The 56,642-nt window shown below is 74.7% G+C and carries 48 protein-coding genes and 1 pseudogene; 23 read left to right on the forward strand and 26 right to left on the reverse strand.

Annotated elements, in window-relative coordinates; genetic code table 11:
- Positions 1-84: 84 nt before the first annotated feature.
- The 4 genes from AB0469_RS00005 to AB0469_RS00020 all read right to left on the reverse strand — a co-directional run bounded on the left by AB0469_RS00005 (position 85) and on the right by AB0469_RS00020 (position 3,982).
- A complete protein-coding gene (locus tag AB0469_RS00005; protein ID WP_366448973.1) occupies positions 85-1,014 on the reverse strand; it encodes an AAA family ATPase in 930 nt (309 codons plus the stop codon).
- Positions 1,015-1,018: 4 nt separating this feature from the next.
- Positions 1,019-2,236: an RNA ligase gene (locus AB0469_RS00010; RefSeq protein ID WP_366448975.1), complete on the reverse strand. Its 1,218-nt coding sequence runs from the start codon at positions 2,234-2,236 to the stop codon at positions 1,019-1,021.
- A gap of 158 nt (positions 2,237-2,394) precedes the next feature.
- Positions 2,395-3,351: a tellurite resistance/C4-dicarboxylate transporter family protein gene (locus AB0469_RS00015; protein ID WP_366448976.1), complete on the reverse strand. Its 957-nt coding sequence runs from the start codon at positions 3,349-3,351 to the stop codon at positions 2,395-2,397.
- 4 nt (positions 3,352-3,355) lie between these two features.
- Positions 3,356-3,982 (reverse strand): alpha-ketoglutarate-dependent dioxygenase AlkB, encoded by a 627-nt coding sequence (locus tag AB0469_RS00020; RefSeq protein ID WP_366448977.1) that lies wholly within the window; start codon positions 3,980-3,982, stop codon positions 3,356-3,358.
- A gap of 97 nt (positions 3,983-4,079) precedes the next feature.
- On the opposite strand from AB0469_RS00020, the gene AB0469_RS00025 reads away from it, so the two are divergent.
- A complete protein-coding gene (locus AB0469_RS00025; RefSeq protein WP_366448978.1) occupies positions 4,080-5,777 on the forward strand; it encodes an AMP-binding protein in 1,698 nt (565 codons plus the stop codon).
- A 7-nt stretch (positions 5,778-5,784) separates the two neighbouring features.
- Here AB0469_RS00025 and AB0469_RS00030 read toward each other — a convergent pair whose 3' ends face one another.
- From AB0469_RS00030 to AB0469_RS00040, 3 genes and pseudogenes are all read right to left on the reverse strand, one after another.
- Complete coding sequence (locus AB0469_RS00030; protein WP_366449274.1) at positions 5,785-8,043, reverse strand: SpoIIE family protein phosphatase; 2,259 nt, start codon at positions 8,041-8,043, stop codon at positions 5,785-5,787.
- A gap of 36 nt (positions 8,044-8,079) precedes the next feature.
- Positions 8,080-8,705 (reverse strand): annotated as a pseudogene (locus AB0469_RS00035) (leucine zipper domain-containing protein); the annotation flags it as partial.
- Between the two features lie 124 nt (positions 8,706-8,829).
- The gene (locus tag AB0469_RS00040) at positions 8,830-9,444 is read right to left on the reverse strand and encodes a hypothetical protein (RefSeq protein ID WP_366448979.1); all 615 of its coding nucleotides are present in this window, start codon (positions 9,442-9,444) and stop codon (positions 8,830-8,832) included.
- A gap of 136 nt (positions 9,445-9,580) precedes the next feature.
- On the opposite strand from AB0469_RS00040, the gene AB0469_RS00045 reads away from it, so the two are divergent.
- From AB0469_RS00045 to AB0469_RS00100, 12 genes are all read left to right on the forward strand, one after another.
- On the forward strand, positions 9,581-10,258 hold the full coding sequence (locus tag AB0469_RS00045; RefSeq protein ID WP_366448980.1) for a response regulator transcription factor: 678 nt from the start codon (positions 9,581-9,583) through the stop codon (positions 10,256-10,258).
- 61 nt (positions 10,259-10,319) lie between these two features.
- Complete coding sequence (locus AB0469_RS00050) at positions 10,320-11,699, forward strand: ATP-binding protein (protein ID WP_366449275.1); 1,380 nt, start codon at positions 10,320-10,322, stop codon at positions 11,697-11,699.
- Positions 11,700-11,813: 114 nt separating this feature from the next.
- Positions 11,814-12,599 carry a methyltransferase domain-containing protein gene (locus AB0469_RS00055; RefSeq protein ID WP_366448981.1) on the forward strand — a complete coding sequence of 262 codons (786 nt, stop codon included), beginning with the start codon at positions 11,814-11,816 and terminating at the stop codon, positions 12,597-12,599.
- Between the two features lie 181 nt (positions 12,600-12,780).
- Entirely contained in the window at positions 12,781-13,296 is a 516-nt protein-coding gene (locus AB0469_RS00060) for a universal stress protein (RefSeq protein ID WP_366448982.1), read from the forward strand.
- A gap of 90 nt (positions 13,297-13,386) precedes the next feature.
- Entirely contained in the window at positions 13,387-14,019 is a 633-nt protein-coding gene (locus AB0469_RS00065) for a hypothetical protein (protein WP_366448983.1), read from the forward strand.
- 119 nt (positions 14,020-14,138) lie between these two features.
- Positions 14,139-14,540 carry a hypothetical protein gene (locus AB0469_RS00070; protein WP_366448984.1) on the forward strand — a complete coding sequence of 134 codons (402 nt, stop codon included), beginning with the start codon at positions 14,139-14,141 and terminating at the stop codon, positions 14,538-14,540.
- Between the two features lie 119 nt (positions 14,541-14,659).
- A complete protein-coding gene (locus AB0469_RS00075) occupies positions 14,660-15,754 on the forward strand; it encodes a PLP-dependent cysteine synthase family protein (RefSeq protein ID WP_366448985.1) in 1,095 nt (364 codons plus the stop codon).
- Positions 15,754-17,064 (forward strand): MFS transporter, encoded by a 1,311-nt coding sequence (locus tag AB0469_RS00080; RefSeq protein ID WP_366448986.1) that lies wholly within the window; start codon positions 15,754-15,756, stop codon positions 17,062-17,064. Before AB0469_RS00075 ends, AB0469_RS00080 begins: the two co-directional genes overlap by 1 nt.
- Positions 17,065-17,191: 127 nt before the next feature.
- A complete protein-coding gene (locus AB0469_RS00085) occupies positions 17,192-18,313 on the forward strand; it encodes an LLM class flavin-dependent oxidoreductase (protein WP_366448987.1) in 1,122 nt (373 codons plus the stop codon).
- A 22-nt stretch (positions 18,314-18,335) separates the two neighbouring features.
- Positions 18,336-19,697, forward strand: a complete 1,362-nt coding sequence (locus tag AB0469_RS00090; protein ID WP_366448988.1) for an NtaA/DmoA family FMN-dependent monooxygenase — start codon at positions 18,336-18,338, stop codon at positions 19,695-19,697.
- 195 nt (positions 19,698-19,892) lie between these two features.
- Complete coding sequence (locus AB0469_RS00095) at positions 19,893-21,011, forward strand: LLM class flavin-dependent oxidoreductase (protein ID WP_366448989.1); 1,119 nt, start codon at positions 19,893-19,895, stop codon at positions 21,009-21,011.
- A 74-nt stretch (positions 21,012-21,085) separates the two neighbouring features.
- A complete protein-coding gene (locus AB0469_RS00100; RefSeq protein ID WP_366449276.1) occupies positions 21,086-22,180 on the forward strand; it encodes a M20/M25/M40 family metallo-hydrolase in 1,095 nt (364 codons plus the stop codon).
- Positions 22,181-22,242: 62 nt separating this feature from the next.
- Here the strand turns inward: AB0469_RS00100 and AB0469_RS00105 are convergent, their stop codons facing one another.
- From AB0469_RS00105 to AB0469_RS00120, 4 genes are all read right to left on the reverse strand, one after another.
- On the reverse strand, positions 22,243-23,112 hold the full coding sequence (locus AB0469_RS00105; RefSeq protein ID WP_366448990.1) for a geranyl diphosphate 2-C-methyltransferase: 870 nt from the start codon (positions 23,110-23,112) through the stop codon (positions 22,243-22,245).
- A gap of 17 nt (positions 23,113-23,129) precedes the next feature.
- The gene (locus AB0469_RS00110) at positions 23,130-24,467 is read right to left on the reverse strand and encodes a family 2 encapsulin nanocompartment cargo protein terpene cyclase (protein ID WP_366448991.1); all 1,338 of its coding nucleotides are present in this window, start codon (positions 24,465-24,467) and stop codon (positions 23,130-23,132) included.
- A 110-nt stretch (positions 24,468-24,577) separates the two neighbouring features.
- Positions 24,578-25,993, reverse strand: a complete 1,416-nt coding sequence (locus tag AB0469_RS00115) for a family 2B encapsulin nanocompartment shell protein (RefSeq protein WP_366448992.1) — start codon at positions 25,991-25,993, stop codon at positions 24,578-24,580.
- Between the two features lie 260 nt (positions 25,994-26,253).
- Positions 26,254-27,396 carry an amidase domain-containing protein gene (locus tag AB0469_RS00120; RefSeq protein WP_366448993.1) on the reverse strand — a complete coding sequence of 381 codons (1,143 nt, stop codon included), beginning with the start codon at positions 27,394-27,396 and terminating at the stop codon, positions 26,254-26,256.
- Between the two features lie 485 nt (positions 27,397-27,881).
- Here AB0469_RS00120 and AB0469_RS00125 point away from each other — a divergent pair, with 485 nt between their 5' ends.
- Positions 27,882-29,849, forward strand: a complete 1,968-nt coding sequence (locus tag AB0469_RS00125) for a transglycosylase domain-containing protein (protein ID WP_366449277.1) — start codon at positions 27,882-27,884, stop codon at positions 29,847-29,849.
- 46 nt (positions 29,850-29,895) lie between these two features.
- Here AB0469_RS00125 and AB0469_RS00130 read toward each other — a convergent pair whose 3' ends face one another.
- A complete protein-coding gene (locus AB0469_RS00130; protein ID WP_366448994.1) occupies positions 29,896-31,218 on the reverse strand; it encodes a hypothetical protein in 1,323 nt (440 codons plus the stop codon).
- Between the two features lie 186 nt (positions 31,219-31,404).
- Between AB0469_RS00130 and AB0469_RS00135 the strand changes: the two genes are divergently transcribed.
- The 3 genes from AB0469_RS00135 to AB0469_RS00145 all read left to right on the forward strand — a co-directional run bounded on the left by AB0469_RS00135 (position 31,405) and on the right by AB0469_RS00145 (position 33,660).
- Positions 31,405-32,403: a glutathione S-transferase C-terminal domain-containing protein gene (locus AB0469_RS00135; protein WP_366449278.1), complete on the forward strand. Its 999-nt coding sequence runs from the start codon at positions 31,405-31,407 to the stop codon at positions 32,401-32,403.
- 98 nt (positions 32,404-32,501) lie between these two features.
- Positions 32,502-33,044, forward strand: a complete 543-nt coding sequence (locus AB0469_RS00140; RefSeq protein WP_366448995.1) for a hypothetical protein — start codon at positions 32,502-32,504, stop codon at positions 33,042-33,044.
- A gap of 1 nt (position 33,045) precedes the next feature.
- Complete coding sequence (locus AB0469_RS00145) at positions 33,046-33,660, forward strand: hypothetical protein (protein WP_366448996.1); 615 nt, start codon at positions 33,046-33,048, stop codon at positions 33,658-33,660.
- Between the two features lie 57 nt (positions 33,661-33,717).
- Here AB0469_RS00145 and AB0469_RS00150 read toward each other — a convergent pair whose 3' ends face one another.
- Positions 33,718-34,770, reverse strand: coding sequence for a M4 family metallopeptidase (locus AB0469_RS00150; protein WP_366448997.1), 1,053 nt, complete (start codon positions 34,768-34,770; stop codon positions 33,718-33,720).
- Positions 34,771-35,260: 490 nt separating this feature from the next.
- On the opposite strand from AB0469_RS00150, the gene AB0469_RS00155 reads away from it, so the two are divergent.
- On the forward strand, positions 35,261-36,448 hold the full coding sequence (locus AB0469_RS00155; RefSeq protein WP_366448998.1) for a methyltransferase domain-containing protein: 1,188 nt from the start codon (positions 35,261-35,263) through the stop codon (positions 36,446-36,448).
- Between the two features lie 253 nt (positions 36,449-36,701).
- Here the strand turns inward: AB0469_RS00155 and AB0469_RS00160 are convergent, their stop codons facing one another.
- Complete coding sequence (locus AB0469_RS00160; protein WP_366448999.1) at positions 36,702-37,025, reverse strand: plasmid stabilization protein; 324 nt, start codon at positions 37,023-37,025, stop codon at positions 36,702-36,704.
- 174 nt (positions 37,026-37,199) lie between these two features.
- Here AB0469_RS00160 and AB0469_RS00165 point away from each other — a divergent pair, with 174 nt between their 5' ends.
- A complete protein-coding gene (locus AB0469_RS00165) occupies positions 37,200-37,382 on the forward strand; it encodes a hypothetical protein (RefSeq protein WP_366449000.1) in 183 nt (60 codons plus the stop codon).
- Complete coding sequence (locus AB0469_RS00170; RefSeq protein ID WP_366449001.1) at positions 37,379-37,900, forward strand: DUF5709 domain-containing protein; 522 nt, start codon at positions 37,379-37,381, stop codon at positions 37,898-37,900. Before AB0469_RS00165 ends, AB0469_RS00170 begins: the two co-directional genes overlap by 4 nt.
- A 55-nt stretch (positions 37,901-37,955) precedes the next feature.
- On the opposite strand, the gene AB0469_RS00175 is transcribed toward AB0469_RS00170, so the two are convergent.
- Complete coding sequence (locus tag AB0469_RS00175) at positions 37,956-38,450, reverse strand: flavin reductase family protein (protein ID WP_366449002.1); 495 nt, start codon at positions 38,448-38,450, stop codon at positions 37,956-37,958.
- A gap of 151 nt (positions 38,451-38,601) precedes the next feature.
- Between AB0469_RS00175 and AB0469_RS00180 the strand changes: the two genes are divergently transcribed.
- Together AB0469_RS00180 and AB0469_RS00185 are read left to right on the forward strand one after the other, a co-directional pair.
- Positions 38,602-39,522 (forward strand): Rieske (2Fe-2S) protein, encoded by a 921-nt coding sequence (locus tag AB0469_RS00180; RefSeq protein WP_366449003.1) that lies wholly within the window; start codon positions 38,602-38,604, stop codon positions 39,520-39,522.
- Between the two features lie 14 nt (positions 39,523-39,536).
- Entirely contained in the window at positions 39,537-40,793 is a 1,257-nt protein-coding gene (locus AB0469_RS00185; protein ID WP_366449004.1) for a PP2C family protein-serine/threonine phosphatase, read from the forward strand.
- A 36-nt stretch (positions 40,794-40,829) separates the two neighbouring features.
- Here AB0469_RS00185 and AB0469_RS00190 read toward each other — a convergent pair whose 3' ends face one another.
- Entirely contained in the window at positions 40,830-42,455 is a 1,626-nt protein-coding gene (locus tag AB0469_RS00190) for an NAD(P)/FAD-dependent oxidoreductase (RefSeq protein WP_366449005.1), read from the reverse strand.
- 223 nt (positions 42,456-42,678) lie between these two features.
- Here AB0469_RS00190 and AB0469_RS00195 point away from each other — a divergent pair, with 223 nt between their 5' ends.
- Positions 42,679-43,461, forward strand: a complete 783-nt coding sequence (locus tag AB0469_RS00195; protein WP_366449006.1) for a lysophospholipid acyltransferase family protein — start codon at positions 42,679-42,681, stop codon at positions 43,459-43,461.
- Positions 43,462-43,532: 71 nt separating this feature from the next.
- Here AB0469_RS00195 and AB0469_RS00200 read toward each other — a convergent pair whose 3' ends face one another.
- The 10 genes from AB0469_RS00200 to AB0469_RS00245 form a co-directional block, all read right to left on the reverse strand.
- Complete coding sequence (locus AB0469_RS00200) at positions 43,533-44,987, reverse strand: hypothetical protein (RefSeq protein WP_366449007.1); 1,455 nt, start codon at positions 44,985-44,987, stop codon at positions 43,533-43,535.
- A 61-nt stretch (positions 44,988-45,048) separates the two neighbouring features.
- Positions 45,049-46,560, reverse strand: a complete 1,512-nt coding sequence (locus tag AB0469_RS00205) for a hypothetical protein (protein ID WP_366449008.1) — start codon at positions 46,558-46,560, stop codon at positions 45,049-45,051.
- Positions 46,561-46,787: 227 nt separating this feature from the next.
- The gene (locus AB0469_RS00210; protein WP_366449009.1) at positions 46,788-47,726 is read right to left on the reverse strand and encodes an endo alpha-1,4 polygalactosaminidase; all 939 of its coding nucleotides are present in this window, start codon (positions 47,724-47,726) and stop codon (positions 46,788-46,790) included.
- Positions 47,723-48,385 (reverse strand): spherulation-specific family 4 protein, encoded by a 663-nt coding sequence (locus AB0469_RS00215; RefSeq protein ID WP_366449010.1) that lies wholly within the window; start codon positions 48,383-48,385, stop codon positions 47,723-47,725. Before AB0469_RS00215 ends, AB0469_RS00210 begins: the two co-directional genes overlap by 4 nt.
- Positions 48,382-49,290, reverse strand: coding sequence for an NAD-dependent epimerase/dehydratase (locus AB0469_RS00220; protein WP_366449011.1), 909 nt, complete (start codon positions 49,288-49,290; stop codon positions 48,382-48,384). Before AB0469_RS00220 ends, AB0469_RS00215 begins: the two co-directional genes overlap by 4 nt.
- Positions 49,291-49,297: 7 nt before the next feature.
- A complete protein-coding gene (locus AB0469_RS00225; RefSeq protein WP_366449012.1) occupies positions 49,298-50,011 on the reverse strand; it encodes a sugar phosphate nucleotidyltransferase in 714 nt (237 codons plus the stop codon).
- Between the two features lie 77 nt (positions 50,012-50,088).
- Entirely contained in the window at positions 50,089-51,090 is a 1,002-nt protein-coding gene (locus AB0469_RS00230) for a GDP-mannose 4,6-dehydratase (protein WP_366449013.1), read from the reverse strand.
- Between the two features lie 76 nt (positions 51,091-51,166).
- Positions 51,167-52,573 carry a hypothetical protein gene (locus tag AB0469_RS00235; protein WP_366449014.1) on the reverse strand — a complete coding sequence of 469 codons (1,407 nt, stop codon included), beginning with the start codon at positions 52,571-52,573 and terminating at the stop codon, positions 51,167-51,169.
- Complete coding sequence (pelF, locus tag AB0469_RS00240) at positions 52,570-54,258, reverse strand: GT4 family glycosyltransferase PelF (protein WP_366449015.1); 1,689 nt, start codon at positions 54,256-54,258, stop codon at positions 52,570-52,572. Before pelF ends, AB0469_RS00235 begins: the two co-directional genes overlap by 4 nt.
- 82 nt (positions 54,259-54,340) lie before the next feature.
- On the reverse strand, positions 54,341-56,476 hold the full coding sequence (locus AB0469_RS00245; RefSeq protein ID WP_366449016.1) for a hypothetical protein: 2,136 nt from the start codon (positions 56,474-56,476) through the stop codon (positions 54,341-54,343).
- Positions 56,477-56,642 lie beyond the last annotated feature (166 nt).

The raw sequence follows: 56,642 nt of genomic DNA on the forward strand, positions 1-56,642 counted from the left end.
ACGGGGGAGGGGCGCGGTGGCCCAGCGGGGCGCGGGAGCGGGCCGGTCCTGGGGCGCGCGGCCGGCCGCCGTGCGCGCCCCGGATCAGAAGTCGCCGTAAGCGACCTGCCAGGTGGGCAGGCCCATCCGGCGCCAGACCGCGACCACCCGGTCCCGGTCGTCGAGCGAGACGCGCACCGCGTAGCGCTCGCGCACGTGCGCGTCGAACAGCTCGGCCTTGACCACGTCGTCGCGGCGCGTGTCCCCCGCCGCGCGCATCCACAGCTCGTCGTAGGGCACCTCGTGCGCCCGCAGCCAGGACTCGGTCTGCGGCCGGTGCTCCTCGCCGCGCCCCGACAGCAGCACGATCCGGTCCCCGCCGCGCCGGAAGGCGTACAGCGCGTGCCGCACCGGCTCGTTGAGCAGGTCCAGCTCGCAGCGCGAGAAGTCGTACGGGCCGCGGTCCCCGGTCAGGGCGAGCGTCCCGTCTATGTCGCACATCACGGCGGCGGGCAGCGCCGGGTCCGCGACGTACGGCCGTACCGCCGGCTGGTCGTTGAGCCACTCGGCGGTCAGCCGCCAGCCGCCCTTGCGGGCCTTCGCGTGCTTCTCGGCCAGGATCCGGATGATCTCCTCGCCGACCGGCCGCTCCCGCGCCGCGTCGCGGCGCAGGCACTCCTCGACGGGCACGTCGGTGAAGTCGTGCACGACGAAGGTGGCCCGGCCGGCCACGGCCGCCTTGAGCCGCTTGGGGATGTGCGAGGTCAGGTGGGTGTTGTCGACGACCACGTCGAATCCGTCCGCCACGGCCGCGGCGACCGCCGCGTCCTGGACGGCGAGCACGGTCTGCTCGTGCCGGTACGAACGGCCCCGCTCGGGGTCCGGCACGTCGAGCATGGCCCGCAGGTCGTCGAGGTTGACCCGGCGCATCCGGCCGGCCGCCTCGGCCTGGAGGGCGCGCGCGGCGGTGGTCTTGCCCGAGGCCGGCAGCCCCGTCATGACGTGGACCACGGGGAGTTCGGGCTCTTCGGACACGGTGTCAGTTCTCCTCGTCGGTGGTGAAGGGATCGGCCGTCTCGGGCCGTACGGCACGCCAGGTGACGAGCTCGGTGGTGCGGCCGTCCAGCCGCATGAACATGGCGCCGCGCAGCTCGCCGTCCCCGAGCTCGCGCACGGCCCGGGCGAAGGCGCCCCGGTCGTCCGCGAGGTGCTCGAAGCGCTCGTAGGCCTCGTCGATGGCCCGCTCCCGGCGCGCGAACTCCTCCTCCAGGCCCGTGATCACCTCGCGCACCCAGGTGTCGAACTCGTCGGGGACCTGTTCCAGCAGCGCGTCGAGGGGCCGGCCGCCCCGGGAGCGGATGCCCCCGAGCTCGGCGACCGAGAGTCCCAGGCCCTGGGCCAGGCGCTTGGCGGAGGTTCCGGCGAAGCGCTGGATGCCGTGGCTGCGCCAGACGTCCCGTTCGGTGACGCCGGTGAGCAGCTTGTGCAGGCGTACGTACTCGGAGAGCTTGGCCTTGGCGCGGACGCCGGAGGCGAACCGCAGGACGAAGCCCTCGGCGTCCATGCCGGTGGCGGAGCCGCCGCCGGGCAGGGTGTTCGACTCGGCGAGCGCCAGGAGTTCGGGCAGCGGCATGGCGGGCCACACCTTCACGACGGAGCCGATGCCCTCCCAGTGGACGGCGGCCTCGGCGAGCGGCACCTCGGCGCCGGCCGGGCCGAAGGCGGCGAGCAGGACGAGGTCCCGGCGGTCGCCGTAGTCGACGACGATCCGGTTCTGCGGGTACAGGATCTCGGCGAGGTAGGTGGTGCCGGGCACGAGGGCCGCGGTGTCGCGGGCGTCGAGGCGGCGCTGGGCCCAGGAGGCCTGGGAGCTGATGAAGGAGCCCTTGGAGGCGACGTGCCACCGGCCCGCGTAGTGGAAGACGACGGCGAGGCTGCCGTCGACCTTGTCGTACACCTCGAACGGCTCGTCGGGCAGGGCGGGCGCGTAGGGCTGGCCGGACTCGTGCTCGCCGACGTTGAAGAACTTCGGCAGCGGGAGCGCGACGACGGCTCCGGTGGCGTCGTCGGCGACGAGGCCGCGGCAGCGCGTGGTGACCTGGTTCCAGACCCGCTCGTACTGCGCGGTGCGCGTGTACGTGTAGATGGACAGCGGCAGTTCGGGGTGCCGCTTGCGGGTCACGTACCCGGCGTCGACGGCCTCCGCCAGTGCCTGTGCGGGCATCAGGTCATGGAGAGTCAGGTGGTCCTGGCTCATGGGTTCCTCCCGGTTCGAGATGGCTCATTCTCACGTGCGGGAGGGGCTGCCCGGTACTTAATTACGACTGGTCACGGGCCTGTAGCGGGGCTGTGACACGGCTCGTACGGGTGCGGGGGGCGCAGCTCGCCGGACCCGCGGACCGGCGCGGCGGCCGGTCACCCGGAACGCGGCCGGCACGGCCGGCGGGACAGCAGGAAGGCGGCGAAGGTGAGGGCCCAGGCGGCGACCGCGATCCACAGCAGCACCTCGCCCAGCGGGCGCAGCCAGGCGGGGCCGGTCACGGAGGCGGCGGTGAGGCAGGCGGTGGCGGTCATGCCGAGGGGGAAGACGGTGGACCAGCGGCGGATGTCGTAGCGCGGGCGGGGGCTGCGGACCTCGGCGGCGAGCAGGACGGCGTACCAGGCGAGGGAGAGCGCGAGCGCGGCCGGGGTGGCGGCGCGCAGGACCGCGTGGGCCGGGCCGGCGGCTCCGGCGGGCGAGGCGGTGAGCTTGGCGCCGGCCAGGGCGGTGATGGCCAGGGCGCCGCCCGCGACCCAGTGGTCGCCCGCGCCGCCGCACACCTCGCGGAAGTCGAAGCGCCGCAGGGCCAGCGCGTACAGGAGGACGCCCAGGCAGAAGCAGACGAGCGCGGCCCGGGCGAGCCATGCGAGGTGGTGGACGGTGGACAGGGCCGCTCCCAGGACGGCGAGTCCCTGGGTGGCGACGCAGACGAGGAAGACCACGCCGGGCATGCGGCGCCGCCAGTGCCGCAGGACGGCGAGGAGCAGCCAGGGCCAGATCAGGGCGGCCAGGACCAGCAGGGCGGCGGCCGCGTCCTGCCGGCCGAGCTGGGAGATCCGGGTGCCGAGCACGGTGGTGGCGGCGACGGCGCCGAGGGCGGCCGGGGTGTCGGCCTCGGCCCGGAAGCGGCCCCGGTCACCGGCGAGCCGGACGGTGAAGTCGGCGGCCAGCAGGAGCCAGAGCGCGGCGGAGGCGGCCAGTGCCGCGAGGGAGAGGAGGCCGTGGCCCGTCAGTTCCAGGCCGACGGACAGGATTCCGGCGGCCATGACGGCGCCGCCCGCCGCGGGTGGGAGTGCGGCCCACCAGCCCCGCAGTGGGCTCCGGCTGCGCATGGCCTCACAGTACGCCGCGGGTGCGGAACTGGACGCTGATGCGGGGGCCGACGGCGCGCGCCGTCTTGGGGACGGCGTGTTCCATGGTGCGCTGGCAGGAGCCCCCCATCACCACGAGGTCGCCGTGGCCGAGCGGGAGGCGCAGCAGGGTGGGGCCGCCGTCGCGGGGGCGCAGGACGAGGTCGCGGGGGTCTCCGACGGAGAGGATCGCCACGAGGGTGTCCTCGGTGGCGGAGCGGCCGTTGCGGTCGCCGTGCCAGGCGACGCTGTCGCGGCCGTCGCGGTAGAGGCAGAGCCCGGCGGTGACGAAGGGTTCGCCGAGTTCGGGTGCGTAGTACCGGCCGAGCGCGTCACGGGCCTCGGTGAGCACGGGGTGCGGGAGGGGGTCGCCGGCCCGGTAGAAGGCCAGCAGGCGGGGCACCTCCACCTCGCGCTCGTACATCTGCCGCCGCTCGGCGCGCCAGGGCACCTCGGCGGCGAGGTGTTCGAACAGCGCGTCGGCGCCGGCCAGCCACCCGGGGAGCCGGTCGACCCAGGCCCCGGCCCCCAGTGCCGTGCGCTCCACCGCCGTGAGGGGGCCGAGGCGGATCTCGTCGGTCTGGTCGAAGAGGGAGCCCTGGAGTGCGTGCATGGTTCGACCCTACTCCCCCATCCGAACAGGTGCTCGATTACCGGGAGTGTGAATCCCACCCCTCGGGATCTGGCGGGACGGGCCCCTGGAGGCGATCATGGGCGGGCGCCGGGCCACGGGCCGGGCGTGCCCGCCGCCGTCCCGGCTCCCCGCCCAGGAGGTACGTGTGTCCGTCGCGTCGAGTTGTGCGTCCGGGAGCGCCGAGGTCCCGCTCCTGGAGGAGACGATCGGGGACAACCTCGACCGCACCGTGCGGAGCTTCCCCGACCGGGACGCCCTCGTGGACGTGGCCGCCGGCCGCCGGTGGACGTACCGGGAGCTGGCCGCCGACGTGGACGCCCTCGCCCTCGGGCTGCTGGACCTCGGGATCGAGCGGGGGGACCGCGTGGGCATCTGGGCGCCCAACCGCGCGGAGTGGACGCTGGTGCAGTACGCCACCGCGAAGATCGGGGCCATCCTGGTCACGGTCAACCCGGCGTACCGCGCGCACGAGCTGGAGTACGTCCTCAACCAGTCCGGGACCAGGCTGCTGGTCGCGGCGGAGCGCTTCAGGAGCTCCGACTACGCGGGGATGATCGAGGAGGTCCGGCCGCGCTGCCCCGACCTGGAGTTCACGGTCCTGTTCGACGGGCCTCCGTGGGAGTCGCTGCTGGAGCGCGGCCGGCGGGCCGACCCGGCGGCGCTGGCGCGGGCGGGGGCCGGCCTGCACCCGGACGACCCGATCAACATCCAGTACACCTCCGGCACCACTGGCTTCCCCAAGGGCGCCACCCTCTCGCACCGCAACATCCTCAACAACGGCTTCTTCGTCGGAGAGCTGTGCGGCTACACCGAGGCGGACCGGGTGTGCGTACCGGTGCCCTTCTACCACTGCTTCGGCATGGTCATGGGGGCCCTGGCCTGTACGAGCCACGGCGCGGCCCTGGTGATCCCCGCGCCGGCCTTCGACCCGGCGGCCACCCTGGCGGCGGTGCAGGCCGAGGCCTGCACCTCCCTGTACGGGGTGCCCACCATGTTCATCGCCGAGCTGGCCGCCCCCGGCTTCGACGGGTACGACCTGTCGAGCCTGCGGACGGGGATCATGGCGGGCTCGCCCTGCCCGGTGGAGGTGATGAACGAGGTCATCGAGCGGATGGGGATGACCGAGGTGTCCATCTGCTACGGCATGACGGAGACCTCGCCCGTGTCCACGCAGACCCGCGCGGACGACTCGGTCGAGCGCCGGGTCTCCACCGTCGGCCGGGTGGGCCCGCACCTGGAGGTCAGGGTGGTCGACCCGCGGAGCGGCCGGACCGTCCCGCGCGGCACCCCCGGCGAGCTGTGCACCCGGGGCTACTCGGTGATGATCGGCTACTGGGGCGAGCCGGACAGGACCGCCGAGGCCGTGGACCGGGACGGCTGGATGCACACCGGCGACCTGGCCGTGATGGACGCGGACGGCTACCTGAGCATCACCGGCCGGATCAAGGACATGGTGATCCGGGGCGGCGAGAACCTCTACCCGCGCGAGATCGAGGAGTTCCTCCACGCCCACCCGGACGTCCTGGACGTCCAGGTCATCGGCGTCCCCGACCCGAAGTACGGGGAGGAGCTGATGGCCTGGGTGCGGATGCGGGAGGGGGCCGAGCCGCTCACCGCCGAGTCCGTGCGCGCGTACTGCGAGGGCCGGCTCGCCCACTTCAAGATCCCGCGCTACGTGCACGTGGTGGACGAGTTCCCCATGACCGTCACCGGCAAGATCCGCAAGGTCGAGATGCGCGCGATGGCCACCCGCCTGCTGGAGGAGTCCTCGTAGTGCTCCGTCAGGCGCGGTCGTCGGTACGGCCGATCCGCGCGAGGACGAGGACGGTGTCGTCGGTCGCCCCGTCGGGCAGCAGGGCCGCGAGGATCCGGTCGGCCTCCTCCTCCAGCGGCCCGGCGGCCCGGGCCAGTTCGGCGCGCAGGGCGTCGAGCCCCTCGTCGATGTCCTGGCCGCGCGCCTCGACGAGGCCGTCGGTGTACAGGGCGAGGACGGCCCCGTCGGGCAGTTCGGCCCCGGTGGTGCGAAAGGGGACGCCGCCGACCCCGAGGGGGACGCCGAGGACGCCGCCGAGGGTCTCGACGGTGCCGTCGGGGTGGCGCACCAGGGGCGGGGGGTGGCCCGCGTTGGCGATGCGGGCGCGGCCGGTGCGGGGGTCGTAGAGGACGTAGAGGCAGGTGGCCAGTTCGACGCCGGTGTCCCGGGCGGTGGTGTCGAGTTCGGCGAGCAGGGCCCCGGGGTCGGGGCTGTGGCGGGCCAGTGCCCGGGCGGTGATGCGCAGGCTGCCCATGGAGGCGGCGGCCGGCACCCCGTGTCCCATGACGTCGCCGACGACGAGCGCGACCCGGCCGTCGGGCAGGGCGATCACGTCGTACCAGTCGCCGCCGACCTCGGTGGCGCGGCTGCCCGGCAGGTAGCGGTGGGCGACGCTCACGTGCGCGGTCTCGTCCGGTGCCGTCGGCAGCAGGGCGCGCTGGAGGGTGAGGGAGATGTCCTGGACCCGGCTGTAGAGGCGGGCGTTGTCCAGGCACAGGGCGGCGCGCGAGGCGATCTCGCCGGCGAGGCCGAGGTCCTGTCCGGCGAAGGCGGGACGGGCGGCGGACCGGCCGAAGAGGGCGATGCCCTGGACGTGGCCGCGGGCGATGAGCGGGGCGACGAGGACGCAGGCCAGGCCGCTGTCGAGGATCTGCCGGGCGCGCCGGTTCCGGCCGACGGTCCGGGCGGTGAACTCGTTGACGGTGACGCAGACCGGGCGCCCGGTGCTCAGCATCCGGTGGATGCTGGAGCCCGGCGGGTACGTCACCCGGTCCAGCGAGGACAGCAGCTCGGCCGCGGGCGGCGGCAGGACGGTGCCGGCGGCGATCCGGCGGGTGATCAGGGGCAGGTCCGGGTCGAAGGCCTCGGACGGGTACATCCACTCGACCATCTCCACGACGGAGCCGTCGCAGAAGTCCGGCACGGTGGCGTCGACCAGCTCGCGGGCGGTGGTGTCCACGTCGAGGGTGGTGCCGATGCGGGCGCTGGCCCGGTCCAGCAGGGCCAGGCGCCGGCGCGCCGCGGTGGCCTCCAGCAGGGCCCGCTCCCGGTCGGTGACGTCGACGAGCAGACCGCCCACCCCGCGCCCCGTGCCGACCGCGCCGCTGAGGGGGAAGAGGCTGACGGAGCGCACCTGGTCCACGTCGGGGCGGCCGGCGGTGCGCATCCCGACCAGGACGCCGACCAGGGGGCGCCCCTCGTCGGCGACGGCGCGCAGCATCCGGCGGAACTCGCCGCCGTCGGTGGTGATCATGATCTCGCCGGTGTCGCGGCCCAGGTGGTCGGCGACGGGGATCCCGTCCATGTCGGCCAGCGCCTGGTTGAGGTGGACGTAGCGCAGTTCCTCGTCGAGCATGACCAGCCCGATGGGGCAGGTCTCGAAGAGGGCGTCCAGGAAGGCGAGGTTCGTCTTCACCCGGTCGAGCTCGTCGCCCCTGCTGGCCAGGGCCATGACCACCGTGCCGTCGTCGCGGTCGGCGGCGCCGGTCACCGGGAAGGCGCGGAAGCCGCAGTCGAAGACGGTGCCGTCGCGGTGCAGGACGGGCAGCCGGCCCCTCCAGTAGCCCAGGGCCCGGGCCCGCTCCACCAGCCGCTCGGCCGGGCCGGGGCCGTCGGCCGGCTCCGGGAAGAGGGCGGCCGCGGGGCGGGCCAGCGCGGCGGCGGCCTCGTACCCGAAGAGCTCCTGCGCGCCGGGGCCCCAGTACCGGACCCGGCCGGCCGGGTCGAGGCCGAGGACGGCGACGGGCACGTGCTCCAGCAGCGACCCGGGCTCGGAGCGGATCGGCCCGGCAGACGGCGCGCCCCCCGGCTGGTCCGACGGCACGAGTCGCCTCCTCTGCCCGGGGCACACCCAGTGGCCGCGTCCGCCCGGACGGGGGCGGAGGGCTCCCCTACATTCTGCGCGCCATCCCCCGGCGCGGCCCCCGGGACGCACGCCGACCGGGCCGGCCGACCGCTCGCGGGCGCTCCCCCGCGGCGGCCCGACGCACCCGGCCGTGCGGGGCACCGGGCCGGACGCCGGGCTGGCGCCGGGCCGGGCTAGGTAGTAGGCCTGGGCCCGCTGCCAGAAGGCGGTGGCGGTTTCCTTCTTCTCGTCGGCGTGGATCTCGCTGTAGGCGAGGCGGGAGTGATCGTCGACGGCGGTGTGGATGTAGCTGTAGCCCAGGCGGGGCCGTTTCCTGCGGCCGGCCTGGCGGCCCAGGGTCCTGTGGCCGCCGCCGTCGGGAATGTTGCCGAGCTTCTTGATGTCCACGTGGACGAGTTCGCCGGGCTTGTCGCGTTCGTAGCGGCGTATGACCCGGCCGGTGGCCCGGTCCAGGTGGGCGAGGCGGGCCAGCCGGTAGCGGGTCAGGACGCGGTGCACGGTCGAGGGTGCCAGGTTCAGCAGGTGGGCGATGCGGGCCGGGCCCACCGGCGGGCGAGGCGGACTTTGATGATCCGGCGTTCGGTTCGGGTCGCGGTCCGACGCGGACTGCGGTGGGGGCGGGAGGAGTGGTCGGCCATGCCGGCCTCGCCCAGGGCCCGGTAGCGGGCGGCCCACCGCTGGGCGGTGGTGGGCGAGACCTGGAAACGCTCGGCGGCCCGGCGCAGCGGCCAGCCGTCCTCGACCACGCAGCGGGCCAGGCGCAGACGTCCGGTCTCGGTCAGGGGTGCATTACGGTGGGGCACGAGGGCCTTTCTGGTCGCCGGGGTAGATGTCGCAATCCACACCAGGCCAGAAGGCCCTCACCCATTTCAAGATCCCTCAACCGAGACCTGCATCACCCGTCCACAACCTCCCTGGACAGAACACCTAGGCCTTCGAGAGGGGGGTGTTCGCGGTGGGGGTGCCGTCCGTGCCGGAGAGGGTCACCGCGTGGCGGACGCCGTCCGGGCCGAGGACCACGGCCTGCCAGGCGCTGCCGCCGCCCTCCTGGGGTATCGCGCGCAGGCCCTCGACCTTGCCGCCGGGGACGGCCGCGGCCGCCTTCTGCGCGGCCTGGTCGATCGGCAGCTGGGGCAGCGGGACGGGGGCCGCCGGGCCCTTCTTCGCGAAGTCCCCGCGCGCGCCGGCCCCGTCCCGGACCTTCGGCTTCTTCGGGTGGGGGCGCTCGCCCTCGGGGCCGCCGTGGCCGCCGCCGTGCCTGCCGCCGCCGTGGCCGCCGCCGTGATCGGGCTCGGACCAGGCCGTGCGGCCGCCCTTGGCCATCGGGTCGTGGTGGCCGTGGTGGTGGCCGGCGACCGCCACGGCCGCGGCCCCGCCGCCCACGATCACCGCGGCGGCCGCTCCGGCCACCGCCCAGCGCGCGCCGGCGCCACGGGGCACCACGCGGCCCAGGCGGCCCTTGCGCCGGGCCGCGCCGTCACCGGCGACGGCCTCGGTCTGCGGCTCGGGGTTCTGCTCGGGCTGCGGGAAGGACTCTGACATGGCGGGACTCCTCGGGAACCGCCGGGCACCGCACCCGGCTCGCCCCAGAGCCTGCCGAGGCGATGCTGAAGCCCACCTGAAGCCTGCTGAAGACCCCTTCAGCAAAGCGCCGGCCGGGCCTGAGACCCTGGTCGGCATGCGCGTACTGGTGGTGGAGGACGAACGGCGGCTCGCCGCTGCCCTGCAGCGGGGCCTCCAGTCCGAGGGCTTCTCCGTGGACGTGGCCCACGACGGCCCGCAGGGGCTGTGGATGGCCTGCGAGCACGACTACGACCTGATCGTGCTCGACATCATGCTGCCCGGCCTCAACGGCTACCGGGTCTGCGCCAGGCTCCGCGCGGCCGGCAACGAGTCCGGGATCCTGATGCTCACCGCGAAGGACGGCGAGTACGACGAGGCGGAGGCCCTGGACACCGGGGCCGACGACTTCCTCTCCAAGCCCTTCTCCTACCTGGTCCTGGTCGCCCGGCTGCGCGCGCTGGGCCGGCGCACCGGCCGCCGGGGCCCGCAGGCGCTCCGGGTCGGCGACCTCCTGCTGGACCCGGCCCGCCACCTGTGCTCGCGCGGGGACACGGAGATACGGCTGACGGCGAGGGAGTTCGCGGTGCTGGAGTACCTGGCCCGGCGGCCGGGCGAGGTGGTGCCCAAGCGGGAGATCCTGGAGCAGGTGTGGGACAGCGCCTTCGACGGCGATCCCAACGTCGTCGAGGTGCACGTCAGCGCGGTGCGCCGGAAGATCGACGCGCCCTTCGGCCGGTCCGCCCTGGAGACGGTGCGCGGCGTGGGATACCGGCTGGCGGCCGACGGTGGCTGAGACCGCGGCGGCGCGCGCACCGCGCGCCCTGGCACCGCTGCTGCGCCGGTGCCGGCCCCTGCTGCGCCGGCTGCGGCCCACCACCGTCCGCGCGCGGGCCACCGCGGGCGCCGTCGTCGTCGTGGCCGTGGCCCTGGCCCTGGCCTCGGTCGCGCTGCTGGGGCTGCTCAGGGCCGGCATGCTGCGCAACGCCGAGCGCGACGCCGAGGAGCAGGCCTCCGCCGTCGCGCAGCTCGCCTCCGGCGGCCGCCTCGACCGGATGCGGGCGCCGCTGCACGGCGCCGACTTCGTGCAGGTGGTCAACGCCCGCGGCCGGGTGCTGCGCGCGACCCCGAACCTGGCCGGCCTGCCGGCGCTCGGGCCCGCCGGGCCCCTGCGTCCGGGCACGGTCTTCCACACCTGGCGGATCCGCCCGCTCGGCGGCGAGCACCGGCAGCGGGTCGTCCAGGTCACCACCCAGACCCCCGACGGCCTGGTCGCCGTCTACGTGGGGACCTCGCTGCGGGACGTGGACGCGGCCGACGACACCACCACCGCCGCGCTCGTCGTCGGCGGGCCCCTGCTCCTGGCGCTCGTGGCGCTGGTGACCTGGCGGGTCACCGGCCGCGCCCTCGGGCCCGTCGAGGCGATCCGCGCGGAGGTCGCCGAGATCAGCGACCGCGACCTGCACCGCCGGGTCCCCGTGCCGGCCACCGGCGACGAAGTGGCCCGGCTGGCCCGGACGATGAACAGCACCCTGGACCGCCTGGAGTCCTCCGGGATCCGCCAGCGCCAGTTCATCGCCGACGCCTCCCACGAGCTGCGCAGCCCCCTCACCGTGCTGCGCACGCAGCTGGAGGTGGCCCTGGCGGTCCGCGACCCCGAGCTGTGGCCCGAGCTGATCGGCGGGGCGCTGGAGGACACCGACCGGCTGGAGCGGCTCTGCTCCGACCTGCTCCTGCTGGCCCGCATCGACGCGGCGCAGCCGGCCGCGTCCGTCCGGCTGGACCTGGGCGACCTGGTGCGGGACGCCGTGGACGCCCGGCTGGGCGACCGGGTCCCCGTACGGGTGCGCGCGGAGGCCGGGGTCGTGGTGGAGGGCAGCGAGCTGTGGCTGACGCGGGTGGTGACCAACCTGCTGGACAACGCCCAGCGGTTCGCCGCCGGGCGGGTGGAGCTGACGCTGCGCGCCTCGGGACCGCCGCGGGCGCGGACCGCCGTCCTGGAGGTCCTCGACGACGGCCCCGGCATCCCGCCGGCCGACCGGGAGCGGGTCTTCGAGCGGTTCACCCGCCTCGACGACGCGCGCAGCCGCGACCACGGCGGCGCCGGTCTCGGGCTGGCCATCGCCCGCGACCTGGCCACCCATCACGGCGGCACCCTCGCGGCCGAGCACTCCCCGGGCGGCGCCCGCATGGTCCTGCGGCTGCCCGTCCTCCGGCCGCCGGCCGGAACGGACTGAGCGGCCACCCGGACCGGACCATCCTCCATTCCACAGCTGCCGCCCGCATGGCTGTTTCCACAAGCATCTGCAAGGCCGTGTACGAAACGGCCCTCGCGGATGCAGGATGCAACCATGAATGTACGCACTCAGGACGGCAGCGCCGGGGACGTGGATTACGGAGCCATCGGTTCCGGCTATGCCTCGTACCGGCGGCCCGACACCCGTATCGCGCGGTTCATCGCCGAGGCCCTGGGCGAGGCCCGGACGGTCCTCAACGTCGGCGCCGGCGCCGGATCGTACGAGAACGCGGCCCGCGAGGTCACCGCGGTCGAGCCCTCCCGGTCCATGCGCGACCAGCGCCCGGCCCGGCTGGCGCGGGCCGTCGACGCCGTCGCCGAGGACCTGCCCTTCGCGGACGGCGAGTTCGACGGGGCGATGACCCTGTTCAGCGTGCACCAGTGGAGCGACGTCACCAGGGGCCTGCGCGAGATGCGGCGCGTGACCCGGGGCCCGGTGGTCGTGCTCACCTGCGCCCCGCAGCTGGTGCGCGACTTCTGGCTCCACGAGTACGCCCCCGAGGTCCTGGACACCGAGGCCCGGCGCTACCCGCGCGTGGAGGACATCGCCGCCGCCCTCGGCGGCACGGGCACGGTCCACACCGTGCCGATCCCGCTGGACTGCACCGACGGCTTCAACGAGGCCTACTACGGGCGCCCCGAGATGCTCCTCGACCCGGCCGCCCGCCAGGCCTGCTCGGCGTGGAGCTTCGTCGACGACGGCGTGCGCGAGCGCTTCGACGGGAGCCTGCGCCGCGACCTGGAGTCGGGCGCCTGGGACGCCCGCCACGGCCACCTGCGCACGCAGGGCACGTACGAGGGCTCCCTGGTCCTGGTCCGCGCGACCCCTGGCCCCGCCTGACCGGACCCCGCCTGACCGGGCCGCGCCGGAGCCCGCGCCGCCCCTCCTGACGGGACCCTGACGCCTGCGGCCCGGGTCCATACGGATCGCTGACGGCCACCGCGCCCCGCCCTGCCGTTGAATGGAGCCCGGACACGGCCCGCCGGATCGCGGCGGGCCGAACGGCTGGGGAGGAGCGGTGGTGCGGCGACGCGTGGTGGTGGGCGTGAGCGGAAGCCCCGGAAGCCTGACGGCCCTGCACCGGGCCGCCGCCGAGGCCCGGTTGCGGGGCGCGGAGCTGTGGGCGGTGCTGGCCTGGCAGGCCCCGGGCGGGGGCCTGGGCAGCCGCACCTCCTGCGTGTGCTCCCCCTTCCCCGAGTGCCGGGCGGCGGCGGTCGAGCGGCTGCGCGAGGCGCTCGACGCGGCCTTCGGCCCGGGCGGTCCCGGGGTCACCCTGGCCGGGAGGGCGGTACGGGGCCTGCCGGGGGCCGCACTGGTCGACGCCGTCCGGGACGGGGACGACCTGCTGGTGGTGGGCGCCGGGCCGCGCGGGCGGCTGCTGGGCGGCCTGCGGCCGTCGGTGGCCCGGTACTGCCTGGCGCACGCGCCGTGCCCCGTCCTCACGGTGCCGCCGAGCCCGCTGGAGGCCGAACTGCGGGCCGTGCGGCGGCGCAACGCCTGGCACGTCCCGCTGGACGCGCGGGAGGCGGGGGCCTGATCCCCGTACGGCGCGGCGCAGGCGGAACCCGGTCGGCGATTGTCCGATTCGCGTCCCATCATCACGCGGAGGGCACGCTAGGATCACGGCGTGGTCACAGTCCGGTCCGCCCGCATGCCGCGGCCCCGCCCCCGCGCGGGTCTGCCGCACCTGCTCGGGCTGGTCCTGCTGCTCCTGGGCCTGGTCTGCGCGCACGGCGCCGGCGGCTCCCACAGCACCACCGACCACGCCACCCCACAGCACTCCGCCGCAACCCGTGCCGACACCGACCCGGCCGACACGGCCCTGACCCTCACGGCCGCGGCCGCCCCGGCCCACGCGACCCCGGCCCACAGGGCCAAGACCCACGCAGCCCTGGCGGTCACGGCCGCGGCCGACACGACGCCGACCCACTCGGCGAAGGCCCGCGCAGCCCTGGCCGGCACCACCCCGGCCGGCGCAGCCCCGGCCCACGCGGACCCGGCCCGTACGACCCGGGACGTCTCCGCGGCTCCCGCGGCGGGGGGCGTCGGGCGGCACGATCCGGCGCACCCGGTCCACGAGTGCGTGCCCCTGCCGCCCCGGGCGGCCTCCGCCGTCGACGCCCCGCCCGCCCCGGCGGCGCCCGTCGAAGGCTGCGTCACGGCCGGCGGCCCCGCCCCCCGCGGCGCCCTGCGCGCGGCCGGGCCGGCCGGCGACACCACCCCGGCCGTGAGCAGGAGCTCCGCCGTCCTGCGGGTGTAGACACCGGGATCCACGCCGCCGGCGACCCCGCGCGCACAGCCGCGCCCGGGAGCAGCCCCGCGATCCCCCGCCTCCCCCGCCCCTTCCGGGCCGGGGCGCGTCCGCCGCACGGAGGTACGGTGCCCACCCACCCCCACGCCCGCCCTTCTCGTCCCGTTCCAACCCGTTGTGCCGTCCTGCTCGTCGCGCTGCTCGGCGCGCTGCTGTGCGCGGCCCTGTCCTGCTCCTCCGCCGCGCACGCGCCCGTCGCGGACGGCTCACCGGCCGCTGGAGCCGCGCTCCAGTCCGAACCCACGGGTACTGCAGGACACCCGCACCCCGACCCGGCCCACGGCTTCGCCTGCTCCCCCTCCGACCCGGCCCCCTCCCTCCGGTCCGGCACCACCCCGACCCCCGGAGAGGCCCGGCCCCCGGCGGCTCCGGCGCACGTCGCGGCCGCCGCGCCGGCCACCGCCGGCGGGCCCGCCCGGGCCCGTTCCGGACGTTCCACTCTGGCCGTCGTCTGTCGGTGGCGGCTCTAGGCCGCTCCCGTGCGCCCGTTCGCAGAGGCCGACGCGGTCCCCGCGGGGAACTCGGCCCTGCCGCGGCACGACCCTTCCCGAGAGCGCCCACCGGCGCCCCACCAAACGAGAGCGGAACCATGCATTCTTCGGCCACCGACGTCACCCCGCCCGCCCGCACCACCCTCTCCGGCCTGGTTGGCAACACCCCCCTGCTGCGCGTGTCCGAGCCCCTGTCCCCGGCGGGGCGCGGCTTCTGGGCGAAGCTGGAGGGCTTCAACCCCGGCGGCATCAAGGACCGTCCCGGCCTGCACATGGTCGAGCGGGCCCGCGCCCGCGGGGACCTGCAGCCCGGCGCCCGCATCATCGAGTCCACCAGCGGAACCCTCGGCCTGGGCCTGGCCCTGGCCGGCATGGTCCACGGGCACCCCGTCACCCTGGTCACCGACCCCGGCCTGGAGCCCTCGATGACCCGGCTGCTGACGGCGTACGGGGCCCGGGTCGACGTCGTCTCCGATCCCCACCCCGCCGGCGGCTGGCAGCAGGCGCGCCGGGACCGCGTCACCGAACTGCTGGGCGAGCACCCCGGCTCCTGGTGCCCGGACCAGTACAACAACCCGGACAACACCACCGCCTACACCCCGCTGGCCCTCGAACTGGCCAACGAGCTCGGCCACATCGACGTCCTGGTGTGCAGCGTCGGCACCGGGGGCCACTCGGCGGGCGTCTCGCGCGTCCTGCGCCGGCTGTACCCCGGGCTGAAGGTGGTGGGCGTGGACACCGTCGGCTCCACCATCTTCGGCCAGCCCGCCCGCACCCGGCTGATGCGCGGCCTGGGCTCCAGCATCTACCCCCGCAACGTCGCCTACGAGCAGTTCTCCGAGGTGCACTGGGTCGCGCCGGGCGAGGCGGTGTGGACCTGCCGCCAGCTGGCCTCCTCCCACTACGCCACCGGCGGCTGGAGCGTCGGCGCGGTCGCCCTGGTCGCCGGGTGGCTGGCCCGCACCCTGCCCGCCGAGGCCCGGATCGCGGCCGTCTTCCCCGACGGACCCCAGCGCTACCTCGGCACCGTGTACGACGACGACTACTGCGCGGCCCACGGCCTGCTCGGCTCCCCGCCGCCGCCGGAGCCGGAGACCATCGGGCGGCTGGACGAGAAGGAGGTCACGCGCTGGACCCGCTGCGCCTCCGTGGTCGACCCGCTCACCCTGACGCGGGCGGGGGTGCCCGCCTGATGAAGGGCACTCTCGCACAGGTCCGCTCGTACGAGCGGAGCGTCCGGCTGCTGATGGTGAACCAGTTCACCATCAACCTCGGCTTCTACATGCTCATGCCCTACCTGGCCACCCACCTGGCCGGCCCGCTCGGGCTGGCGGGATGGACGGTCGGGCTGATCCTCGGCGTCCGCAACTTCAGCCAGCAGGGCATGTTCCTCATCGGCGGCACCCTGGCCGACCGGCTCGGCTACAAGCCGATGATCGTCGCCGGACTGGTCCTGCGCATCGCCGGCTTCGCCACGCTCGGCCTGGTGGACTCCGTGCCCGCGCTCCTCGCCGCCTCCGCCGCGACGGGTCTGGCCGGGGCACTGTTCAACCCGGCCAGCCGCGCCTACCTGGCGGCCGACGCGGGCGAGCGCCGCGTCGAGGCCTTCGCCCTGTTCAACGTGTTCTACCAGGCCGGGATCCTGCTGGGGCCGCTGGTGGGCATGGTGCTGACGGGCGTGGACTTCCGGGTCACCTGCCTGGTGGCGGCCGGGATCTTCGCGGTGCTGAGCCTCGTGCAGATCCGCGCCCTGCCCCGGCGGAGGGGCCCGGACTCCGCGGCGGAGCGCGCGCCGGGGGACCGGGAGGGCGTGCTGGCGCAGTGGCGCGGGATCCTGCGCAACCGCCCGTTCCTGCTGTTCTCCGTGGCCATGATCGGCTCGTACGTGATGAACTTCCAGGTGTACATGGCGCTGCCGCTGGAGGTCCGGCGGATCGGCGGCGAGGGCCGCTTCGGCACGGCGGCGGTGGCGGTGCTGTTCGCCGTCTCCGGGCTGAGCACGATCCTCTTCCAGACCCGGGTCACCGCCTGGTGCAAGGCCAGGATGGAGCCGGGCCGGGCCCTGGCCTGGGGGCTGCTGGCCATGGGCACGGCCTTCCTCCCGCTGCTGGCCGCCACGGCGCTGCCGGTACCGGACTCGGTGACGGGGACCCGGCTGCTGGCGGCGGTGCCCCCGGCCCTGTCGGCGCTGCTGCTGGCGGTGGGGACGATGATCGCCTACCCCTTCGAGATGGACACCATCGTCCGCCTCTCCGGGGACCGCCTGGTCGCGACGCACTACGGGCTGTACAACACCGTCTGCGGCGTGGGCATCGCGCTGGGGAACCTGCTCACGGGGGCGGCGCTGGACGCGGCCCGCGCGGCGGGGATGTCCGCTCTGCCCTGGCTGGCACTGTTCGCGCTCGGCCTCGGCTGCACGGCCGCCCTGTACGGGCTCCACCGGACGGGCCGTCTGGCGCCGCCCGCGCAGGGGGCGCGCACCCGGGAGGCCGTGGCCGCCTGAGGCCGCCGCCGTCCGAGGACGTGCCACACCCCGGCCGGCGGTGCGCGCCGGGGTGCAACACGACCGCCAAATGCCTTTAACACAGCGGTCGTTGTACCGTACATCCCGCCCGCTTAGCGTCGTCCTCATGTCCGAACTCCACCTCGCCGTCGCCCTCGACGGCGCCGGCTGGCACCCGGCGGCCTGGCGCGAGCCGGGTGCCCGGCCGGCGGAACTGTTCACGGCCCGCCACTGGGCCGGCCTGGTGGCCGAAGCCGAGGCGGGCCTGCTCGACTTCGTCACCTTCGAGGACGGCCTGGCCCTCCAGTCGTCCTCGGCGGTGACGCCCGACGAGCGCACCGACCGGGTCCGCGGGCGGCTGGACGCGGTGCTCACCGCCGCCCGGGTCGCCCCGCTGACCCGGCACGTCGGGCTGGTCCCGAGCGTGACGGCCACCCACACCGAGCCCTTCCACGTCTCGAAGGCCGTCGCCACCCTCGACTACGTCAGCCGGGGCCGGGCCGGCCTGCGCGTCCAGACCTCCGCGCTGCCGTACGAGGCCGCGCACTTCGGACGCCGGACCTTCCCGGTGCCGGTGGGCGAGCTGGCCGGGGAGGCCGCCGACCACGTGGAGGTGGTCCGCAGACTGTGGGACAGCTGGGAGGACGACGCCGAGATCCGCGACGTGGCCACGGGCCGGTTCGTCGACCGCGACAAGCTCCACCCCGTCGACTTCGCGGGGCGGCACTTCAGCGTCCGGGGGCCGTCGATCACCCCGCGCCCGCCCCAGGGGCAGCCACCGGTCACGGCCTCGGCGGGCACGGTGGCACCCGGGGCCGGAGCCGTCGACCTCGTGTACGTCACCCCGCGGGACGCGGACGAGGCCCGCGCCGCGGCGGCGGACGCCCGCGCGCCGCACGTCTTCGCCGACCTCACCGTGTTCCTGGACGCGGACGGGCCGGCGGCGGCCGCCCGCCGCGACCGCCTCGACGCGGCCGCGGGGCAGCCCGCCCCCACCGACGCGGCGGTGTTCACGGGGACCCCGGCCGCTCTCGCCGACCTGCTCCTGGAGTGGCGGGAGGCGGGCCTGACCGGCTTCCGGCTGCGGCCGGCCGTCCTCGCCCACGACCTCCCCCGCATCACCCGCGCCCTGGTGCCCGAACTCCAGCGGCGGGGCGCCTTCAGAACCGCGTACGCGGCCCCCACGCTGCGCGGGCTGCTGGGCCTGCAGCGCCCCGCCAACCGGTACGCCGCCGCCCCCTCGGCCTGACCCCGCACCCGGAAAGGACACGATGAGCGCCCAGCCGCCCAAGCAGATCCACCTCGCGGCCCACTTCCCCGGGGTCAACAACACCACCGTGTGGAGCGACCCGGCGGCCGGGAGCCACATCGAGTTCGACTCCTTCGTGCGCTTCGCGCGGACCGCGGAGCGCGCCCGGTTCGACTTCCTCTTCCTCGCCGAGGGGCTGCGCCTGCGCGAACAGGGCGGGAAGATCTACGACCTGGACGTGGTGGGACGGCCCGACACCTTCACCGTCCTCTCGGCCCTGGCCGCCGTCACCGACCGGATCGGCCTCACCGGCACCATCAACTCCACCTTCAACGAGCCCTACGAGGTGGCCCGCCAGTTCGCCACCCTCGACCACCTCTCCGGGGGCCGGGCCGCCTGGAACGTGGTCACCTCCTGGGACGCCTTCACCGGGGAGAACTTCCGGCGCGGCGGCTTCCTGCCCCGCGAGGACCGCTACACCCGGGCCCGGGAGTTCCTGGCCACCGCCACCGAGCTGTTCGACTCCTGGGACGGCACGGAGATCGCCGCCGACCCCGCCGCGGGCGTCTTCCTGCGCGACGCGCGGGCCGGGGCCTTCGCACACCGGGGGCGGCACTTCGACATCGAGGGCCGGTTCAACGTGCCGCGCGGCCCCCAGGGCCGGCCGGTGGTCTTCCAGGCCGGGGACTCCGACGAGGGCCGCGAGTTCGCCGCCGCCCGCGCCGACGCCGTCTTCGGCCGGTACGGGAGCCTGGAGGAGGGCCGGGCCTTCTACTCGGACGTCAAGCGCAGGCTGGCCGCATACGGGCGCACGCACGACCAGCTCAAGATCCTTCCGGCCGCCACCTTCGTCCTCGGGGACACCGACGCCGAGGCCCGCGAACTCGCCCACGAGGTGCGCCGCCTCCAGGTCAGCGGGGCCACCGCCCTCGCCCACCTGGAGCAGGTCTGGAACCGGGACCTCTCGGGGTACGACCCCGACGGGCCGCTGCCCGACGTCGACCCCGAGCCCGGCGAGAACACCGTCGCCCTGGGGCGGGCGAGCGTACGGATGTTCCGCGATCCCCTGGCCACCGCCCGGCAGTGGCGGGAGCTCGCCGAGGCCAAGAACCTCTCCATCCGCGAACTCGTCATCGAGACCACCGGCCGGCAGACCTTCGTCGGCTCCCCCGCCACGGTCGCCGCCGCGATCGACGGGCTGGTGCAGGCGGACGCCGCCGACGGATTCATCCTCGTCCCGCACCTGACCCCGGACGGGCTGGAGGGATTCGCCGACACCGTCGTCCCGCTGCTCCAGGAACGCGGGGTCTTCCGCACCGAGTACGCCGGCAGCACCCTGCGCGACCACCTCGGGCTCGCCGTACCGCAGGCCGGGGCTCCGTGAGCCGCCCGGCCGCCCGGCGCGCCACCCCCGGGGTTTCGGCCACAGCGTGCGGAGTGTCCGGCCGAGCCCCGACGATCTTGTCGCGGCCACCCCCCGCGGGTCGCTAGAACTGTTCCGCCGGGGACCGCGCCGGTTCCGCACCGCGAGGTCCCCGGCCCCGCTCCCCCGTCACCCGGCCCGCAAGGAGACCCGGCCATGTCCCGCATCCCCCTCGGGGTCCTCGACCTCATCCCGATCCCCTCCGGCTCCACCGCCGCCGACGCCCTGCACCACAGCATCGACCTGGCCCGGCAGACCGAGCGGTTCGGCTACGCCCGCTACTGGTTCGCCGAGCACCACCTCAACCCCGGTGTCGCGAGCAGCTCCCCGGCGGTGGTCCTGGCGCTGACCGCCTCCGCCACCACCTCGATCCGGATCGGCTCGGGCGCCGTACAGCTCGGCCACCGCACCGCGCTCTCCACGGTCGAGGAGTTCGGCCTGATCGACGCCCTCCACCCGGGCCGCCTCGACCTGGGCCTCGGCCGCTCGGCGGGGCCGCCGGCACCGCGCCCGGCCGGCTGGGAGCCCTTCGAGGGGTACACCCCGAACGGCCTGCGGATCCCGGCGCGGTTCTCGTTCGCCCCTCTGCTCGGCCACCCGAACGTGGCCCTCCACCAGAAGCTGCTGAACCTGCCCGGCGCCCGCCCCCAGGACTACGCGGAGCAGGTCGAGGACGTGCTCGCGCTGCTGCGCGGCGAGTACCGGTCCGCCGAGGGCATCGCGGCACGGGCCGTGCCCGGCGAGGGGGCGGACGTGGAGGTGTGGATCCTGGGCAGCAGCGGCGGGCAGAGCGCGGAGACCGCCGGCCGGCACGGACTGCGGTTCGCGGCGAACTACCACGTCACCCCGGCGACCGTGCTGGAGGCGGCGGAGGGCTACCGGGCCGCCTTCAAGCCGTCCGCCGCCCTGGACCGGCCGTACCTGAGCGTCTCCGCGGACGTCGTGGTGGCCCCGGACGACGACGAGGCGCGCGAGCTGGCCGCGGGGTACGCGCCCTGGGTGCGCAGCATCCGCACCGCCGAGGGGGCGATCCCCTTCCCCACCCCCGACGAGGCCCGCGCGCTGACCACCGACTGGTCGCAGGCCGACCACGCCCTGGTCGCCGACCGGGTGGAGACCCAGTTCGTGGGCTCGCCGCGGACCGTGGCCGACCACCTCGAACGCCTCCGGGAGGCCACCGGCGCCGACGAGCTGCTGATCACGACGATCACGCACGACCACGCCGACCGGGTCCGCTCGTACCGGCTGCTGGCGGAGGAATGGAGCCGCCGCTGACGGCGGACCGACCGCCGGTGCCGGGGCCGGACGTCCGTCACGGCGTACGGAGTACTACTCTGTGCGACGTGACGATGCAGAAGGGCGGCCCCGTGGACGTCGACGCGATGATCGAGGACCTCCGCACGCTCGTCGAGGTGGAGTCCCCCTCGCGCGACGTGGAGGCCCTGGCGGCGTCGGCGAAGGCCGTGGCCGGGATCATCGAGCACCGTCTGGGCGGCCAGGCCGTCCTGGTCGAGAGCGATGCCGGTCCGCACGTCCACTGGTCGGGCGGCGGCGAGCCCAGGGTCCTGGTCCTCGGCCACCACGACACGGTGTTCCCACTGGGCACCCTGGAGCGCCGCCCCTTCGCGGTCCGGGACGGCCGGGCGACCGGCCCCGGGGTGTTCGACATGCTGGGCGGCATCGTGCAGGCGGTCCACGGCCTGGCCTCGCTCCCCGACCGGTCGGGCGTCGAGATCCTGATGACCGCCGACGAGGAGGTCGGCTCCCGGTCCTCCCGGGCCCTCCTGGAGGAGCGCGCCCTCGCCTGCGGCGCCGTGCTGGTCCTGGAGGGCGCCGCCGACGGCGGGGGCCTCAAGACCGGGCGCAAGGGCTGCGGCGCCTTCCAGGTCTCCATCGCCGGCCGGGCCTCCCACGCCGGCCTGGAGCCGGCGGCCGGGGTCAACGCCCTGGTCGAGGCGGCCCACCAGGTCCTGGACATCGCGGGGTTCGGCCGTCCGGAGGCCGGTACGACGGTCACCCCGACCGTCGCGGCCGCGGGCACCCTGGAGAACGTCGTCCCCGCGGAGGCCACCGTCGTGGTCGACGTGCGCGTGGAGACGGAGGAGGAACGGGAGCGCGTCGAGTCCGCCTTCGCGGCGCTGTCCCCGCACCTGCCCGGGGCTCGGATCACCGTGGAGGGGTCCATCACCCGGCCCCCGATGCCCGAGTCGGCGGCTGCCGGGCTCTTCGCGGTGGCGCAGCGGCTGCTCCCCGGCATCGAGGCCCGGGCGGTGGGCGGCGGCAGCGACGGCAACTTCACGGCCGCACTGGGCGTTCCGACGCTGGACGGGCTCGGCGCGGTCGGCGGGGGCGCCCACGCCGACCACGAGTACGTGGAGATCGGGGCCATGGCCGAGCGGGCGCACCTCGTCGCGGGCCTGGTGGCCACGCTCCAGCGCCCCTGAACGACCCGGAACGCCGGGCCCGTCGTGGACGGGCCCGGCGTTCGCGTGCGGCGGCCGCCGGGTCAGACGCGGTCGGCCGCGATCAGGACGTACTGGAACGAGCCGTCCTTGTACGACTCGATGAACGCCTCCTCGATCCCGGTGACCAGGGAGGACGTGGCCCGCAGCTCCCAGTAGGGCAGGGTGTCGGGGGTCAGGTCGATCACGGCCTGGGGGACGAGGCGGTTGTCGGCCATGGCGCGCAGGTACTCGCGGCGGGAGTGGATGTTGCACTCGAAGTGGGCGTTGATCTGGGAGACCCACTTGGAGGGCTGGCCGTAACGCGGGTTCCAGCAGCCGGTGATGGTGACGTAGCGGCCGCCGACCGCGAGCACGCGGGAGTGCTCGGCCATGAGGTCGTGCAGGTCGACGTACATGCTCGACTCGTTGTTCCAGGAGCCGGCGGCCTGCCCTGTCTCGAAGGGCATGTCGAGCATGTTGCAGACGCGGGAGTGAACCGATTCCTCGATTCCCAGTTCGCGGGCGCGGTTGTTCCCGAAGTCGGCCTGCTTGGCGGAGAGCGTCACGCCCTCGACCTTGCAGCCGAAGCGCTGGTGGGCCATGACCATCGAACCGCCGCGGCCGCAGCCGGCGTCCACGAGCGTGTCGTCGCGCCCGATGGCGCCGAGGTGGTCCAGGAGGAGCTCGGCCTGGGCCGACTCCAGCCGGTGCAGTTCGGCGACCAGCTTCTTCTCGTATGCGCTGTCCGCGGTGTCCCCGAGGGCGGCGTGGTCGACGGCGCCGATGCCGTAGTGGTGGTGGTAAAGGCCGTCGACGTCGCCGAGGCGCAGGTTGACGGGCCTGGCCTCCTCGTTCCAGTAGCGGGCGATGTCGCCCTGGTAGGGCGTCGCCGGAGCGGGGATGAACGGGGTGGTGCTGACGGTGCTGGTCATGAAACAGGTCCCCTCGTTTACCAGAAATCGGGCAGTGTGTATCGGTAGGTGTTGGACGCGTGCCAGTAGTGGTTGCCGTCGACCCAGGCGGCCACGCCCTTGAGGAAGCGGGCCACGCGCGGGTCGGGGCAGGCCGCGGCGAGCGCGGCGGACTCGGCCTCGAACTCGTGCATGAGGTCGTTGTGGACCTCGACCGCCTTCAGGTAGGCCTCCTTGTCGGAGAGACCTTCCTTCTCGGCGATCACCACCGGCAGGTTCAGGTGCTTGCCGGGGCTCTTGAGTTCCTTCATGTAGGAGTAGAGGTCGTTGGAGAGGGTGGTGGCGTTGCCGGCGAGGGCGATGACCCGCTGCATGGCGGGCAGCGCGTGGAGCTCCGCCGGGAGTTCGTAGCCGCCGACGGTGTCGGTGATCGTGGGGCAGGGGCGGAAGTTGTTGAACTGGCGCATCGCCAGGTACTCCCACACCTCCGGGACGTACTCCGTCTCGTCCCAGGAGGCCTCGGCGAGGTACCCCAGGTGCAGCCGGGCCATGTCGTGCCGGAAGCGGTCGGCCTGGGACGGGGTGGCCGCCGCGGTGAAGTACTCCATGGCCGACCGGTAGGAGCGGCGGGCGGCGTCCGAGGAGAGCGACTCCTCCCACGCCGGCTGGTACTCCTTCGTCGTGTGGACCGGGTCGAGGGCCGTGTGCGCCAGGAGCAGCCGGCCGCCGACGTCGGGGGTGGTGGCCCCGTCCTCGCAGTAGGCGTCGTCGACGACGTTCTCGGCGACCATCAGCCGGGCCGCGAGCATCAGGTGGTCCATGGTGGGGGCGTCCGGGTGGCAGGCCACCATGTAGCGGCTCACGGAGAAGCCGTCGAACCGGTCCTCCCATTCCGGGGGGAAGGCCTGGACCTCGTCCACCGCCCACGCCTTGATGCGGCGGCTGAGCTCCTCCACCCGGACGGGGTCCGGCTCCGCCACCGGGTGGTGGTAGAGGCCCGGGATCGGCCGGGCGGCCGCCGGCTCCGGGGCGGCCGGGGGCTGCGGGGCGGCCGGGGGTTCCTCGCTGCGGGCCCAGTGCAGGCCCACCGTGCCCAGGCCGCTGGGACCGCGCAGGATCCGCAGCAGTGCGTCGGCCGCGTGCGCGCCCGCGGCGTTGCCGGGCAGCACGGCCACGGGCTCGGGTGCGGCGGCCTCCGCCACCGGGGCGGTGCCGAAGGGCCGTACCGGCCGGGTGGGCAGGACCCGCCCGGCGCCGACGGCCGGTCCGGCGGGTGCGTGGACGGGTGCGAGGGCGTCGGCGAGGGCCGGTGCCCCGAAGCGGGCCGCCGGGGCGGGTGGGCCCGGCTGCTGGGGGGAGGGCCCGGGGTCGGGCATCCGTAGCTCCTTGGTGTGGTGGGTGGGCCGTCCCGCGCCCCGGGCATGCTCGGTCGGCCCGGGACGGCCCGGGCTGTCGTGGCCGTCGCGGCCGTGGTGGTGCGGTGGCCCTAGTCGCGCTTGCGGGCGATCTGCACGTTCTCCAGCACGCCGAGCGCGTCGGGCACGAGGATGGCGGCGGAGTAGTAGGTGGAGACCAGGTAGGAGATGATCGACCGCTCGTCGATGCCCATGAAGCGCACGGACAGGCCGGGCTCGTACTCCTCGGGCAGGCCGGTCTGGCGCAGGCCGATGACGCCCTGGTTGTCCTCGCCGATGCGCATGGCGAGGATGGAGCTGGTGTTCTCCTTGGTGATCGGGATCTTGTTGCAGGGCAGGATCGGAACCCCGCGCCAGGCCGGGACCTGCTGTCCGCCGAGGTCGACGTGGTCCGGGTAGAGGCCGCGCGCGTTGAACTCGCGCCCGATCGCCGCGATCGTCCTGGGGTGGGCGAAGAGGAAGCGGGTGCCGCGGCGGCGGCAGAGCAGCTCGTCGAGGTCGTCCGGGGTGGGCGGGCCGGAGTGGGTCTGGATCCGCTGCTTGAAGTCGGCGTTGTGGAGCAGGCCGAACTCCCGGTTGTTGATCAGCTCGTGCTCCTGGCGCTCGCGCAGCGCCTCGATGGTGAGCCTGAGCTGCTCCTCGGTCTGGTTGTGCGGCCCGTTGTAGAGGTCGGCGACCCGGGTGTGGACCCGCAGGACGGTCTGGGCGACGGAGAGTTCGTACTCGCGCGGGTTGAGCTCGTAGTCGACGAAGGCGCCGGGCAGTTCGGCCTCGCCGGTGTGGCCGGCCGACATGGCGATCTCGGCCTCGCCGTGGCGGTTCTGCCGCTGGAGCGGGAGGGAGCTGAACTTGCGGATGTGCTCCTGGAGGTGGGGCGCCTGGGCCACGACGGCGGAGAACTCCGCGCGGGAGAGCGTGAGCAGGGTGCCGGGGGTGTCGGCGGTGGCGGTGTAGTCCCAGGTGGCGTCGGCGTCCAGCAGGGCGTTCTCGCCGAAGCGCTCGCCGTCGGCGAGGACGGCCACGGCGACCTCGTCGCCGTACTTGCCGACGGAGGTCTGGCTGATGCGGCCGTGCGCGATGAGGTGGATCTGGTCGGCGGGGGTGCCGCGTTCGACGAGGACCTCGCCGGCCCGGAAGTCGCGCTGGACGCAGCGGTCGGCGATCGCGGTGAGCACCTGGACGTCGTCGAAGCCGCGCAGGAGGGCCAGTTCGCCGAGCTCCCGGGGGATCACGCGGACGCTGGCGCCGTCCTGGACGAAGTCGATGGTGCCGTCGCCGACGGTGTAGCTGAGGCGGCGGTTGACCCGGTAGGTGCCGCCCTTGGTCTCGACCCAGGGGAGGGTCCGCAGCAGCCACCGGGAGGTGATCTCCTGCATCTGCGGGGCGGACTTGGTGGTGGTGGCAAGGTTGCGGGCCGCGGCCGTGCTCAGGCTCTGCTGCTGGGGGGGTTCCTGCAGCTGTGCTTCCGGGCTGGTGTCAATCGTCATCGGACGAGCTTCTCCTTCGGAAAACTGGAAAAAGAGGATGAATATCCGGGAATCCGTCCAGATCCTGAGGAACAGTAACGGCCGACTCGGCCGATCGACCGTGAAATGCCCGGGGCATTACTTCGATGCGGTGATCTTTCCGGATGGGATGTTTGAGGGCCCGACCAGCGGTTTTCGGTCTCCTGTGTACGAAAAAGGCCCCTCCCGTCGCGGTGGTTCCGCGGCGGGAGGGGCCGGCGACTGCCCGTGGGGGCGGTCGGTCAGGTGCGGTACGCGAAGTACGTCGCGTTCGGGTAGGACGCGAGGATGCTCGCGAGCGACTTCCGGTACGTGTTGGTGGAGTGGTACGTCAGGTAAGGCATTCCGGCCTTGCTGCGGTACGTCACCATCATGGAGTGGTCCTTGGACCCGTCCCGGTTGAAGTCCGCCTGCAGGATGTCGCCGACGTCCAGCTGGTAGACGTTGGCCAGGTTGGCGGCCCGCTGGTTGGACAGCGTGAACCAGGCCCACTCGTTGGCGCCGACCCACGAGTCGGACTGCTTGGCGCCGTCGTACCACCAGTTGCGGTAGTCGGTCGAGGTGCCCGGTACCGGCTTCCATCCACCCGCGTTCAGTGCCTGGCTGATGAAGTTGGTGCAGTCGCCGCCGTTGCCGCTGAACTTGCGGTACGCCGGGTTGTAATTGCTCCAGTACTTCTCCGCGTACTGCGCCATGGCGGTGTAGTTGTACGCACCGCCGGTCAGCGTCTTGGGCTTGGCCGTCGCCGGGTACTTGGTGGACGCGGGCGTGCCGTCCGGGTACTGGTTGCCGTCGTCCTTGACGACGGCCGCCTTGGCGGCGACGGGCTCGTTGACCGCTACGGGGCCGTTCTCCTGGGACTTGATCGTCTGGAGCTCCCAGTCACCGCCCTTCTTGCTGGTGAGGGTGAGCTCGTAGCGCGTCTTGAAGTCGGTGTTCGACGGCTCGTCGCCGTGCACCTTCTTGTAGGTGAGCGTGGTCTGCTCGGTGATCTGGACGGTCGCCTTGTCGCCGGTCACCGTGGCGCGGTCGACCGTGACCTTGGTGTCGGCGCCGCTGTAGACCTCGCCCAGCTGCGCCAGGCGCGTCTTGCGCTCGCGCAGCGACTGGATCGCCGCGGCCTCGTCCTTCCTCAGCCCGTCCGACACGCGGGCCTTCTTCTTGCCCCCCTGGCCGTGGCCGTGGCGCACGGTCTGGCCGTCCACCAGCGCCTGGGTGCGCTGCGAGAGCACGTCGTCCGCGAGGCGGGCGAAGGTCTCGGTGGTGGCCTTGTCGGCCTCGACGGGCCCGGAGACGGCGTTTGCCGAGTAGGCGAAGAAGCCTCCGGACGCCACGGCCACGGTCAGGGCCGCGATGGCGGCGGGCCTGAACCTCTTAGGTATCACTGTTTTCCCCTTGTCACCCGGTCCACACGGACCGGGAGGACGGAATTTTCGCACAACTAGGCGACTGATTCGGCGCGTTCCGCTTTGTCACCCGATGCCCGGTAGGAGCAGGCCGCCAGCGCAGCCGTGCGACTCCGCTTCGTCACCGGGGAGGGCCCGCGGGCCGCGGGGGCGGCGCGCGGTGACCACCCCGACCGGCTCACAGCAAATGCATCTAGGGTGTCCCGGAAAGCACGGAAGAGGGAGCATCCGCAGTGGCCAGGCAGGATACGGGCGGAAGAGGGCGGTCTCGGGGCGGACGCACGCCCTCGGACGCGGCCGGAGCGGCGTCCCAGGGCCGCCTGGGCGGATCGGGGGCGCGCCGGCGCCCCCGCGCGGGAGCGGGCCGGCTGCGGGCGCTCGCGCCGGTCCTGGCGCGGGTCCTGGCGCCCGCCGTCGCACGCGTGCGGCCGCTGCCGGCGCGGATCCGGCCGCTGCTGCGGCGGATGCTGCCGCTGCTGCGGCGGATGCGGCCGGCCTACCCGAGACCCGGCCGCAGCGGCTGGCGCCGCTGGATACCCTCCTGGCGCCAGTGGCTGGGCGCCTGCCTGTACCTGTTCACGGGCGTCGCGGCCTTCGTCGGCATCGCGTACGCCACGACGGACATACCCGACGACCTCAACTCTTTCGCCACACAACAGGACAACGTCTACTACTGGGCCGACGGCTCCACCATGGCCCGGACCGGCTGGGTCAGCCGGCAGGAGATGCCGCTGGACAAGGTGCCCCCCAAGGTCCAGGGAGCCGTGCTCGCGGCGGAGAACGCCAGCTTCTACACGGACCCCGGAGTCTCCCCCTCCGGGTTCCTGCGCGCCGTGCGCGCCGCCCTCACGGGCGGCGAGACCCAGGGCGGGTCGACCATCACCCAGCAGTACGTGAAGAACGCCTACCTGAACCAGGACCGCACGCTCTCCCGGAAGTTCACCGAGATCCTGCTGGCCCTGAAGCTGGACAACCAGACGGGCAAGAAGCAGATCCTCCAGGACTACCTCAACACCAGCTGGTTCGGGCGCGGCACCTACGGCATCCAGCGCGCCTCCCAGGCGTACTACGGCAAGGACGTCTCGAAGCTCGACCCGAGCGAGGGCGCCTTCCTCGCCTCCCTCCTCAAGGGAGCCGGACTGTACGACCCCGCGCTCGGCGAGGAGAACCACAAGCGGGCCGTGGAGCGCTGGAGCTGGATCCTGGACCGCATGGTCGACACCGGGCAGCTCACGGCCGCGGAGCGGGCCACGTACACGAAGTTCCCGGAGCCCACCGGCCCCGGCACGGCCGGCACGCCCGGCGCGCAGAACGGCTACCTGGTGGAGCTGGCCAAGGCCTACGCGATCAAGGCCGGGCACATCAAGGACGCCGACTTCGACCTCGGCGGCTACCAGGTCTACACGACCTTCGACCAGTCCCGCATGGCCGCGCTGACGGACGCCGTGCAGAAGGCGCAGAAGGACTTCGACGCGGAGAAGCGGCCCGGTACCGACACGCACGCGAAGATCGGCGCCGCGAGCGTCGCCCCGGACGGGCGGCTGCTCGCCGTGTACGGCGGCCCCGACTACCTCAAGCAGGGGTTCAACCAGGCGAACTCGACCACGATCCCGGTCGGGACGGCGTTCACCCCGCTCGTCTACGCCGCCGCACTGGAGGAGGGGGTGGTGCGCACGCGCGGCAAGGACCGCACGCCCGTCACCCCGGCCACCGTGTACGACGGCAACGACCAGGTGACCGTGCAGACGCCGGAGGGGCCGTACTGGGACCGCAGCGGCAAGGTGGTCAAGGGCCGCAACGACGGGAACAAGAGCTGGGGGCAGGTGACCCTCCAGCAGGCCGTCGCCAACTCCGTCAACACCCCGATGCTCCAGCTCGGGCTCGACGTCGGGCTCGACCGGGTGGAGGCCTTCGCGGGGAAGGCGGGCCTGCTGCCGTCGAGCCTCGGCACGCGGATCCCGACGTTCTCGCTCGGGGAGAACTCCAAACCCAGCGCGATCCGCATGGCCGGCGCCTACGCGACCTTCGCGGCCGACGGCATGCACACCGACCCCTACTCGGTGCGCTCGGTCTCCCGCAACGGCGCCGCGGTGCCGCTGGAGGCGGCTCCGAAGCCGGTCCGGGCGATGTCGGCGAAGACGGCCCGCTCGGTGACGGAGGCCCTGCGCGGCGCCGTCACCGACGGTTCGGCGAAGGCGGCGGCCAAGGCGCACCCCGGCGCCGCGGGCAAGACCGGGACCACGGCGGCGAACACGGCGGGCTGGTTCGTGGCGAACACCGAGAAGGAGTCCACGGCGGTCGTGGTCTACCGGATGGCGCTGACCGACCTGATCGCACAGCCGCTGACCGGGCTGGGCGGGGACGCCCCGGGCACGCCGGGCAGCGACCGGGCGGTGCGGCTGTGGGCGGACTACATCAAGGCGGTGAAGTAGACCGGGGGCGGGGCCGGAGGCGACTGCGGCCCCGCCCCCGGTCTACTCACTTGACCAGCGTGTTCCAGTCGGGCGCCTGGGCGGGGTCCAGCATGCGCAGCTGGGCCAGGACCTTGGGGTCCTGGGCGTCGAGCCAGTCCGACAGCTCCTTGAAGGACACGCAGCGGACGTCCGAGCGCGGGCAGACGTTGCGCATCACGTCCTCGACGGCCTGCATGTAGATGCCGCCGTTCCAGTCCTCGAAGTGGTTGCCGATGAACATGGGCGCCCGGCTGCCGTTGTAGACGCGGTTGAAGCCGTTCATGTAGGAGCCGCGGGTCTGCGCCTCCCAGCCCGCGTACTTCGACGGGTCGCCCTTGGTGCTGTCGCCGGACTGGTTGTAGAGGAAGTTGAAGTCCATGGAGAGGACCTGCAGCTCCTTGCCCTGGAGGGGCACGAGCTGGAGGGGGAAGTTCCAGATGCCGTTCATCTTGGACGGCCACAGCTGGAAGTCGCCCGAGGAGCTCGCGTCGTAGCGCCAGCCGTACGGCTTGATCGCGGTCAGCAGGTTCTTCTGGCCCTCCAGGCAGGGCGCGCGGCCGCCGACGACCTCGCGGTCCGGGTCGAAGGGCAGGGGCGCCTCATTGGTGAAGCCGGTGTTCGTCTTCCAGTTCTTGACGAACGCGTACGTCTGGTCGATCTCGCTCTTCCACTCGTCGACGCTCCAGTCCTGGCCGCCCTTGGCGCCGCAGAAGTGGCCGTTGAAGTGGGACCCGATCTCGTTGCCGTCGGTCCAGGCGCCGCGGAGCTGGCCCAGGGTGGACTTCACGTGCGGGACGGTCGGGTAGGAGATGGCGGCCGCGCCCTGGCCGTGCTGCGGGGGGTGGTAGAGCATCTTCTTGCCGTCGGGCAGGAGGTAGATGCCCGTGAGGAAGAAGGTCATGTGGGCGTTGCTGTCCTTGGCCACCTTCCGGAAGTGCGAGAAGAGGTGGTCGTCGCCTTCCAGGGCGCCGTCCCAGGAGAAGACCACGAACTGCGGCGGCTTCTCGCCGGGCTTGAGCTTCTCGGGCTTGAGCTGGTTCGGCTGCGGCCCGGTGTAGGAGGTGGAGCCGTCGCCCAGCACTTTGACCTTGCCGTCCCACGGCTCCTCCGCGCCCTTCGCGGCTGCGGCCGCCTCGGCCGCGCTCTCCGAGGCCGCGAGCTTCGCGTCGCGCCGCGCGGCCCCCGGGTCGCCGCCCAGGGTGAAGGCGTACGCCGTGGCCGCGGCCCCGGCGACGGCCACGACGGCCACGGCTATGCCCAGGCGCTTGCGGCTGCGTGCCTTGCGCTGGAGCTTGCGGGCACTCCGGGACTCCGTCCGGTTGCCCGGAACGGTGTCGGTGTCGGCCATGCCTGTCGTCCCCCCTGATCACCGCAGCCGGGCCGCCGCGCGTGGATGGTTCGTACGAATATAGAACTTGTCGGCACTCTTCCCGCACCCCGGACCCCCCTATTCCGCTGGTTCACAGCCGCCTCACAGCCCGTCCCTGCGGCGTTCACCACGGCCGTCCCCGGGTAGGCGCCGGGCGTGGCCTACGTGACCGCCGGCAAGGAGTACTCCCGGGACAGCCGGTACCTGACGACACGGATCACCGCCGACGGGCGGGACGGGTACCGTGTGGAGCCCGGGCGCTACCGCCTGGTGGTCAGCCGGGCCTGCCCCTGGGCGAACCGGGCGATCATCGTACGGCGGCTCCTCGGGCTGGAGGAGGCCCTCCCCATGGCGGTGGCCGGACCGGTCCACGACGAGCGCAGCTGGAGCTTCGGCCTCGACCCCGGCGGACGCGACCCCGTGCTCGGAATCGAGCGGCTCCGGGAGGCCTACCTCGCCCGCGACCCCGGTTACGACCGGGGGATCACGGTGCCGGCGATCGTCGACGTCCCGACCGGCGAGGTGGTCACGAACGACGTCCCGCGGATCACCCTCGACCTGTCGCTCCAGTGGACCGCCCACCACCGCGCGGGCGCCCCGGCGCTCTACCCGCGGGAGCTGCGGCCGCAGATCGACACCGTGAACGAGATGGTCTACCGGGACGTGAACAACGGCGTCTACCGGGCCGGGTTCGCCGGCTCCCAGGAGGCGTACGAAGAGGCGTACCGGCGGCTCTTCGACCGGCTCGACCGGCTCTCCGAGCGGCTGGAGCGGTCCCGCTACCTCGTCGGTGAGACGATCACGGAGGCGGACGTGCGGCTGTTCACCACGCTCGTGCGCTTCGACGCCGTCTACCACGGCCACTTCAAGTGCAACCGGCAGAAGCTGACCGAGATGCCGGTGCTGTGGGCGTACGCCCGGGACCTCTTCCAGACGCCCGGCTTCGGCGACACCGTCGACTTCGACCACGTCAAACGGCACTACCACCTCGTGCACACGGACATCAATCCGACCGGCATCGTGCCGGCCGGACCCGACGCGCGCGGCTGGCTCGCGCCGCACGGCCGGGCCGCCCTGGGCGGCCGCCCGTTCGGCGACGGCACCGCCCCCGGCCCCGTACCGCCCTCGGAGGCGGTGCCGCCCGCCCACAACCCGCTGGGCTGAACGCGCAGTTCCGCCGGGTGTTTGCAGATGGTTTGCCCTCATACGGGGTGGGCAGCCGCGCTGGTACGGGCGCGAGGTGCCCGGGACGGAGGACCGAGATGTCGACAAGCACACTCATAGCCGTCGTGGTGGCCGCGGTGATCGTGGTCCTCGCCATCACCGTGACCCTGGCGCTGCTCGCGCGCCGGCGCCACCTGCGCCGCCGCTTCGGGCCCGAGTACGAGCGCGCGGTCGACGAGAAGGGCGGCGTCCTCGCCGCCGAACGCGACCTGCGGGCCCGCGAGGCCCGGCACGACGAACTCGACATCAGGGAACTGCCCCCCGAACGGCGGCGCCAGTTCGCCGACCGGTGGAGCGAGGTCCAGGTGCACTTCGTGGACCGGCCCGCGGGATCGGTCGACGAGGCCGACGACCTGGTGGCGAAGCTGATGAGGGAACGCGGCTACCCGACGGACGGGTACCGAGGAGCCGTCCGCGACCTGTCGGTCGAACACGGGCGGACGCTGGAGCACTACCGGACGGCGCACGAGGTGAGGTCGCGCAGCGCGGACGGGCAGGCGACCACGGAGGAACTGCGCGCGGCGATGGTGCACTACCGCGCCCTGTTCGACGAACTGCTGACGGATCAGAGGAGTCGGTGACATGGGCACCCACGACGGGATGCAGCGGGGCGCAGCCCCCCTGACCACGGAGGACCTGGCAGGCCCGGGCACCGGGCGCACGGGCACGGGGCCCCCGGTCTACCCGGGCGAGGCGACCGGGGAGACGCTGTCCGGCGGCTCCGCCGCCGACCGGGACGAACAGGACGAGCGGACCGGGGCCGGCCGGACGGACGGGGTGTCGCACGACCTGTCGCACGGCGTTTCCCCGGACGGATCCGGGGACGGGTCCGAGGAGGGATCCGGGGAGGGTAGGACGGCCGGACGGCTTCCCGGCGAGCCGCGGGAAGGGCGGGAAGGGACCGGAACCGCGGCCGACGGCGGCGACGGCCAGCCGCTGCTCGCCACTGGGGACGCCGAGCGGTACCGGACGGCCTGGGGCGAGATCCAGGGCCGTTTCGTCGACGACCCGAGGGAGGCCGTCACCTCGGCGGACACCCTGGTGGCCGAGGTCATGCAGAGCCTCGCGGGCACCTTCGCCTCGCACAAACAGGAGCTGGAGGGGCAGTGGCAGCGCGGGGACGACGTGGCGACCGAGGACCTCCGCCAGGCCCTCCAGCACTACCGCTCGTTCTTCAACCGCCTGCTGAACGCCTGAACGCCCCGTCCGCGCGGGTGCCGCCGGCCTCCGGGCCGGCGGCACCCGCGCGTCCGGCTAGACGCCCGGGATCTGGCGGGCCCTGAAGGCCGCGCGCACGGCGGCCGCCGCGTCCGCGCCGTACATGCGCTCCGCGGTCGCGACGGTCGTCAGCGCGGCGTCCCGGAAGTCGGTGTCCGGGCGGAAGCCGAACTGGGCATTGACGATGATCCGGCCGGCCGTGCGGGCACCGAGCGCCTGCCGGATGTCGAACAGCGCCCGGGACCAGATCTCCCCGTCCGCGTGGACCTCGCCGACGCGGTCGGCGTAGACCTTGTTCCCGTCGACGCGCCGCAGGCAGTGCGGGGCCGCGCTGTACTCGACCGAGTCCCAGTCGCCGACGCAGGCCAGGTCGGTGCGGCGCGGCCAGCCTTGGGCCTCGTCCGCGTAGTCGCCGACGGAGACGGCCAGGTAGTCGCCGAAGGCCTCGCCGATCGCTCCGGCCTCCGGGGAGGTGCCGAAGCCGGGGACCTGGGCGTTGTGCACGGCGTGCCCGTACTCGTGGACGATGACCTCGGCGTCCTCGGCGTCGTCCACGCCGCCCTTGCCGAAGCGAATCTCGGCCTTCTTGTCGGAGAAGAAGGAGTTGTCGGCGCCCCACTGGTTGATCCGGACGGGCTGCACGCGGTCGTTGGCGCCGGGCAGGTCGCCGCCGAAGCCCAGGCTCTGCAGGTACTCCTGCGCCGTGTCGACCCAGAAGTAGGCCATGACCTGCTCGAACTGGTCGTCATTGCGGCTGTACGAGCCCACGTCCGCGAGCCGCGCCGCGCCGCCGGTCTCCGACCGCACGGCAGCCCACTTCCCGGAGAGGGAGCCGCTGCCGTCGAGGTTGCGCAGCGCGGCCAGGGTGTACGCGGATTCGGGGACGGCGGCGTTGCCGTCCTTGCCGTCGGTCAGCGTCTGGTCGCCGGAGGACTGGACGGGGTTGACCATGAAGATCCGCGCCCGGGGCAGGGCGGAGCCGGCCGCGCCGGCGCCCGCGGACTGCGCGGAGACCGGGCCGGCGAGGGTGAGCGTGGCCACGGCGGCGGTGGCCGCGGCGACGAGGCCGCGGGATATGCGGCGAGCCATACAGATCCTCCTGGGACGGGGGGTGGGGAGGTGTGTGCGTGGTGCGGCCGTGATCCTTGCGCACGCGGCCCCCGTTTGACCAGGCCCGGGACACCCCCGGATGCGGTCCGCCGGAAATCCTCCGGTCCGCGCCGGCCTCGCCCGGCCGGCGCGGGCTTCCCTCGGAACGGACCCCGCACGGGACGCGTCCGCATCCGCACGAGCGGCGCGAATTCGCCACTCCGGGTTGCATGTGCAGCCGATTATGGCGAGATCACCTCTTGGATGATTAACTGTCCCCACCCAGGCCCCAGCGGCCTGATTCCGTGTCCGGATCCAGTCGCCCCGCCGGGGCGGCGCTTGGTTGACTGGCACGCACCGGCCCCGGACGGACGAGCGGCTCTCTCCGCCCCGGGATCACCGGACCGAGGCCCCTGCGCGCCGATCGCGGTGTTCGACTCGCAGGGGCCCCAAGCCGTTCCCGTGACGGGCTCGGATGCGAGGAGTGGGCATGGCGGTCGTCGTCGTAGAGCACGGTTCCGCGGAGGCGGCGCCCGCCGTGTGCGAGGTGCTCGCCTCGGCGGGCCTGACCGCGCGCAGGGTCCTGCTCGCGGACGACGCCGCGGCCGCGGCCTCCGACCTCGGCGGCGCGGAGGGCCTGATCGTGCTGGGCGGGCCCGGGTCCCCGGGGTCCGGCCGGACCCTCTCCCCGGACCGCGCGCTCGTACGGGAGGCGCTGGCCGCCGGGGTTCCCGTCCTCGCCCTGGGCACCGGGGCGCGGCTCCTCGCGGAGGAGGGGGCTCCGGCCGGGGCACCCGACGGCGGGCCCGGCGCCGGCCGGACGGTACGGCTCACCCCGGCCGCCGGCACCGACCCGGTCTTCGCCGGGGCCGGCCCGCCCTCCCCGGAACTGCGGCCGGCCGCCGAACCGCTGGAGCTGCCGGCCGGCACGGTGGTCCTGGCCACCTGCGCGGGCTACCCCGAGCAGGCCTTCCGGGTCGGGGCCGGCGGGTGGGGGGTGCGCTGCCTCCCCCAGGGGCCCGACGCGGTAGACGCGTGGGCCGGCCGGATCCTGGGCCGGTTCGCGGCGCTCGTCGCCACCCGCTCCGCACACACGGCGACCCGCGCCTTCTTCACCCGCCGGGCCGACGACTGGGAGGAGCGGTTCGCCCACCAGACCCCGGCGTACGAGGCGGCCGTCGCCCGGATGCGCCTCTCCCCCGGCGGGCTCGCACTGGACCTGGGCTGCGGCACCGGCCGGGCCATGCCCGCCCTGCGCGCCCAGGTGGGACCCTCGGGGCAGGTCCTGGGCATCGACCTCACCCCGGCCATGCTGGCGGCCGCGGCCCGGCACGGCCGCACCCGCCACGGCCTGCTGCTGGCCGCCGACTGCACCCGCCTGCCGCTGGCCGGCGCATCGGTGCGGGGGGTGTTCTCGGCGGGCCTCCTCAACCACCTGCCCGACCCGTACGCCGCCCTGCGCGAATGGGCCCGCGTCACCGCACCGGACGGGGTGCTGCTCCTCTTCCACCCCTCCGGCCACGCCGAACGCGCCGCCCGCCACGGCCGCCCGCTCGACCCCGCCGACCCCCTCGCCGCGCGCAACCTCGGCCCCGCGCTCACCGCCACGGGCTGGCACCTGGACACGTACGAGGACGCCCCCCACCACTTCCTGGCCCGCGCCGTCCCGCGCGGCTGACACCCGCGCGGGGGCGGGCCGCGCACGAGATGCCCGGCCCCCCCGGGGGGAAGGTGAGGGGGCCGGGCGGGACCGCGGGGGTCGTGGATCGGGGGGAAGACCACGACGCGCCCCGCGGGCCCGCCCTGCGTCTGCCCCGCCCACGACCCCCGAACCCTGCCCGACCGCAACCGTCCGCGCCCGGTGGGGTGCGGCCCGCGTCCCCGGCACGGCGGGCCCGGCCCTCACGGCGCGGTCCCCTCACGGGGCGGTCTCAGTGGCCGAGGGCCTCCTTGAGCTCCGCCTTGTCCATCTGGGAGCGGCCCTTGATGTTCCGCTGCCTGGCCTCGTTGTAGAGCTGGTCCCTGGTCGGCCCCTGCGCGCCGCTGTGCGACCGCTGTCCGCCTCGCCTGGACGAGGACATGTCCTCGATGGACGACCTGCTGGCCGTCTTCGACTCGCCGGAGCGGGCGCGTTCCTTGTTCACCGTCCGGGCGGCGATCTCCTCGGCCCGCTTCTCGGACTCACCGCGGTCGAGCGCCGAGTCCTTGATGTGCTCGTACTGCCGCTCCCGCTTCGGGGAGGAGCCACGGGGCATGGCCCTCTCCTTTCCTTTCCTCGGGGGACGGGCCGGCCCGCGCCGGCCGTGTGCGGCGCCTACCCCGTCCGGGCGCACTCATGTTCACGTCCCCCGGGCGGACGACGGACGCCCGCCCGCCCGGCATGGGTCCGCGGATCCGGGGAAGAAGCCCGCGTCCGAGAGGAGGTCGCCATGTCGGTGAAGAGAAGCAGCCACCCGGACGCAGCCCCCCGCCGGGCCGCCGCGGAGCCGGCGGGGCCCTGGCAGGACTTCGACGAGCTGATGGAGCGGATGGTGGAACTGTTCGAGGCAGGTCGCCCCGCCCGGAGCGGGTACGACAGCGAGGTCCCGCCGGAGAGGAGCCGACGGCCATGAACGGCAGCGAGGCCCGGGGGGACGAGGTGTACCAGCCCCACGACGAGACGGAACCCGGCGAGTCGCAGCCGGACATGGAGAACGCCCTGGGCGAACCCGGCCTGGACGAGACGCTGGACAGCGGCTACTCCCCGCCGGACCGGCCCCTCGCGGTCACCCGGTACGGCACCACGGCGGAGGAACAGCGCGCCGGCGAGACGCTCGACCAGCGGCTCGCACAGGAGCAGCCCGACCCGGACGCCACGGCGGACGAGGCGGCACCCGGCTCGGAGTCCGTCCCGGACGAGGACCTGGTCGGGGACGGTGCGGCCGAGAGCGAGGACATGACCGGCGATCCGCACGGCGACGCGTCCACGGCGGGCCGCGCGCGAGCCGGCCGGATGGCGCCCGCGGCGGAACCGTCGCCCGTGCGGCACCTGTCCGTACTGGCGCGTGACACCGGGATCAACGGCGGGGCGGCCTCCGCCGAGGAGGCGGCCGTGCACGTGGTCGAGGAGGAAGCGGAGGAGGAGCCCTAGGACCCGTCGGGCACGGTCGCCGCCCCGGGGCCGCGGGTACGGCGGCGGCCGCTCGTCAGGCCGGGTGGCCGGCCTCGATGTCCCGGGCGTCGCCGTACCGCAGCGGCGCGGCGGCGGGCCCCGGGCCGGGCGGCCCGGCCTCGACGGGAACCAGCAGGAAGCCCTCGTGGTCTCCCCCGGCGACGACGGCCTCGATCCGCCCGGTGAACCAGGCCGCCACGTCCGTCAGGACGGGGCTGCCCTCCCGCCCGGGCCGCCAGCCGATCGCGGCGAACTTGTCCGAGCGGTCCCCGGTGCGGCCCCCGAAGAGCCGGGCCAGCGCCTTCTGGTCCCGGCGCAAGACGTGCACGGTGAGGTGGCGGGCGCGGCGCGCCACCCCGTGCGTGTGGTTCTCCACCGACAGCCACACGACGAAGCGCGGGGGGTCGATCGAGCACTGCGAGGCGAATCCGACGAGGCATCCGGCCCGCTGCCCGTCCGCGGCCGCCGTGACCACGTACAGCGGGCCGTCCTGCGCGACGGCGAAGTCACCGAGGTCCGGTTCCGTCATGGCGGCCCTCTCCCTGACGCTGTCTGCCCCCCGCCCGCCCCTGCCCGGACCGACGGCCGGCCATGCGCGCGACGCGCGACGCGCCCGCGCCGGGTGCGTTCGCACGGCTCGCGCCCACATGGCTCCCGCCGCCCCGGGTAGACGCGGTCCCATGGACACGCACCGCAGGACACCAGGTCCGGGCCCGCTGCTGGCGGCGGTCGAGCGGGTCGAGCAGGCCCCGCAGGCCGACGCCCTGATCGGAGGGCTCCGCAGAGCGGTCCGGGCCCTGCCGCTCGGACCGGCGCGCGACCTGCTCCACGGCCGCCCCCTCGGGCACCCGGCCCACCCCCTGCTCGTCCAGGTGCCCGTCGGGACCTGGCTCTCGGCCGGCGTACTGGACCTGCTCCCGGGGCGGCAGCGCGCCGCGCCCCTGCTGGTCGGGGTCGGACTGGCCGCGGCGGTCCCGGCGGCCGCCGCCGGCTGGGCGGACTGGGCGGAGCTGCCGCCCGAGCAGGCCCGTACCGGGCTCGTCCACGCCCTGGCCAACACCGCCGGGGTCGCCCTCTACGCGGCCTCCCTCCACGCCCGCGCCCGCGGCCGGGGGCTGCGCGGCCGGGCCCTGGCCATGGCCGGGCTGGCGACGGTGGGCGCGGCGGGCGCGCTCGGCGGCCATCTCGCCTACCGGCAGGCGGCCGGCGCCAACCACGCCGAACCGGTCGGACACCGGGTCCGGGACGGGTGGCACCACGTGGGGGCGGCGGCCGCCTTCCCCGTGGGCCGGGCCACCCCCGCACGCGTCGACGGGGTGGACGTCCTCGTCGTGCGCGAGGAGGACGGGACCGTCCGCGCGCTGGCCGACCGCTGCTCCCACATGGGCGGCCCGCTGTCGGAGGGGCAGGTCGAGGACGGCTGCGTCCGCTGCCCCTGGCACCGCAGCCTGTTCCGGCTGTCGGACGGCTGGAACGTCGAGGGGCCGGCCACCGCCCCCCAGCCGGCCTTCGAGACCCGCGTCCTTGGGGGACGCGTCGAAGCCCGCCTGCTCCGCCGCCACGAGCCGCGCCGCCGCGGCCGGGGGCGGACGGCGGCCTGACCGGAGGTGGAGGCATGGCCGGGTTCCAGGCGCAGACGGAGGGCGGGGTGGGCCCGGTGGCGGGTGCCCGGACGGGCGCGGTGCTGGCCTGGGTGCTGGAGCGCTCGCACGAGGCCTCGGCGCTCCAGGTGCCGGCGCTGATCGACGAGGCCGCACGGCGGCTGGGCCTCACCGGGACGCACCTGTACCTGGCCGACCTCCGGCAGACCCGGCTCCGGGCCCTGCCCCAGCTGGCCACCCGCCGTCCGAGCACGGCGGAGGCCGCGGAGGCCGGCGAGCGGGCCGAGGCCCTGGACGTCGACGCCTCGCTGGGCGGGCTGGCCTACCGCGACCAGCAGGTCCAGCTCTCGCGCGACCACACGACCGCATGGGTTCCGATGGTCGACGGGGTCGAGCGCGTCGGGGTCATGAGGGTGACCGGAACGGCGCTGGACGAGCGGGCCCTGGACGTGTGCCGGACCCTTGCGGCCCTGGCGACCCTGGTCGTCGTCTCCAAGTCCACCCACCACGACCTCCTGGTCCTCAGGGCGCGCAGCCGGCCCATGACGCTGCAGGCGGAGCTGCTCTGGGCGTTCCTGCCGCCGCGCACCATCGGTACGAGCCAGGCGACCTCGACCGCCGTACTCGAACCGGCGTACGACATCGGGGGCGACGCCTTCGACCACAACTTCAGCGACGGTCTGCTCCAGCTGACCCTGCTGGACGCCATGGGGCACGACCTCGCGGCGGGCGGGGCGAGCGCCGCCGGCCTGGCCGCGTGCCGCGCCGCCCGCCGCGCCGGAGGCGGTCTGACGGACATGGCGACCGCCATCGAGCGGACCCTCCGCCAATGGGTCCCGGACCGGCTGATGACCGGGGTCCTGGCCCGGCTGGACACCTCCCGGGGAGAGTTCGCGTGGATCAACTGCGGCCACCCGCCGCCCCTGCTGATCCGGGAGGGACACGTGGTGCCGGCGGCGCTGGAGCGCCCGGTGCAGCTGCCCCTCGGCCTGGGCTTCCACACCGACGCCCCTCCACGCTGGGACCGGGCGCGCCTCCAGCCCGGGGACCGGGTCCTCCTCTACAGCGACGGCGTCACCGAGGCGCGCTCCGGCGCGGGCGACCTGTTCGGCGAGGAGCGGCTGACCGACACCGTCATCCGGTCCATGGCGTCGGGCGCCACGGCCCCCGAGGCGCTCCGCCGCCTGGTCCTGGACCTGCTCACCCACCAGGACCAGCGGCTGCACGACGACGCGACGATCCTCCTGTGCGAATGGCACCCCACGGCGTGAGACCGCCCGCGCCCCGAGGGCCCCGGTCCGGTCTCCTCAGAACCCGCCGAAGGCGCCGGCGTCCCGGAAGCGGCCGGAGTGGCGTCGGCGGTATTCGATCAGGCAGTGGGCCACGGCGGCGCCCTCGCCGACCGCGGCGCCGACCCGCTTGACGGAGCCGGCGCGTACGTCGCCGACGGCGAAGACGCCCGGCAGGCTGGTCTCCATCGGGAGGGCGTCGCGGCCGACGCCTCCGGTGCCGGTGAGGACGTAGCCGCGGTCGTCGAGCTCCAGGGCTCCGTCGAGCCAGTCCGTCGACGGGCGCCCGCCGATCAGGACGTACAGGCGGCGGGCGGGGACGGTGCGCTCGCCCCCGCTGCGTTCGCGCAGCCGCAGGCCGGTCAGCGTCGTCCCGCCCAGGCACTCGGCCACCTCGGTGCCGAGCAGGACGTTCAGCCCGGGCGTCCGTCCGATCCGCTGGACCAGGTAGTTCGACATGGAGGCGCCGAGGTCGGTGCCGCGGACGACGAGGGTGACGGAGCGGGCGTAGCGGGCGAAGTAGAGGGCGGCCTGGCCGGCGGAGTTGCCCGCGCCCACCATGTAGACGTCCTCGCCGGCGGTGGAGGGGGCGTCGGAGAGGGAGGCGCCGTAGTAGACACCGGAGTTGAGGAGCCGTTCGGTGCCGGGGCTCGCGAGGCGGTTCCACTCCACTCCGGTGGCCACGACGACCGCGGCCGCCGAGACCGAGGCCGTCTCGGCCGTGCCGGCCTTGACGAACTCGACGGTGTGGTCCCCCGATGGGGCGGGGACCAGGCGGGTCGCCACCCGGGTGGGCTGCCATTCGACGCGGACCCGGCGGGCCTGCTGCAGGGCGCGCTGTGCGAGGTCGCCGCCGGTGAGCCCGACCGGGAAGCCCAGGTAGTTCTCGATCCGGGAGGTCGATCCCGCCTGGCCGCCGGGCGCGTCGTCCTCGATGACGACCACGCTCATGCCCTCCGCGGCCGCGTAGACGGCCGTGGAGAGGCCGCCGGGGCCGCCGCCGATGACGGCGACGTCGTAGTGCTCGTGCTCGGCGGGCCTGATGAGGCCGAGCCGGTCGGCCAGTTCGCTGATCGAGGGGTCGACGAGTTCGGTGCCGTCGCCGAGCCGGACGGTCACGGGTGCGTCCGGCCGTTCTTCCTGCGGCACCCACCGGAAGAGGACGTCGCTGCGGCCGAGGAAGTCCCGGACGGCGTAGGCGGCCGGTGAGAAGCGGTGGCCGCGCACCTCGGCGGTGGGGAGGTCGCCGCGGCGCTCGGCGTTCCAGCTGCAGAGGGAGTCGTCGAGGGCGGCCCGCAGCCGCTCGGGCAGGCCGGTGTCGCCGGCGGGAGCCGTCGCCGGGGTGCGGTCGACCACGGTGACGGACGGGCCGGACGGGCCGGTACCGCTCTCGGTGAGGAGCAGCCAGCGGGTGGCCGGGTGCCGTTCGGGGTACGTCCCGGGGTGCTCGTCCGTGACCACCGCGCAGACGGGCACGTCCCGCCCGGCCAGCGCGTGCAGCACCCGTTCCGCCTCGGTGAGGCCGCCGACCTGGAGGACGCGGAACGACGTCCGGTACCAGCCCTGTACGAGCTCGGCCGTCTCGTGGCGGCGGAGCGGATCGGGGTCGGCGAGAAGGATCACCGGCAGCGCGGTCTCGGCCATGGGGGCTCCTGGGGGTCGATCGGTCAACGGTCCACCCGGTCAACGAGCCGAAGATCGTTGCGTGGCGCGGGCACGGGCCTGCTCGGGGGAACGGGCGAACGAAGAGTCGACGGACGAATCCGACGCGCCCTCGTGATCAAAGGGGCCTTGCCGCCGTTCACCGTGAAAGCCCTTGTCGCGAGGGCTGGTTGGCCCACCGCACGGAGAAGGGGAGGACCGTCTCGTGTCCGAGAGCCTGGCCGATGTCATCGAGGTCGCCGGGAGCGAGCTGCGCTTCCTGCGCAGGCTGGTCGGGGATGCCGGCGAGAACGCCTGGGAGCGGCTGCTCGAATGGTTCATCGACGACTGGTTCCGGCTGGACGTGCTGGGACTGGAGAACATCCCCGCCGACGGGCCGGCGGTGCTGGTCTCCAACCATTCCGGGGCCTGGGGGCTGGACGCCTTCGTCCTGCAGAAGGTGCTGCTCCGCTCGCTGCGGCGCCGGCTGCACGTACTCGCCGCGCCCTTCGTCTTCCGGCTCCCGGTCCTGGGTCCGTACGCCGCGCGGAAGGGCGGCGTACCGATCGATGCGAGGGCTGCGATGAAGCGGCTGGGCGACGGTGAGCTGGTCGCGGTGTTCCCGGAGGGGGTCGCGGGGCTGGAGAAACCGTTCCGCGACCGCTACCGGCTCCAGCCCTTCAGCCCCGGATTCGCCGTGGCGGCCCTGCACACGGGGGCGCCGATCGTGCCGGTCGCCGTCATCGGGGCCGAGGAGTCCTCGCCCAAGCTCGGGGAGCTGCCCGCCCTGGCCAGGTTCCTGGACCTGCCCTACTTCCCGCTGACCTCGCCCTTCCCGCTGCCCGCGAAGTGGCTGGTCTCCATCGGGGAGCCGATCGAGCCGCCGGAGCGGCCCAGCGGCTTCGGCGAGCGCTCGGCCGCCGCCCGGCGGCTGTGCGCGGAGGTTCAGGACACCGTGCAGGACATGGTGGAGCGGGAGCGCGAACGGCGCGACTCACTCCTGCGGTAGCGGCGGGCCCCGCGGGGCGGGCGGCGTCCGGCCGCCCGCCCCTGCGTACGGGGCCCGCCGCTGCGGCCGCCTCAGTCGCCGAGGCGCCGGGCGGCCTCGCGGACGTCGGAGGCGGCGCGGGTGCACCGCTCGGCGTGCTCCAGCAGCCGCATCCGGAAGCGCTCGCCGGTCTCGTCGCCGTTCCAGCCCGGTGCGGCGGCGCAGTCGGCGAGGCTCCGGGCGTGCCGGTCGAGCCGGTCGGCGTCGGCCCGGGCCAGCACCGCGTACGAGGCGGGGCCGGCGGCGGGCACGGCCCGGGGGACGGCGCCGGCGGCGGGAAGGGCGACCCGCAGGGTGTGCGGGGCAAGGGTGAGCGGCATCCGGTCCGGGGCGAGGGCCGGGGACAGCAGGGCGGGCCGGGCGGTCCCGGTGAAGAAGCGGACGGTCTCCTCGGCGACCCGGACGGCGAACGCGGAGGCCGTGCATCCGGTCGCGGATCCGCACAGCGGCGAGGGCCGTCCGTGCCACGGGGCGTCGAGGGGGTCGTCGGTGTCCCCGGAGCCCTCCGTGTCCCCGTCCTCCCGGAGCCAGCCGGGGGCGGCGAGGATCTCGGTGCCGGCGTCGACGGCGAGTCCCTCCCAGGTGAAGGGGGTCCGGACCGGGTGGACGGCGGCCTCGACCGGCGGGAAGTGGTCGAGGGCGAGGGCCACGGCCCCGGCGGGGCCGGCCGCGGCGCGCGGCACGCCCGCGGCCGTGAGGGCGAGGGCCTGGAGGGCGGTCGTGACGGCCGCCTCCGAGACCACCGCCAGGGTGTGGGCCAGCGCCTCCTCGCGCCACCCCTCCCCCGCCGCGGGCGCCTGCCCGGTACGGGCGGCGGGTACGGCCGCCGGTCCGCGGACCAGGCCCGCGGCCACCGAGCCGGGATCCGGGTCGGCCAGGTAGGGGGCGGTCCGGCGGTGCAGGGCGGCCGCCCTGCCGTCGTAGCCGCGGCCTCCCGCGGCGCGGGCCGTCCTGGCCAGGACCTCGCTGAGCAGGGTGTCGTCCGCCGCCGCCGCGCCCGCCACGACCCGGCGGGCGGCGCGCAGCAGCGCGGGCCGCCAGGCCTCCCAGGGGAGGGCGTGGTCGTCCCGGCGTGCGGCGGCCGTCCGCTCCAGTTCCTCGGCCAGCGGTCCGGTGAACGCGGCGGCGGAGGGGACGGCGTCCGGCGGGAGCGGGACGTGGGGGTGCAGTCCGTGGCGGCGTCCGGCCGCGTCGAGCCGGACGGCGGGGGCGAGCGCGTCCGCGGCGGCGCCCGCGGCGAGGAGCGCGGCGGTGTCGGCCGGGCCGAGCGGGACGAGGAACGTGCCGGACGGGGTGCGCAGCCGGACGGGGCGCCCGGAGCGGCTGCGGCGCAGGTGCGCGAGGACCCCGCGGGCCGCGCCCTCGCGGGTGAGGGAGTCCAGACCCAGGGCGCGGGCGGGGGCGTCCGCCCAGGGCAGTCGGTGGGCGAGCATGGCCGCGCCGAACACCGCGTTCTCCAGCGGCCGGGCGGTGGCGGGGGTGGTCATCGGGGGCGTTCTCCCTCGGGTCGCGCGCAGGCGCGGGGGTGGGACACGGGTTCCTGGCCGGTCACTTGTCGCGGAGCATGTAGGGCTGGTTGCCGGTGATCTCGCCGTCGTAGCGCCGGATCAGCCCGTTGACGCGTGCGCGGTGGTGGGCCAGTTCGCCGCGCAGGCTGTCCGAGTAGGCCTGCGGGGCGTGCGAGAGCGGGTAGTCGTACGACTCGTCGAGCCAGGACAGCTCCACCCAGCCGTCCGGGACGTCGTGGGGGGAGGCGGGGCCGCGGCCGTCCAGCATGGGGATCACGTCGTGCTTGTTGACCAGGCTGACGACCCGGGTGGTGTGGTCGGCGGGCCGCTTGTTGTCGATGGGGGAGCCGAGGGTGACCACGTGGGTGATCCGGTACTCGGAGGCGACGTCCGCGTCGGCGGCCAGGTTCATGGCGGTCAGGCCGCCGAGGCTGTGGCCGACCAGCATCAGTTCGGATCCCGCGGGCACGCCGGCCCGGTGCAGGAGCTTCTTCGCGGCCCGGGTGTAGGTGGTGTCGGTGCGCAGGCAGCCGTCGAAGGCTCCGACCAGGTCCTGCGGGGTGCTGTTGCTGAGCAGGGCGAAGCTGGTCCCGGGGAGCAGCAGGACGTGCCGCTGCGCGCCGTCGGTGCAGGCGATGCGGCGCAGGAGGACCAGGCCGTGGTTGCCGAGGGCGCCGATGTCGTTGACGTAGCTGACGATGTCGTTGCGGGAGCCGCCGAGGACCTTGGCGAGGATCGGGTCCGGTTCGGCGCGTTCGGCGCGGCCGGGGCCGGGGTTGAGGTACTTGAGGAGGGAGCTGGGCAGGCCGAGGAACGGGTCGGTGGTGGGGACGCCTCCTGCGAGGGTGACCCAGGAGAACTCGTCGTTGACGGGGTTCTCGTCCAGCAGTCCGGTCAGCGCGAGGAGTTCCATGATCACGGGGCTGACCGTGGTGAGGGCGCGGGTGACGCCGAGCCGTTCCACCAGGGCGTGCAGGGCGCGTACGGCCTCCAGCCGGTCGCCGGCGACGAGGGCGCCGGTGAGGCGGCGGGCGTGCGGCGAGTCCAGGTTGGGGTGGGTGACGGTGGCCGCCTCGATGCGCAGGGCGAAGGCGTCCACCGCCATGGCGACCGCCGCGGGCCGCCGGCGGGTCACGTTGCCGGCGATGCGGGCGAGTTCGCCGACGACGCCGCCGTTGGCACCGAAGCCGAGGCCGGCCGGGCCGGTCAGGGCGCGTACGCAGGACAGCGCCGTGCCGAGGGCCCAGGCGGGCCGGCGCAGGGCCTGGAGGGCGAAGCGGCCGCCGGTGAGCGCTCCGGTGAGGTCGGCCCCGGCCCGCTTGGCGGCGAGGGCGGCGTCGGCGAGCAGCACGGAGGCGGCGATGAGGAGTTCGGTGTCGGTGCGGCCGGCGGCCTCACCCGCGGGGCCGGCGTCGGGGACTCCGGCGGTTTCGGTGGTGTCGGGAGTGGCGGTGGTGCCGGGGGTACCGGTGGTGCCGGGTGGGCCGGGGGTGTGCTGCTGCTGCCCTTCGGAGAGCTGCCGGGTGGGGTTCCCGGTCGCCTGAGGCGTCACGTTCCAACCTCTCGTCGCTTGACCCGCTGTTCGCGACGCATGGTGGCACCGATCGGGGGCGTCTTCGTCCCGTGGGGGCGCCCGCTCCGGCGCACGCGCCGGCCTCCGCCCCGCGACACCCCCCACCGGCACTGGATTGCGGGCACACCACGGGCCCGCCCGCGCCCGGGCGGGATCCGGAGGATGACGGCGCGGCCGGCGGTTGACGCGGGCACCGGCCGCGCGGTTCAGCAGGGTTTGCGCCAGGTGTCCAGCTCGGGGTTCTTCAGCATCGAGGAGAGCTTGAGGCGACGGGCCTCGGGGCAGAAGCCCGAGGTCGCGCCCTTGTACTCGACGTGGAAGACCGCCTTGCCCGCCTTGATGAAGGGACTCAGCGCGTCGCACTCGCCGAACTGGGCGCACTCCTCGTTGACCGCGAAGTCGAAGACGCCTTCGAGCTGGGGGATCTGCGGCAGGTCGTTCTTGAGGCCGACCGACAGCCCGCGCGCGTGCGCGATCTCGGCGATCATGCGGTTGTAGGCGAGCTGGTGCTCCGCCGTCAGCGGGAAGCCGGTGTCGTTGCCGTAGGCCTCCACCAGGTCGGGTTCCACCGCGTCGAAGCCCTTGTCCCGGCACATGTCGAAGCGCCGTTCCATGATCGGGCGGAGCTGGTCGATCCGGCGGACGTCCAGCCAGCGCTCGCCCTTCCAGCCGTTGGGCTTGCCGAACAGGGTGGTGGGGAAGGCGTCCTTGTCCGGCCGGAAGTCCTCCCAGGCCCCGACGTTGACGTAGCAGATCACCTTCCGGCCGTCGCGGTGCAGCCGGGCCACGTCGGCCGCCGAGTTCTCGAACCCGTCGATGTCGTACACGGGCACGTCGACCGAGGGGTCGGAGCGTCCGTCGAGCTGCCACTGCCAGGCCAGTCCGGGCTGCGGCTTCCAGCGTCCCGCCGCCTGGTCGCCCGTCCCGGACGGGGACGGGGACGGGCCCGTCGGCGACCCGGACGGGGCGGGAGGGGCGGAGGAGGGACCGGGGGAAGCGGGTCCCGGCCCCTGGCTCGCGGTGGGGCCGGACGGGGCCGGTGCGGCGTCGTCGTCATCGTCGTCGTCCGTGCTGGAGCAGCCCGTCAGGACCAGTGCCGTCAGCACGGCCAGCAGGGCCAGGCGGTGCGGAAGGGTGCGGCTCATCGTTCCGTCCTGGTGAGTGCGGGGGTCAACTGTTTCCAGGGGTTGGGGAGTCCGCCCGTCACCGGCCCGGAGACCGCGGCCCCCCGTTCGTGCGCGGTGCGCACGGCGAGCGGGACCAGGGCCTCGGGCACCCCGTAGACGAGGTGGCAGAAGCGCTCGGGGGCGTGGCGTGCCGTCCAGGCGGGCCGGCTGAAGGAGGAGACGTACGTCGACCAGTCCCCTTCGAAGGTGACGGTCAGGTCCGCGAGGCGCACGTAGCCGGCCTCGGGGTGGACGCCCGGGTTCAGCACGACGGGACCGGCGCCGAGCCGGCGCAGCGAGCGGACCAGCCGGCGGGCGCCGGGCAGTTCCGCCCGCGTGGGGGCCGCGCGGTCGAGGAAGCAGCCGTCGACCGCGTACCACTCCTGGTAGCGGCACATCTCGTGGACGACCTCGACCTGCCCGCGGGCCCCGTACCCGGTGTCCACGTAGCCGAGGAGGCGGGCGCCGGCGGTCCGCAGGGCGGCGGCGGCAGCGGCGAAGGCCGGGTCGGGTCGCTCCCCCGGCCCGTCGGCCGGGTTGAGCACCACCCCGTAGGTCCCGGCGGCCGCGGTGATCAGCCGGTGCCAGGCGCCCGGGTCCTCGGCGGGGTGGACGTACAGCGGAACGAGCAGGCTCATGGCGTTCGGATTTCCTCCGGGGCGGTCGCCGCCCACAGCGCGGCCAGCGAGTCGCCGAGACTGTGGACCGGGCGCCAGCCGAGGGCCTCGCCGGCGGCGGTGATGTCCGAGCACTGCCAGGACACCTGGGCGGAACGGGCCGAGCCGGCGGCCTCCTCCTCGATCCTCCCCCGGAAGCCCGCCCGCCCGGCCAGGCCCCGCACCAGCTCGCGGACGGGCACGGCCCGGCCGGCGCCGATGTTCAGGACGGGCGGCAGCGGGCCGGGGGCGGTGACCGCGAGCGCCACCGCCCGCGCCACGTCGCGCACGTCCACGAAGTCGCGGTGGGCGGACAGGTCGCCCAGCCGCAGCACCGCCTCCGGGTCCGGGCCGGCCTCCCGCAGCAGTGCGGCGATCCGCCCCGGCAGCCCGCTGGGCGGGGCGCCGGGCCCCACCGGGTTGCCCACCCGCAGGACGACGCCGTCCAGCCCGGAGGCGGCCACGGCGACGGTGCCGGCCAGCTTCGTCGCCCCGTACGGGGTGACGGGGCGGGTGGCGGCCGACTCGGCGACCCGGGTGTCGGGCTCGCCGGGACCGTACTCCGCCGCCGAGCCCAGGTGCACCAGGCGGGCCGCGGGCGCCGCCCTCCGCAGGGCCTCGCACAGGGCGGCGGGGCCGCGGGCGTTGGTCTCGGCGAGCATCACGGCGTCGCCGCCGGTCGCGCCCGCGCAGTTGACCACGGCGTCGGGCGCGGCCGCGGCGAGGACGTCCGCCAGGCGGTCGGGGCGGTCGGCCGCGAGGTCGATGCCGAAGTCGGCGCCGGGCGCGCGGCCGCCGTCGAACACCCGCGCGCCCGGGAGGGCGCGCAGGCGGTCGGCGACGTGGGCGCCCAGGTAGCCGGTCCGGCCCAGGACGAGGATGCGCATGAGGTGCTCAGGCTCCCTTGAGCAGCAAGGACTTGCGGGTGGTGAACTCGGCGTTGGCCCGGTCGTAGTCGTCGGGGCGTCCGATGTCGAGCCAGTAGCCGTCGAACGCGTAGGACTGCGGGAGGTTGTCGCCGCGCAGCAGGTCGAGGACGAGTTCGTCGAATCCGAGCGGGAGGCCCGGCGTGTAGTGGTCGAGGGTGGAGCGGCTCAGACCGTACACCCCCATGGAGACGTGGTAGTCCATGCTGGGCTTCTCGGTGAATCCGACCACGCGGCTGGCATCGGTGGTCAGCACCCCGAAGTCGATGTGCACCTTGCGCGGGTACGTCGCGATGGTCAGCGGCGCGCCCGACGCCTCGTGGCGGCGCAGCACGTCGGCGTAGTCGAGGTCGGTGAGCACGTCGCCGTTCATCACGAGGAAGTGCTCGGGCAGGCGGTCGCGCAGGTTGAGCAGGGGGCCCATGGTGCCGAGCGGGCTCTCCTCGGTGGCGTAGTCGACGCTCATGCCCCACTGGGAGCCGTCGCCGACGTAGGCGCGGATGATCTCGCCGAGGTGGCCGATGGCGATGGTGCACCGGGTGAACCCGGCCCCCGACAGCTGGCGCAGCACGATCTCCAGGATCGCGTGCTGGTCGCCGATGGGCACGAGCGGCTTGGGCAGGGCCGTGGTGTAGGGCCGCAGCCGGACGCCCTTGCCGCCCGCCAGGATCACTGCGTACATGGGTCTCCTCCTAGGGTTGGGTGGGGGGAGGTCGAGTGGCGTGGGGATGGGGGGACCGCCGGCGGAGCGCCCGGCGGTCAGATGTTGTAGATGCCGGTCTTGTAGCGGGCCAGGTTCTCCGGGTCGCGGAAGAACTCGACGGTGTGCGCGAGGCCTTCCTCCAGGGTGTGGCGCGGCCGCCAGCCGGTGGCGGCGGTGAGCCGGGTCGCGTCGGCGACCAGCCGCATCACCTCCGAGGCCGGGGGCCGCAGCCGCTCGCTCTCCTCGCGGACCTCGATCGGGACGTCCATGACCTTGCCGATCAGGGTGACCAGGTCGGCGACCGAGATCTCGCCCCCGGTACCGGAGTTGAAGGTGCGGCCCACCACCCGGTCGGCGGGCGCGGTGCCGGCGGCGAGGAAGGCCTGCGCGGTGTCCTTGACGAAGCTGAAGTCCCGGGTGGGGCGCAGGTCGCCCAGGGTGATGACGCGTTCCCCCGCCGCCACCTGGCCGATGACGGTGGGGATCACCGCGCGCATCGACTGGCGGGGCCCGTAGGTGTTGAACGGGCGCAGCGTCACCACCGGGGTCTCGAAACTGGCGTGGTAGCTGTCGGCCAGCCGGTCGCCGCCCGCCTTCGAAGCGGCGTACGGGGACTGGGTGTTGATCGGGTGGTCCTCGGTGATCGGCACGGTCTGCGCGGTGCCGTACGTCTCGCTGGTGGAGGTGTGCACCAGGCGGGGGGTGCCGAGGGCGCGGACGGCCTCCAGCACGTTGAGGGTGCCGGTCACGTTGGTGTCGACGTAGCTGTGCGGGGCCCGGTAGGAGTACGGGATCGCGATGAGCGCGGCCAGGTGGTAGGCGGCATCGGCGCCTTCGAGGAGACCGCGGACGGATCCGGGGTCGCGGACGTCGCCGAGGACGATCTCCACCTGGTCGAGGACGTCCGGCGCCAGGGTCTCCAGCCATCCGTACGAGGAGAAGGAGTTGTACTGGGCCATGGCGCGGACCCGGTAGCCGCGGGCGACGAGGGCCTCGGTGAGGTGGGAACCGATGAAGCCTTCGGCTCCGGTGACGGCGGCGAGCGGTGCGGAGGTCAACTGGGCACCTTTCAGAGGAGTTGGCGATGCGGTCGGGCGGTGGTGCGGGTGGTGGTGCGGTGGGCGTGCGGGACGGTCAGGCGTGCCGGGCCGGGCGTCCGAGGATCCACAGGGTGCAGAGGACCAGGGCCGTCGCGGCCAGGCCGCAGGCCAGGGTCAGGGCCGCGGGGCCCGCCGCCGGCCCCAGGAGGGCGGCGGCTCCCGCGCCGGCCGCCGCCGCCCCGCAGACGGCCGCCGGCGGCCAGGCGACCCCGAAGGCCTGGAGCAGCAGGGCGGTCCACAGGGTCGCGGCGAGCAGCAGCAGCGCGGCCGGGGCGGCGCCGGTCAGCAGCGCGGCGGGCAGCAGGAGCAGCAGGTAGCCCGCCAGGCACAGGCCCAGGACCCCGGCCGACCTCAGCAGGAAGCCCGCGGGGGTGGAGGCCGAGCCGAGCGCGGTGACGGACAGGCCCCGGAAGCGGTAGAGCAGCCATTCGGCCGGGCCCATGCTCAGGGTCAGCGCGATCACCGCGTACGGCTCCGCCCGCCCTTCCAGCAGGACCAGCAAGGCCGCCGCCAGTCCGAAGAGACCGTACGGCAGGGACCGGCGCAGCGGGGGCCGGGAGCCGCCGTCCGCGGCCGCCGGCACGGCGTACGCGCCGCGCAGCACCCACGCGACGGCGGCCAGCGTCGCCAGGAGCGCCGCCGCGGGGAGCGCGGCACGCACCAGGGGGCCCGGCTCCCACCAGGGCAGGACGGCGGCCCCCGCGACCAGCGGGGTGAGCGCGGCCAGCAGCAGCCGCTCCCGGCCCAGCACCAGCAGGATCCCGGCGGCGGCCAGGTAGAGCGACTGCGCGGCCACCGCCCAGGTCACGGCCGTGCCGCCGGCGGCCGCGGCCCCCGCCACCGTGGCGGCGACCGCCCCGAGCGGCGCCCCGACCAGCAGGGTCCGGCCGGCCTCGCGGCGCCCGGCCACCATCCGCAGGTAGGCGCGGTGTCCGAGGGCCTGGCCCCACGCCCAGGAGACGATCCCGGCGACGATGGGCCCGGCGGCGTGCCGGCCGGGGTTCCACAGGGGCGCGGTGAGCAGGTAGGCCAGCCCCGGGAGGGCGAAGAGCACCCCCCGCAGCAGGCACCGGAGGGTGTCCGGGCGCCAGGGGTCCGGTGCCCGGGCGGGCTCCGGGAAGACGCGGGGCACCCGCTCGTAGAGGGCGGCGGCGAGCGAGAAGATGTTGGGGTGTCCGTACCGTTCGCGGATCACCTCGGCGGACAGGCCCTCCGCCTCCAGCAGGGCGGCCACCTCGTACGGGTGGACGGCCGGCCCGACGCGGTCGGCGAGTTCGGCGGCGAGCCGGCTGACCTCCGCCTCGTCGGGGCCGGGCAGTCTGAGGGCGAGGGTGGTCTCGGCCCAGGCCCGGCGCGGCGGTCTCGCGGCCGTGTCGGCCAGCCGCAGGGCCAGGGTGTCCTGGTGCGACCCGCCGGGTTCGAGTGACATCGGGCCGCTCATCCGGCGAGGCTCCCCGCGTCGGTGACGGCGTCGGCCGCGGTCTCGCGGGCCGGCCGCGCGTCGGCCGTGAGGATCCGGCCGGGTGCGGCCGGACGGGCCCGCTCCTGTCTGCGGGCCCGCCCGGCGGCGACGGCCACGGGGGTGAGGAGCGCCGGGGCGGGGGCTGCGGCCGGGGCGGGGACCAGCGTCGGGACGGCTCTCGCGGGGACCCGGGTGCGGCCGGCCGCGGTGGGCGGTGTGCGGTCGAGGCCGGGCAGTTCCAGGTAGATGGAGCGGAAGGTGTCGATGGTCTGGCGCAGGGTGAACTGCTCGATGACCCGCAGCCGGGCGGCCTCGCCCATCGCGGCGCGCCGCGGGGAGTCCCCGAGGAGTTCCAGGGCCGCCTCGGCCATGGCCTCCGGGTCGCGCGGCGGGACGACGAGGCCGGCGTCGCCGACCGCCTCCCGTACCCCGCCGACGTCGGTGGACACGGTGGCGCGCCCGCAGGACATGGCCTCGATGAGGGTGAACGGGAAGCCCTCGCTGATGCTGGAGAGCATCACGACGTTCCCGGCCGCGTAGGCGTCCTTGATGTCGTCCACCCGGCCCTCGAAGGCGACCGCGTCCGCGTGTCCGAGGTCGCGGGCCAGCGCCTCGCAGCGCTCGCGGTAGGCCTCCCCGCCGCGCGGCGTGCCGCCGAACAGGCGCAGCCGGGCCTCGGGGACGCGTGCGCGGACCAGGGCGAAGGCCCTGATCAGGGTCTCCAGGTCCTTGATGGGGTCGACGCGGCCGGCCCAGCTGAGGGTGGGGACGTCCGGTTCGGGCCCGGCGGGCGGGAAGGCGGCGGGGTCGACGCCGTTGTAGACCGTGCGGATGGCCTGCGGGTCGGCTCCGCCCTCCTCCTCCCACAGCCGGTTGTAGCGGTTGCCGGGGGTGACCAGGGAGGCCCGCCGGTAGCTCTCCTCGGCGAGCAGCCGGAAGAAGCCGAGGACGACGGCCTTGACCGGCCAGCGGTAGGGGGCCGTGCGGTAGCCGAGGTAGCGCTCGCGCAGGTAGACCCCGTGCTCCGTCAGCAGCAGCGGCACCCCGTGCCGTTCCAGCCCGGCCAGTCCGGGCAGGACGGCCACGCCGCCGCTGACGGCGTGGGCCACTCCGTGTTCCGGGGGCGGGGCGGCCAGCGGGCGCAGGGCGTGCTCCAGGAGGGAGGTGGCGGTCAGGGCGTCGTGCAGGGTCGGCCGGGCCTCGCGCACGGTCAGCCCGGGGCGGTTCCAGACCGCCGCGAGCACCGCGATCGCGTGGTCCCCGCGGAGGAAGGGGCTCAGGGCTCCGTCGGACGCGGCCCGCGCCATCGTGGAGAGGGCGGGGGCGAACCCGTCCTCGGCACGGGGGTCGAGCAGCGCGGTGAGGAACTGCTCGTAGGCGCCGGAGAGCCTGCGGTGGCCGCGGCCGCGCGGGGCGCGGCCCTCGGGGGGATCGCCCCACATGGGCACCGACCTGACGCCCAGGACGTGGCCGGGCAGGTCCCAGGCCAGGGATTCCCGGCCGGTGCCGGTGACGGCTATGACGTCGAAGTCGATGTCGGGCATGCCCTGGACGAGTTGGTCGCACCAGACGCTGACCCCGCCGTGACTGTGCGGATAGGTGCCTTCGGTGAGCAGGGTGACGTGCGGCGCGCCTGGGCGCCGCGCGCCGGCTTGAGCGTGCATGGGTGTGCTCCACGGCCGGTGTGTGGGGGTGGTCGGGCCGGGCCGGGCCGCGCGGGGGCGGCCGGCCCGGCGGGACGCCGGTTCAGCGCCGGTCGGTGCCTGCGGCGCCCTCGCGCACGGCGGGCGGCACGGTGGTGCCGGGTGCCGGTGCGGTGGCGGGCGCCGGTCGGGGCGCGGCCGCGGCGGACGGCGCGGCGGGCGCCGAGGACGGCAGGGTCAGTTCGAGCGCGCTGCCGGTCGCGGTGGTCCACCCGGAGACCCGTCCCGCGTAGGGGCTGCCGAAGCCGGCGGTGCCCAGCAGGGTGCCGGCGGGCAGGGTGGCCGTGACGTCGAGCCCGGCCGGCGCCACGACGGTGACGGCGCTGCCGATGCGGTAGGCGGTGACCTGGCCGGCCTGGAGGGCGCTCTTCCAGGCTCCGCGGCGCTTCAGTTCGGTGCCGATGTCCTTCATCCGCTCGTTCACGAGCGGGGTGTTGGCGTCGAACAGCGCGTCGTAGCCGTCGATGACCCCGTTCAGCACCGGGTAGGCGAGGCGCTCCTCCGCCAGGTTCGACTGGTGGATGAAGTGCGGCTTCGGGTCGTTCCCGAGGACGTGTCCGAGGGCGGTGCGGGTCTCCGCCGGCACGATCTTCTGGGCGTACCCCGTGGCGGTGTCCAGGGGTGCGGGCAGGCAGGTCGTGGTGTCCGCGTGGTCCTCGCAGATGCCGCTGCCGCCCTGGGCGCGGGAGGTGTAGATCCAGTTGTACTCGTCGGCCGCCTCGGCGGCCTTCCCGACGTTGTAGTAGACGTTCATCGGGTAGCGGGCGACGGTGGAGGCCGAGCCGACCTGGCGCTGCTCGGGGTCTCGGGAGTTGTCCGAGGCGACCCACTTGACGCCGTTGCCGGTGAGGGAGGCGGCCAGGTTCGGGTTGTCCTGCGGCTGCTGGGGCAGGACGGCCATGCCGGAGTGCTCGCCGGTGACCAGCTCGTCGTTCTGCAGGGGCAGGCCGAAGCCCTGGCCCCAGAGCCGGTTGAGGACGATCTCGTCGTCGATGGTGCTGCGGCTGACCCACTTGGTGCTGCCGTCGGGGTTGGCGGCGCACCGCCAGGGCACCACGCTGACGTCCTGTTCGCAGCCCAGGAAGGCGTGCGTGTAGGTGTGGTTGATCCAGCGGAACCGGTCGCGGTCGGCCTGGAGCTTGTCGGCGAGCAGGTCGACGCCGTTGTTGTCCTCGCGCTGGTCGAGGCTGCCGGCGCCGTTGTAGACCATGTCGAGGGTGAAGTTGCGGCCCGCCTGCCAGTTCTTGGCGTACTCGGCGTCGTCGGCGGTCATGCGGATGGGGTTGGGGGTTCCCCCGCCCCCGGCGCAGTCGACGTCGCCCGGCGTGCAGTTGAGCTGCGTGTCCCAGCGGTCGTCGGCGGCGAAGACGTCGTCCACGTGGACGGAGAAGTAGTTGCGGGAGGCACCCAGGTGGACCCCGCCGGTCATCCACTCGACGATGCCGCGGGCCAGCAGCCGGAACTGCTGCTGGTAGCGGTTGTACACGAAGGTGACGACGAGTTCGCGCCGGCCGCCGTGGCGGTACTCGCCGACGAGCGAGCCGCGCCGGGCGCTGCCGGGGATGGGCGCGTCGACGTAGGTGGTGAAGTCCGCGCCGGGGGCGGGCTGGGCCAGGTAGGCGTAGCTCTCGCCGACCGTGGGCGAGTTGTCCTCGAACGGGACGGAGCCCTCGAGGTAGCCGAAGGGGCCGGAGCGGCCGGCGGCGGTGACGCCCGCCTGGGCGCCGTCGACGCTTCCTGCGTAGCCGCCGGCGACGAAGTACTGGAGGCCGACCTGGGGGCGCGCGTAGGTGTAGGCGTCGACCTGGGGTATGTCGTAGGTCTGCTCGTAGGCGCCGAGTGCGGCCATCTCGGCCGATCCCGCGGCGAACGGGTTGTCGTTGGGCAGGACGACGGCCTGGAACTTCGCGCGGGGCCGGCCGCCGACGGTGTCGGCGAGGAAGGCCGCGTCGATCGTGGGCCGGTCGGACCGCGTGAGGTCGACCTGCGTGTACGGCGTCCCCGCCGAGTCCAGCTCCGCCGTGATGGCCTGGACGGCCGGGCCCCCGTCGGCCACGACCAGCACCCGAAGGTCCACGCGGGGCGTGGCGGCGTCGGCGTGGGCCGTGCCGGCCGGCAGTCCGGCGGCTGCGATGAGCGCGCCCACCGATAAGACGGTGGTACGTATGCTTCGCTTCATGCGGTGAAAGTCCCCTCCCCGGGCAGGGGTGAGCGCGGCGCGCACGAAGCGGCGGACACCCCCTTGCGCGACGCCGGCCTCCCCCTCAGAAACCAGTCGTCGACGCATCCGTCGCGTCACATGGTGGTGCCTGTGTGTAGCTTTCGTGGGGGTGTTGCGAAAACCG

This window comes from Streptomyces sp. NPDC093801 (genome assembly GCF_040701585.1).
GTDB lineage: Bacteria > Actinomycetota > Actinomycetes > Streptomycetales > Streptomycetaceae > Streptomyces.

Bases quoted from the DNA above. Each gene is read 5' to 3' on its own strand.
- AB0469_RS00055 (WP_366448981.1), top strand. From the start codon at position 11,814: ATGAATGTACGCACTCAGGACGGCAGCGCCGGGGACGTGGATTACGGA.
- AB0469_RS00170 (WP_366449001.1), top strand. From the start codon at position 37,379: ATGAACGGCAGCGAGGCCCGGGGGGACGAGGTGTACCAGCCCCACGAC.
- AB0469_RS00095 (WP_366448989.1), top strand. From the start codon at position 19,893: ATGTCCCGCATCCCCCTCGGGGTCCTCGACCTCATCCCGATCCCCTCC.
- AB0469_RS00160 (WP_366448999.1), bottom strand. From the start codon at position 37,025: ATGCCCCGTGGCTCCTCCCCGAAGCGGGAGCGGCAGTACGAGCACATC.
- AB0469_RS00210 (WP_366449009.1), bottom strand. From the start codon at position 47,726: ATGAGCCGCACCCTTCCGCACCGCCTGGCCCTGCTGGCCGTGCTGACG.
- AB0469_RS00075 (WP_366448985.1), top strand. From the start codon at position 14,660: ATGCATTCTTCGGCCACCGACGTCACCCCGCCCGCCCGCACCACCCTC.
- AB0469_RS00010 (WP_366448975.1), bottom strand. From the start codon at position 2,236: ATGAGCCAGGACCACCTGACTCTCCATGACCTGATGCCCGCACAGGCA.
- AB0469_RS00025 (WP_366448978.1), top strand. From the start codon at position 4,080: ATGGGCGGGCGCCGGGCCACGGGCCGGGCGTGCCCGCCGCCGTCCCGG.
- AB0469_RS00235 (WP_366449014.1), bottom strand. From the start codon at position 52,573: ATGAGCGGCCCGATGTCACTCGAACCCGGCGGGTCGCACCAGGACACC.
- AB0469_RS00245 (WP_366449016.1), bottom strand. From the start codon at position 56,476: ATGAAGCGAAGCATACGTACCACCGTCTTATCGGTGGGCGCGCTCATC.
- AB0469_RS00150 (WP_366448997.1), bottom strand. From the start codon at position 34,770: ATGGCTCGCCGCATATCCCGCGGCCTCGTCGCCGCGGCCACCGCCGCC.
- AB0469_RS00045 (WP_366448980.1), top strand. From the start codon at position 9,581: ATGCGCGTACTGGTGGTGGAGGACGAACGGCGGCTCGCCGCTGCCCTG.
- AB0469_RS00165 (WP_366449000.1), top strand. From the start codon at position 37,200: ATGTCGGTGAAGAGAAGCAGCCACCCGGACGCAGCCCCCCGCCGGGCC.
- AB0469_RS00175 (WP_366449002.1), bottom strand. From the start codon at position 38,450: ATGACGGAACCGGACCTCGGTGACTTCGCCGTCGCGCAGGACGGCCCG.
- AB0469_RS00190 (WP_366449005.1), bottom strand. From the start codon at position 42,455: ATGGCCGAGACCGCGCTGCCGGTGATCCTTCTCGCCGACCCCGATCCG.
- AB0469_RS00220 (WP_366449011.1), bottom strand. From the start codon at position 49,290: ATGCGCATCCTCGTCCTGGGCCGGACCGGCTACCTGGGCGCCCACGTC.
- AB0469_RS00105 (WP_366448990.1), bottom strand. From the start codon at position 23,112: ATGACCAGCACCGTCAGCACCACCCCGTTCATCCCCGCTCCGGCGACG.
- AB0469_RS00100 (WP_366449276.1), top strand. From the start codon at position 21,086: ATGCAGAAGGGCGGCCCCGTGGACGTCGACGCGATGATCGAGGACCTC.
- AB0469_RS00015 (WP_366448976.1), bottom strand. From the start codon at position 3,351: ATGCGCAGCCGGAGCCCACTGCGGGGCTGGTGGGCCGCACTCCCACCC.
- AB0469_RS00185 (WP_366449004.1), top strand. From the start codon at position 39,537: ATGGCCGGGTTCCAGGCGCAGACGGAGGGCGGGGTGGGCCCGGTGGCG.
- AB0469_RS00110 (WP_366448991.1), bottom strand. From the start codon at position 24,467: ATGCCCGACCCCGGGCCCTCCCCCCAGCAGCCGGGCCCACCCGCCCCG.
- AB0469_RS00215 (WP_366449010.1), bottom strand. From the start codon at position 48,385: ATGAGCCTGCTCGTTCCGCTGTACGTCCACCCCGCCGAGGACCCGGGC.
- AB0469_RS00090 (WP_366448988.1), top strand. From the start codon at position 18,336: ATGAGCGCCCAGCCGCCCAAGCAGATCCACCTCGCGGCCCACTTCCCC.
- AB0469_RS00125 (WP_366449277.1), top strand. From the start codon at position 27,882: ATGCTGCCGCTGCTGCGGCGGATGCGGCCGGCCTACCCGAGACCCGGC.
- pelF (WP_366449015.1), bottom strand. From the start codon at position 54,258: ATGCACGCTCAAGCCGGCGCGCGGCGCCCAGGCGCGCCGCACGTCACC.
- AB0469_RS00225 (WP_366449012.1), bottom strand. From the start codon at position 50,011: ATGTACGCAGTGATCCTGGCGGGCGGCAAGGGCGTCCGGCTGCGGCCC.
- AB0469_RS00080 (WP_366448986.1), top strand. From the start codon at position 15,754: ATGAAGGGCACTCTCGCACAGGTCCGCTCGTACGAGCGGAGCGTCCGG.
- AB0469_RS00180 (WP_366449003.1), top strand. From the start codon at position 38,602: ATGGACACGCACCGCAGGACACCAGGTCCGGGCCCGCTGCTGGCGGCG.
- AB0469_RS00115 (WP_366448992.1), bottom strand. From the start codon at position 25,993: ATGACGATTGACACCAGCCCGGAAGCACAGCTGCAGGAACCCCCCCAG.
- AB0469_RS00085 (WP_366448987.1), top strand. From the start codon at position 17,192: ATGTCCGAACTCCACCTCGCCGTCGCCCTCGACGGCGCCGGCTGGCAC.
- AB0469_RS00020 (WP_366448977.1), bottom strand. From the start codon at position 3,982: ATGCACGCACTCCAGGGCTCCCTCTTCGACCAGACCGACGAGATCCGC.
- AB0469_RS00200 (WP_366449007.1), bottom strand. From the start codon at position 44,987: ATGACCACCCCCGCCACCGCCCGGCCGCTGGAGAACGCGGTGTTCGGC.
- AB0469_RS00145 (WP_366448996.1), top strand. From the start codon at position 33,046: ATGGGCACCCACGACGGGATGCAGCGGGGCGCAGCCCCCCTGACCACG.
- AB0469_RS00040 (WP_366448979.1), bottom strand. From the start codon at position 9,444: ATGTCAGAGTCCTTCCCGCAGCCCGAGCAGAACCCCGAGCCGCAGACC.
- AB0469_RS00140 (WP_366448995.1), top strand. From the start codon at position 32,502: ATGTCGACAAGCACACTCATAGCCGTCGTGGTGGCCGCGGTGATCGTG.
- AB0469_RS00130 (WP_366448994.1), bottom strand. From the start codon at position 31,218: ATGGCCGACACCGACACCGTTCCGGGCAACCGGACGGAGTCCCGGAGT.
- AB0469_RS00155 (WP_366448998.1), top strand. From the start codon at position 35,261: ATGGCGGTCGTCGTCGTAGAGCACGGTTCCGCGGAGGCGGCGCCCGCC.